The sequence below is a fragment of the Aeromicrobium flavum genome (genome assembly GCF_007992115.1).
GTDB classification, from domain to species: domain Bacteria; phylum Actinomycetota; class Actinomycetes; order Propionibacteriales; family Nocardioidaceae; genus Aeromicrobium; species Aeromicrobium flavum.
The window spans coordinates 108,313-163,973 of the sequence record NZ_BJZQ01000001.1; the positions used below are offsets into that span (position 1 = coordinate 108,313).

57 protein-coding genes (2 of these 57 only partly in view) are annotated in these 55,661 nt (G+C 71.5%); 44 read left to right on the plus strand and 13 right to left on the minus strand.

The genetic code is table 11. From position 1 onward, the window contains the following. The 5 genes from AFL01nite_RS00560 to AFL01nite_RS00580 form a co-directional block, all read left to right on the plus strand. Positions 1–221: the final stretch of a purine nucleoside phosphorylase YfiH/LACC1 family protein gene (locus tag AFL01nite_RS00560; protein ID WP_146825146.1), read on the plus strand. 493 nt of this gene lie to the left of the window's left edge; the window shows 221 of its 714 coding nt (coding positions 494–714); its start codon lies off the left edge, out of view; it ends in the stop codon at positions 219–221. Continuing rightward, a complete protein-coding gene (locus tag AFL01nite_RS00565) occupies positions 208–912 on the plus strand; it encodes a YggS family pyridoxal phosphate-dependent enzyme (protein ID WP_146825147.1) in 705 nt (234 codons plus the stop codon). Before AFL01nite_RS00560 ends, AFL01nite_RS00565 begins: the two co-directional genes overlap by 14 nt. Before the next feature lie 57 nt (positions 913–969). Continuing rightward, on the plus strand, positions 970–1,425 hold the full coding sequence (locus tag AFL01nite_RS00570) for a cell division protein SepF (protein WP_371862802.1): 456 nt from the start codon (positions 970–972) through the stop codon (positions 1,423–1,425). 6 nt (positions 1,426–1,431) lie between these two features. Then, on the plus strand, positions 1,432–1,719 hold the full coding sequence (locus AFL01nite_RS00575; RefSeq protein ID WP_146825149.1) for a YggT family protein: 288 nt from the start codon (positions 1,432–1,434) through the stop codon (positions 1,717–1,719). 122 nt (positions 1,720–1,841) lie between these two features. Then, positions 1,842–2,564, plus strand: coding sequence for a DivIVA domain-containing protein (locus AFL01nite_RS00580; protein WP_146825150.1), 723 nt, complete (start codon positions 1,842–1,844; stop codon positions 2,562–2,564). Between the two features lie 87 nt (positions 2,565–2,651). Here the strand turns inward: AFL01nite_RS00580 and ileS are convergent, their stop codons facing one another. Next, entirely contained in the window at positions 2,652–5,771 is a 3,120-nt protein-coding gene (gene ileS, locus AFL01nite_RS00585) for an isoleucine--tRNA ligase (protein WP_281285722.1), read from the minus strand. A 133-nt stretch (positions 5,772–5,904) separates the two neighbouring features. On the opposite strand from ileS, the gene AFL01nite_RS00590 reads away from it, so the two are divergent. The 5 genes from AFL01nite_RS00590 to AFL01nite_RS00610 all read left to right on the plus strand — a co-directional run bounded on the left by AFL01nite_RS00590 (position 5,905) and on the right by AFL01nite_RS00610 (position 10,161). Continuing rightward, positions 5,905–6,306 (plus strand): TraR/DksA family transcriptional regulator, encoded by a 402-nt coding sequence (locus tag AFL01nite_RS00590; RefSeq protein WP_146825152.1) that lies wholly within the window; start codon positions 5,905–5,907, stop codon positions 6,304–6,306. Positions 6,307–6,311: 5 nt separating this feature from the next. Beyond that, positions 6,312–6,833 (plus strand): signal peptidase II, encoded by a 522-nt coding sequence (lspA, locus tag AFL01nite_RS00595; protein ID WP_246119531.1) that lies wholly within the window; start codon positions 6,312–6,314, stop codon positions 6,831–6,833. Continuing rightward, positions 6,830–7,771 carry an RluA family pseudouridine synthase gene (locus tag AFL01nite_RS00600; RefSeq protein WP_146825153.1) on the plus strand — a complete coding sequence of 314 codons (942 nt, stop codon included), beginning with the start codon at positions 6,830–6,832 and terminating at the stop codon, positions 7,769–7,771. The genes lspA and AFL01nite_RS00600 overlap by 4 nt, the downstream gene beginning before the upstream one ends. A gap of 130 nt (positions 7,772–7,901) precedes the next feature. Beyond that, positions 7,902–8,867 (plus strand): DUF559 domain-containing protein, encoded by a 966-nt coding sequence (locus AFL01nite_RS00605; RefSeq protein WP_146825154.1) that lies wholly within the window; start codon positions 7,902–7,904, stop codon positions 8,865–8,867. A gap of 70 nt (positions 8,868–8,937) precedes the next feature. Then, positions 8,938–10,161 carry a pyridoxal phosphate-dependent aminotransferase gene (locus AFL01nite_RS00610; RefSeq protein ID WP_146825155.1) on the plus strand — a complete coding sequence of 408 codons (1,224 nt, stop codon included), beginning with the start codon at positions 8,938–8,940 and terminating at the stop codon, positions 10,159–10,161. Positions 10,162–10,170: 9 nt separating this feature from the next. Here AFL01nite_RS00610 and AFL01nite_RS00615 read toward each other — a convergent pair whose 3' ends face one another. Next, positions 10,171–11,340: a hypothetical protein gene (locus tag AFL01nite_RS00615; protein ID WP_146825156.1), complete on the minus strand. Its 1,170-nt coding sequence runs from the start codon at positions 11,338–11,340 to the stop codon at positions 10,171–10,173. Positions 11,341–11,483: 143 nt separating this feature from the next. On the opposite strand from AFL01nite_RS00615, the gene AFL01nite_RS00620 reads away from it, so the two are divergent. The 4 genes from AFL01nite_RS00620 to AFL01nite_RS00635 all read left to right on the plus strand — a co-directional run bounded on the left by AFL01nite_RS00620 (position 11,484) and on the right by AFL01nite_RS00635 (position 17,494). Then, on the plus strand, positions 11,484–12,449 hold the full coding sequence (locus AFL01nite_RS00620; protein ID WP_146825157.1) for an ATP-binding cassette domain-containing protein: 966 nt from the start codon (positions 11,484–11,486) through the stop codon (positions 12,447–12,449). Next, complete coding sequence (locus tag AFL01nite_RS00625) at positions 12,446–13,270, plus strand: ABC transporter permease (RefSeq protein WP_146825158.1); 825 nt, start codon at positions 12,446–12,448, stop codon at positions 13,268–13,270. Before AFL01nite_RS00620 ends, AFL01nite_RS00625 begins: the two co-directional genes overlap by 4 nt. Before the next feature lie 163 nt (positions 13,271–13,433). Further along, positions 13,434–16,973 (plus strand): DNA polymerase III subunit alpha, encoded by a 3,540-nt coding sequence (dnaE, locus tag AFL01nite_RS00630; protein WP_146825159.1) that lies wholly within the window; start codon positions 13,434–13,436, stop codon positions 16,971–16,973. Then, positions 16,970–17,494, plus strand: a complete 525-nt coding sequence (locus AFL01nite_RS00635) for a hypothetical protein (RefSeq protein ID WP_146825160.1) — start codon at positions 16,970–16,972, stop codon at positions 17,492–17,494. Before dnaE ends, AFL01nite_RS00635 begins: the two co-directional genes overlap by 4 nt. Here the strand turns inward: AFL01nite_RS00635 and ybaK are convergent. Together ybaK and AFL01nite_RS00645 are read right to left on the minus strand one after the other, a co-directional pair. Then, complete coding sequence (gene ybaK / locus AFL01nite_RS00640; protein ID WP_146825161.1) at positions 17,472–17,960, minus strand: Cys-tRNA(Pro) deacylase; 489 nt, start codon at positions 17,958–17,960, stop codon at positions 17,472–17,474. The two genes, AFL01nite_RS00635 and ybaK, sit on opposite strands and share 23 nt — an antisense overlap. A gap of 10 nt (positions 17,961–17,970) precedes the next feature. Then, positions 17,971–19,158 carry a benzoate/H(+) symporter BenE family transporter gene (locus AFL01nite_RS00645; RefSeq protein WP_146825162.1) on the minus strand — a complete coding sequence of 396 codons (1,188 nt, stop codon included), beginning with the start codon at positions 19,156–19,158 and terminating at the stop codon, positions 17,971–17,973. 39 nt (positions 19,159–19,197) lie between these two features. On the opposite strand from AFL01nite_RS00645, the gene hisD reads away from it, so the two are divergent. The 4 genes from hisD to hisH all read left to right on the plus strand — a co-directional run bounded on the left by hisD (position 19,198) and on the right by hisH (position 22,918). After that, positions 19,198–20,496 (plus strand): histidinol dehydrogenase, encoded by a 1,299-nt coding sequence (hisD, locus tag AFL01nite_RS15420; protein ID WP_146825163.1) that lies wholly within the window; start codon positions 19,198–19,200, stop codon positions 20,494–20,496. Next, entirely contained in the window at positions 20,493–21,572 is a 1,080-nt protein-coding gene (locus tag AFL01nite_RS00655; protein ID WP_246119532.1) for a histidinol-phosphate transaminase, read from the plus strand. The genes hisD and AFL01nite_RS00655 overlap by 4 nt, the downstream gene beginning before the upstream one ends. 79 nt (positions 21,573–21,651) lie before the next feature. Beyond that, positions 21,652–22,251, plus strand: coding sequence for an imidazoleglycerol-phosphate dehydratase HisB (hisB, locus tag AFL01nite_RS00660; RefSeq protein ID WP_146825165.1), 600 nt, complete (start codon positions 21,652–21,654; stop codon positions 22,249–22,251). Positions 22,252–22,273: 22 nt separating this feature from the next. Then, positions 22,274–22,918 carry an imidazole glycerol phosphate synthase subunit HisH gene (gene hisH, locus AFL01nite_RS00665; protein WP_146825166.1) on the plus strand — a complete coding sequence of 215 codons (645 nt, stop codon included), beginning with the start codon at positions 22,274–22,276 and terminating at the stop codon, positions 22,916–22,918. Between the two features lie 6 nt (positions 22,919–22,924). Here hisH and AFL01nite_RS00670 read toward each other — a convergent pair whose 3' ends face one another. Beyond that, the gene (locus tag AFL01nite_RS00670; RefSeq protein ID WP_146825167.1) at positions 22,925–23,581 is read right to left on the minus strand and encodes a YitT family protein; all 657 of its coding nucleotides are present in this window, start codon (positions 23,579–23,581) and stop codon (positions 22,925–22,927) included. Positions 23,582–23,622: 41 nt separating this feature from the next. Between AFL01nite_RS00670 and priA the strand changes: the two genes are divergently transcribed. Both priA and AFL01nite_RS00680 read left to right on the plus strand, forming a co-directional pair. Next, on the plus strand, positions 23,623–24,345 hold the full coding sequence (gene priA / locus AFL01nite_RS00675; protein ID WP_146825168.1) for a bifunctional 1-(5-phosphoribosyl)-5-((5-phosphoribosylamino)methylideneamino)imidazole-4-carboxamide isomerase/phosphoribosylanthranilate isomerase PriA: 723 nt from the start codon (positions 23,623–23,625) through the stop codon (positions 24,343–24,345). Between the two features lie 2 nt (positions 24,346–24,347). Next, positions 24,348–24,863: a DUF1707 domain-containing protein gene (locus tag AFL01nite_RS00680; protein WP_146825169.1), complete on the plus strand. Its 516-nt coding sequence runs from the start codon at positions 24,348–24,350 to the stop codon at positions 24,861–24,863. Positions 24,864–24,866: 3 nt separating this feature from the next. Here AFL01nite_RS00680 and AFL01nite_RS00685 read toward each other — a convergent pair whose 3' ends face one another. Next, positions 24,867–25,541, minus strand: coding sequence for a hypothetical protein (locus tag AFL01nite_RS00685; RefSeq protein WP_146825170.1), 675 nt, complete (start codon positions 25,539–25,541; stop codon positions 24,867–24,869). A 4-nt stretch (positions 25,542–25,545) separates the two neighbouring features. On the opposite strand from AFL01nite_RS00685, the gene hisF reads away from it, so the two are divergent. Genes hisF through AFL01nite_RS00720 form a run of 7 tightly spaced genes read left to right on the plus strand, consistent with a single transcriptional unit; the run spans position 25,546 to position 31,504 of the window. Next, a complete protein-coding gene (gene hisF, locus AFL01nite_RS00690) occupies positions 25,546–26,307 on the plus strand; it encodes an imidazole glycerol phosphate synthase subunit HisF (protein WP_146825171.1) in 762 nt (253 codons plus the stop codon). After that, complete coding sequence (locus AFL01nite_RS00695; RefSeq protein WP_246119533.1) at positions 26,304–28,115, plus strand: ABC transporter ATP-binding protein; 1,812 nt, start codon at positions 26,304–26,306, stop codon at positions 28,113–28,115. Before hisF ends, AFL01nite_RS00695 begins: the two co-directional genes overlap by 4 nt. After that, on the plus strand, positions 28,108–29,880 hold the full coding sequence (locus AFL01nite_RS00700; protein WP_146825172.1) for an ABC transporter ATP-binding protein: 1,773 nt from the start codon (positions 28,108–28,110) through the stop codon (positions 29,878–29,880). Before AFL01nite_RS00695 ends, AFL01nite_RS00700 begins: the two co-directional genes overlap by 8 nt. Positions 29,881–29,908: 28 nt before the next feature. Continuing rightward, positions 29,909–30,247, plus strand: a complete 339-nt coding sequence (gene hisI, locus AFL01nite_RS00705) for a phosphoribosyl-AMP cyclohydrolase (protein WP_222593339.1) — start codon at positions 29,909–29,911, stop codon at positions 30,245–30,247. After that, a complete protein-coding gene (locus AFL01nite_RS00710) occupies positions 30,244–30,807 on the plus strand; it encodes a Trp biosynthesis-associated membrane protein (RefSeq protein ID WP_146825173.1) in 564 nt (187 codons plus the stop codon). The genes hisI and AFL01nite_RS00710 overlap by 4 nt, the downstream gene beginning before the upstream one ends. A gap of 53 nt (positions 30,808–30,860) precedes the next feature. Beyond that, positions 30,861–31,079 (plus strand): HGxxPAAW family protein, encoded by a 219-nt coding sequence (locus AFL01nite_RS00715; RefSeq protein ID WP_146825174.1) that lies wholly within the window; start codon positions 30,861–30,863, stop codon positions 31,077–31,079. A 41-nt stretch (positions 31,080–31,120) separates the two neighbouring features. Continuing rightward, the gene (locus AFL01nite_RS00720) at positions 31,121–31,504 is read left to right on the plus strand and encodes a DUF2752 domain-containing protein (protein WP_186813761.1); all 384 of its coding nucleotides are present in this window, start codon (positions 31,121–31,123) and stop codon (positions 31,502–31,504) included. A gap of 3 nt (positions 31,505–31,507) precedes the next feature. Here the strand turns inward: AFL01nite_RS00720 and AFL01nite_RS00725 are convergent, their stop codons facing one another. Both AFL01nite_RS00725 and AFL01nite_RS00730 read right to left on the minus strand, forming a co-directional pair. Then, positions 31,508–31,846 (minus strand): hypothetical protein, encoded by a 339-nt coding sequence (locus AFL01nite_RS00725; protein ID WP_146825176.1) that lies wholly within the window; start codon positions 31,844–31,846, stop codon positions 31,508–31,510. A gap of 21 nt (positions 31,847–31,867) precedes the next feature. Beyond that, a complete protein-coding gene (locus AFL01nite_RS00730) occupies positions 31,868–32,710 on the minus strand; it encodes a DUF2189 domain-containing protein (RefSeq protein ID WP_146825177.1) in 843 nt (280 codons plus the stop codon). Between the two features lie 149 nt (positions 32,711–32,859). Between AFL01nite_RS00730 and trpC the strand changes: the two genes are divergently transcribed. The 4 genes from trpC to lgt are packed head-to-tail and all read left to right on the plus strand — an operon-like array spanning position 32,860 to position 36,595. Continuing rightward, positions 32,860–33,675, plus strand: coding sequence for an indole-3-glycerol phosphate synthase TrpC (gene trpC / locus AFL01nite_RS00735; RefSeq protein ID WP_146825178.1), 816 nt, complete (start codon positions 32,860–32,862; stop codon positions 33,673–33,675). Between the two features lie 40 nt (positions 33,676–33,715). Next, positions 33,716–34,963 carry a tryptophan synthase subunit beta gene (gene trpB / locus AFL01nite_RS00740; protein WP_146825179.1) on the plus strand — a complete coding sequence of 416 codons (1,248 nt, stop codon included), beginning with the start codon at positions 33,716–33,718 and terminating at the stop codon, positions 34,961–34,963. After that, entirely contained in the window at positions 34,960–35,757 is a 798-nt protein-coding gene (trpA, locus tag AFL01nite_RS00745; RefSeq protein WP_146825180.1) for a tryptophan synthase subunit alpha, read from the plus strand. The genes trpB and trpA overlap by 4 nt, the downstream gene beginning before the upstream one ends. 1 nt (position 35,758) lies before the next feature. Beyond that, positions 35,759–36,595 (plus strand): prolipoprotein diacylglyceryl transferase, encoded by an 837-nt coding sequence (gene lgt, locus AFL01nite_RS00750; protein ID WP_146825181.1) that lies wholly within the window; start codon positions 35,759–35,761, stop codon positions 36,593–36,595. 30 nt (positions 36,596–36,625) lie between these two features. Here the strand turns inward: lgt and AFL01nite_RS00755 are convergent, their stop codons facing one another. Further along, a complete protein-coding gene (locus AFL01nite_RS00755) occupies positions 36,626–36,847 on the minus strand; it encodes an antitoxin (RefSeq protein ID WP_146825182.1) in 222 nt (73 codons plus the stop codon). A gap of 69 nt (positions 36,848–36,916) precedes the next feature. Here AFL01nite_RS00755 and miaA point away from each other — a divergent pair, with 69 nt between their 5' ends. The 6 genes from miaA to galE are packed head-to-tail and all read left to right on the plus strand — an operon-like array spanning position 36,917 to position 44,844. Beyond that, positions 36,917–37,825 (plus strand): tRNA (adenosine(37)-N6)-dimethylallyltransferase MiaA, encoded by a 909-nt coding sequence (miaA, locus tag AFL01nite_RS00760; protein ID WP_146825183.1) that lies wholly within the window; start codon positions 36,917–36,919, stop codon positions 37,823–37,825. A gap of 9 nt (positions 37,826–37,834) precedes the next feature. Continuing rightward, positions 37,835–38,647 (plus strand): diaminopimelate epimerase, encoded by an 813-nt coding sequence (gene dapF, locus AFL01nite_RS00765; RefSeq protein ID WP_146825184.1) that lies wholly within the window; start codon positions 37,835–37,837, stop codon positions 38,645–38,647. Then, positions 38,644–40,056 (plus strand): GTPase HflX, encoded by a 1,413-nt coding sequence (hflX, locus tag AFL01nite_RS00770; protein WP_146825185.1) that lies wholly within the window; start codon positions 38,644–38,646, stop codon positions 40,054–40,056. The genes dapF and hflX overlap by 4 nt, the downstream gene beginning before the upstream one ends. A gap of 60 nt (positions 40,057–40,116) precedes the next feature. Then, positions 40,117–42,066 (plus strand): ATP-dependent DNA helicase, encoded by a 1,950-nt coding sequence (locus AFL01nite_RS00775; protein ID WP_146825186.1) that lies wholly within the window; start codon positions 40,117–40,119, stop codon positions 42,064–42,066. 41 nt (positions 42,067–42,107) lie between these two features. Further along, positions 42,108–43,853 carry a carboxypeptidase regulatory-like domain-containing protein gene (locus tag AFL01nite_RS00780; protein ID WP_146825187.1) on the plus strand — a complete coding sequence of 582 codons (1,746 nt, stop codon included), beginning with the start codon at positions 42,108–42,110 and terminating at the stop codon, positions 43,851–43,853. A 22-nt stretch (positions 43,854–43,875) separates the two neighbouring features. Continuing rightward, complete coding sequence (gene galE / locus AFL01nite_RS00785) at positions 43,876–44,844, plus strand: UDP-glucose 4-epimerase GalE (protein WP_146825188.1); 969 nt, start codon at positions 43,876–43,878, stop codon at positions 44,842–44,844. Positions 44,845–44,854: 10 nt separating this feature from the next. Here the strand turns inward: galE and lexA are convergent, their stop codons facing one another. Next, positions 44,855–45,541, minus strand: a complete 687-nt coding sequence (gene lexA, locus AFL01nite_RS00790; RefSeq protein ID WP_146825189.1) for a transcriptional repressor LexA — start codon at positions 45,539–45,541, stop codon at positions 44,855–44,857. A gap of 86 nt (positions 45,542–45,627) precedes the next feature. Here lexA and AFL01nite_RS00795 point away from each other — a divergent pair, with 86 nt between their 5' ends. Further along, entirely contained in the window at positions 45,628–45,936 is a 309-nt protein-coding gene (locus AFL01nite_RS00795; protein WP_146825190.1) for a hypothetical protein, read from the plus strand. 9 nt (positions 45,937–45,945) lie between these two features. Here the strand turns inward: AFL01nite_RS00795 and AFL01nite_RS00800 are convergent, their stop codons facing one another. After that, positions 45,946–46,872 carry a YihY/virulence factor BrkB family protein gene (locus tag AFL01nite_RS00800; protein ID WP_146825191.1) on the minus strand — a complete coding sequence of 309 codons (927 nt, stop codon included), beginning with the start codon at positions 46,870–46,872 and terminating at the stop codon, positions 45,946–45,948. A 190-nt stretch (positions 46,873–47,062) separates the two neighbouring features. On the opposite strand from AFL01nite_RS00800, the gene AFL01nite_RS00805 reads away from it, so the two are divergent. Together AFL01nite_RS00805 and AFL01nite_RS00810 are read left to right on the plus strand one after the other, a co-directional pair. Further along, positions 47,063–47,464 carry a LysM peptidoglycan-binding domain-containing protein gene (locus tag AFL01nite_RS00805; RefSeq protein ID WP_146825192.1) on the plus strand — a complete coding sequence of 134 codons (402 nt, stop codon included), beginning with the start codon at positions 47,063–47,065 and terminating at the stop codon, positions 47,462–47,464. Between the two features lie 162 nt (positions 47,465–47,626). Further along, positions 47,627–48,103, plus strand: coding sequence for a hypothetical protein (locus tag AFL01nite_RS00810; RefSeq protein WP_146825193.1), 477 nt, complete (start codon positions 47,627–47,629; stop codon positions 48,101–48,103). A gap of 68 nt (positions 48,104–48,171) precedes the next feature. On the opposite strand, the gene AFL01nite_RS00815 is transcribed toward AFL01nite_RS00810, so the two are convergent. Both AFL01nite_RS00815 and AFL01nite_RS00820 read right to left on the minus strand, forming a co-directional pair. Further along, on the minus strand, positions 48,172–48,678 hold the full coding sequence (locus AFL01nite_RS00815) for a Dps family protein (RefSeq protein WP_146825194.1): 507 nt from the start codon (positions 48,676–48,678) through the stop codon (positions 48,172–48,174). Between the two features lie 54 nt (positions 48,679–48,732). Beyond that, a complete protein-coding gene (locus tag AFL01nite_RS00820) occupies positions 48,733–49,932 on the minus strand; it encodes an RNA polymerase sigma factor (RefSeq protein WP_146825195.1) in 1,200 nt (399 codons plus the stop codon). A gap of 310 nt (positions 49,933–50,242) precedes the next feature. Here AFL01nite_RS00820 and nrdR point away from each other — a divergent pair, with 310 nt between their 5' ends. From nrdR to AFL01nite_RS00840, 4 genes are all read left to right on the plus strand, one after another. Further along, positions 50,243–50,749, plus strand: coding sequence for a transcriptional regulator NrdR (gene nrdR / locus AFL01nite_RS00825; RefSeq protein ID WP_146825196.1), 507 nt, complete (start codon positions 50,243–50,245; stop codon positions 50,747–50,749). A gap of 62 nt (positions 50,750–50,811) precedes the next feature. Beyond that, complete coding sequence (locus AFL01nite_RS00830) at positions 50,812–53,733, plus strand: vitamin B12-dependent ribonucleotide reductase (RefSeq protein ID WP_146825197.1); 2,922 nt, start codon at positions 50,812–50,814, stop codon at positions 53,731–53,733. A gap of 192 nt (positions 53,734–53,925) precedes the next feature. Next, the gene (locus tag AFL01nite_RS00835; protein WP_146825198.1) at positions 53,926–55,101 is read left to right on the plus strand and encodes an NAD(P)/FAD-dependent oxidoreductase; all 1,176 of its coding nucleotides are present in this window, start codon (positions 53,926–53,928) and stop codon (positions 55,099–55,101) included. 88 nt (positions 55,102–55,189) lie between these two features. Beyond that, a protein-coding gene (locus tag AFL01nite_RS00840) for a TetR/AcrR family transcriptional regulator (protein ID WP_146825199.1) crosses the window boundary here: on the plus strand, positions 55,190–55,661 show its 5' portion. The gene runs 155 nt beyond the window's last position; the window shows 472 of its 627 coding nt (coding positions 1–472); its start codon is at positions 55,190–55,192; the stop codon falls past the right edge of the window.

Consider the following 55,661-nt stretch of genomic DNA (forward strand, 5'->3'; position numbering starts at 1 on the left):
AGCCGGCCGCCAGGTCCACCACGCGCCGCGGCACGCCCGGACTCGACATCGGGGCCGGGGTCGTCGCCCAGCTGCGCCGCGCCGACGTGGTCGTCCACGACCTCGGCGGCTGCACGATCGAGGACGACACCTTCTGGTCCCATCGTCGGCAGGGCGAGGCGGCCGGTCGCTTCGGCGCCGCCGTCGTACTGGGGGAGGGTGGCGACCATGGAGCGCCGTGACGAGCTGGCCCAGAATCTCGCCGCCGTGCAGCAGCGCGTGGCGCAGGCCTGCGTGCAGCACGGCCGGTCGCCCGACGAGGTCACCCTCGTCGTGGTCACCAAGACCTGGCCGGCGTCCGACGTCGCGATCCTGGCCGAGCTCGGCGTCACCGACGTCGGCGAGAACCGCCACCCCGAGGCCGGCGACAAGCAGCGCGAGCTGGCCGCGGCCGGGGTCGACCTGCGCTGGCACTTCGTCGGCGGCCTGCAGACCAACAAGGCCGGCGCCGTCACGCGCTACGCCGACGTGGTGCACAGCGTCGACCGCCCCAAGTTGGCCCGTGCGCTCGACCGCGGCACCGAGGCGGCCGGGCGTACCGTGCGCTGCCTCATCCAGGTCGACTTCGACACGACCGACCCCGGCCGTGCAGGCGTGCCGCCGCAGGACGTCCAGGCCCTGGCCGACGTCCTGGTGCGCGAGTGCCCGCACCTCGAGCTGGGCGGCGTGATGACCGTCGCGCCCCTGGGGCAGGACCCCGCTCCAAGCTTCGCGCACCTGCGCGAGATCAGCGCCGAGCTCACCCGCACCGTGCCGTCGGCGACGACGATCTCGGCCGGGATGAGCGAGGACTTCGAGGTCGCGATCGCGCACGGCGCGACACACGTTCGCGTGGGTCGCTCGGTGCTCGGGCAGCGCCCTGTACTGCAGTAGTCTCAACAACGTCAAGACCGAAGATCGGGAGTGAGCATGGCTGGCGCAATGCGGAGGATGGGCGAGTACCTCGGGCTCGTCGAACAGGCCGAGTACGACGACGCCCTCGAGTACGAACAGCAGGCCCCGGCACGTCCCGCGCCGGCGGTCCGTCAGGCTGCCCCGCAGCAGGTCGCGCCCCGCACCGTCACGGCCCTCGACGAGCGGCGTCAGCCGGGCATGTCGGTCGCCGACCTCGCCCGCATCGAGACCGTCACCCCGCGCACCTACAACGACGCCCGCACCATCGGCGAGTCGTTCCGCTCCGGGGTGCCGGTGATCATGAACCTGTCCGACATCGGCGACGACGACGCCAAGCGTCTCGTCGACTTCGCCGCCGGCCTGGTGTTCGCCGTCCACGGCACGATCAACCGCATCACGGCCAAGGTGTTCCTGCTCTCGCCCGAGGGCGTGCAGGTGTCGGACGAGGACCGTGCCCAGCTCGCCGCCGGCGGCTTCTACAACCAGAGCTGAGGTCCCGTGTCGCCGATCGGCACCATTCTCTACAACCTGATCTACCTGGCGATCATCTTCGTGATCGCCAGGTTCGTCGTGGACTGGGTCCAGTTGCTGGCCCGCCAGTGGCACCCGCGCGGGTTCGTCGCGGTCCTGTGCGAGGTCATCTTCTCGGTGACGGATCCGCCGCTGCGCGCGCTGCGCAAGGTCATCCCGTCCGTGCGTCTGGGCGGCGTCATGCTCGACGTCTCGGCGATGGTGCTGTTGCTCCTGTTGTTCATCGCCCAATCGCTGGTGCTGGTCATCTTTTGAGTGATCGTTGAGACTTGGGCACCATCCCACTGCCCGGTGCTTAAGATGAAGCGGTACCGTTGACGTCGGCCCCGAAGCTTTTTCACACAGACACATACGACTCCACACGCAGAGGTGACCAGATGGCGCTCACGCCCCAGGACATTCGCGACAAGCAGTTCACCGCCGTGCGCTTGCGCGACGGATACGACATGGGCGAGGTCGAGCAGTTCCTCGATGAGGTCGAGGTCGAGTTCGAGCGCCTCGTCAACGAGAACTCCGAGCTGAAGGCCAAGGTCGCCGAGCTGGAGGCCGCCGTCGAGCAGGCCTCGAAGGCCCAGCCCGCGCCGGTCGCCGCCGCCCCCGAGCCCGTCAAGGAGCCCGAGCCGGTCAAGGCCCCCGAGCCGACCCCGGCTCCGGCGCCCGCCGCTCCGCAGGAGCTGCGTGTCACCTCGACCGCCGAGGCGTCCACCGCCGCCGCGCGCCTGCTCGAGATCGCGTCCGCCAACGCCGACCAGCTCATGGATGCGGCGAAGGAGGAGGCCGACTCCATCATCGGCGAGGCCCGGGTCGAGGCCGAGCAGCTCTCCTCGGAGGCCCGTCGCAACGCCGACACCCTGCAGTACGAGTCGCGCAAGCGCGCCGAGCAGCTGGACATCGAGACCGAGCAGCGCCGCAAGGAGGTCATCTCCGACCTCGAGCGTGAGCGTCAGGAGCTGCAGGCCGAGATCGATCACCTGCGTGCCTACGAGCGCGAGTACCGCGCCCGCCTGAAGGCGTACTTCCAGGACCAGCTGGCCCAGCTGGAGGGCAGCGCCCCGGTCGCCCCGAAGCAGGGCACGGCGCTCGACGGCGGGTCCGAGTGACCCACGCGCCCGTCGCGTAACGAGTCGTAGAAGACGGCGCCCCACCCCTTGCGGGGTGGGGCGCCGTTGTTCGTGCGCGGGAGGCGCTCAGGCCTTGCTGAGGCTGACCGCCAGGCCGAGGTCCTCGTCGCGGACGTCTCCGCCGGACCCGGCCTCGAACGACACCGCGAGCACCTCGTCGGCGATGCTGGCGCCGTGCTCGCGCAGCGCGTCGGCCGTCTCGCCCTCGGCGGCCCACGTCAGCACGATGCGGTCGGTGATCTCCAGGCCGGCGGCCTTGCGGGCCTCCTGGATCACCCGGACGGCCTCGCGAGCCAGGCCTGCCCGGCGCAGTTCGTCGTCGATCGCGAGATCGAGCGCGACGGTCTCGCCCTGCTCGTTGACGACCGACCAGCCCTCGCGCGGGCGCTCGGTGATGATGACGTCGTCCGCCTCGACCTGCCACGACGCGCCGCCGTCGCCCGTGACCGTGGCGGTTCCGGACTCGAGCTGCGTGGCGAGGTCGGCGGCGTGGGCCGCGGCGATCGCCTGCGCGACGACCGGGGTCTGCTTGCCGTGGCGCTTGCCGAGCTGGCGGAAGTTGGCCTTGGCCGAGTACTCCACCAGGTCGGCGCCGGCGTCGGCGAGCGAGCCGAGCTCGAGGATGTTGAGCTCCTCGCACACCTCGGCCCGCAGCGCGTCGCCGAGGTTGTCGTAGTGGGCCGAGCCGATCAGGGCGCGGCGCAGCGGCTGGCGCGTGCGCACCTTGGCCTCGGCGCGGGCGGCCCGGCCGAGCTCGGTGACGCGCCGGGCGAGGCTGACCCGCTGGGCCAGCCCCTCGACCAGGAGCGACTCGTCGACCTCGGGCCAGGTGGCCAGGTGCACCGACGACGCCGCGTCGGGCGTGACCGGCACGATGACGTCCTGCCACACGCGCTCGGTGACGAACGGCACGAGCGGCGCCATGAGGCGCGTGACGACGTCGAGCACCTCGTGCAGGGTCGCCAGGGCCGCCGCGTCGCCGCGCCAGAAGCGCTTGCGCGAGCGGCGGACGTACCAGTTGGAGAGCTCGTCGACGAAGGTCGCCAGGACGGCGCCGGCACGCTGGGTGTCGAAGTCCTCGAGCGCTGCGGTGACCTCGCGGACGAGGTCCTGGGTCTTGGACAGCAGCCAGCGGTCGAGCACGGCACGCTCGGCCGGCGGCGGGACGGTGCTCTCGGCGGGGCTCCAGTCGGCGGCCCGGGCGTAGAGGACGTGGAACGCGACGGTGTTCCAGTACGTCAGCAGCACCTTGCGCACGATCTCGGTCAGCGCGTTGTGGCCGATGCGCCGGGCGGACCACGGCGAGCCGGAGGCGGCCATGAACCAGCGCAGCGCGTCGGCGCCGTGCTCGTCCATGAGGGGCATGGGCAGCAGGATGTTGCCCAGGTGCTTGCTCATCTTGCGGCCGTCCTCGGCCAGGATGTGGCCCAGGCAGACGACGTTCTCGTAGCTCGACTCGTCGAACACGAGCGTGCCGACGGCCATGAGCGAGTAGAACCAGCCGCGGGTCTGGTCGATGGCCTCGCAGATGTACTGCGCCGGGTAGGCCCGCTCGAACTTCTCCTTCGAGCCCTCGACGTGGGGGTAGCCCCACTGCGCGAAGGGCATCGAGCCGGAGTCGAACCAGGCGTCGATGACCTCGGGCACGCGCCGGTAGGTGCCCGGCTCGCCCTCGACCGTGAAGGTGACGTCGTCGATGAACGGCCGGTGCGGGTCGAGCCCCGACTGGTCGGTGCCCGTCAGCTCCGAGAGGTGGGCCAGCGACTCGACGCAGACGACCTTCGACGGGTCGGCGTCGTTGCGCCAGATCGGCAGGGGAGTGCCCCAGAACCGGTTGCGCGACAGCGACCAGTCGATGTTGTTCTCGAGCCAGTCGCCGTAGCGGCCGTGCTTGATCGTCTCGGGGTACCAGTTCGTCTGCTCGTTCTGGGCCAGCAGCTCGTCCTTGCGCGCCGTGGTGCGGATGTACCAGGCGGGCAGGGCGAAGTACATCAGCGGCGTGTGGCAGCGCCAGCAGTGCGGGTAGCTGTGCTCGTAGTCAAGCTTGCGGAACAGCAGGCCGCGGGCGTCGAGGTCGGCCACGAGGGTCGGGTCGGCCTCCTTGAAGAAGGCACCCCCGACGAGGTCGACGTCGGCCTCGAAGTGGCCGTCGGTCGTGATCGGGTTGACGACGGGCAGCCCGTACGCCTTGCAGACCGCCATGTCGTCGGCGCCGAAGGCGGGGGACTGGTGCACCAGGCCGGTGCCGTCGTCGGTGGTGACGTAGTCGCCCAGGACGACGAAGTGCGCGTCGGGGATCTCGACGAGGTCGAAGGGGCGGCGGTAGGTCCAGCGCTCCATGTCGCGGCCGGTGACGGTCTCGACGACCTTCCAGTCCTCACCGAGGGCGGTGGCGACCAGCGGCTCGGCGACGACGACGCGGTCGGCGCCGTTCGAGGCGACGACGTACGCGACGTCGGGGTGGACGGCGACGGCCGTGTTGGACACGAGGGTCCACGGGGTCGTGGTCCAGACCAGCAGGTCGGTGCCCTCCCACGGACCGGACGTCAGCGGGAACCGGACGTAGACCGACGGGTCGACGACGGTCTCGTAGCCCTGCGCCAGCTCGTGGTCGGACAGGGTCGTGCCGCAGCGCGGGCAGTAGGGCGCGACGCGGTAGTCCTCGACCAGCAGGCCCTTGCCGTGGATCTGCGACAGCGCCCACCAGACGCTCTCGACGTAGGAGGCGTCCATCGTGCGGTAGGGGTGGGCCATGTCGGTCCAGTAGCCCATCCGCTCGGTCATGTCCTCGAAGACGTCGACGTTGCGCAGCACGGACTCGCGGCACTTCGCGTTGAACTCCGCGATGCCGTAGGCCTCGATGTCGGGCTTGCCGTTGAAGCCCAGCTCCTTCTCGACCGCGATCTCGACGGGCAGGCCGTGGCAGTCCCAGCCGGCCTTGCGCTCGACGTGGTAGCCCTGCATCGTCTTGAAGCGCGGGAAGACGTCCTTGAAGACGCGCGCCTCGACGTGGTGGGTGCCCGGCACGCCGTTGGCGGTGGGCGGACCCTCGTAGAACGTCCAGCGCGGCGCGTCCGCCGGGGTGTCGAGGCTGGCCGCGAAGGTGCCCCGCTCGGACCAGAGATCGAGGATCTCGCGCTCCATGGCCGGCAGGTCGACATGGGCGGGTACCGGGCGGTAGCGCAGCGGTTCCCCGGCAGTGCCGGAGAGGGCGGTCGCAGGCTGCGCTGCGGGGGCGTTCGGGGCGTCCTGACTCACCCGGCCGATTCTACGGTGGGGCGACTTGCACCGGCCCCGTGGTCGGTCTACTGTCCCGGGCATGCCCAAGACCACGTTGGCCGTTCGCGCGGACGAGACCCCCTGGACCGACGCCGAGGCCGCCGCCGTGCGCGAGGAGCTCATCTCCGACCTCGTCCGGCTCAAGGCCGAGCTCGTCGACTCCGCCAAGGATCTGCAGGACATTCTGGCCGGGGGTGTCGACGGCGCGGGCAACGACCAGGCCGACGTCGGCTCCAACAGCCTCGAGCGCGACGCCGAGCTCTCGCTCGCCGCCAACCAGCGCGAGCTGCTGCTCCAGACCGAGAAGGCGCTCGGCCGCCTCGACGACGGCACCTACGGCGTGTGCGAGCAGTGCGGCGAGCCGATCGGCAAGATGCGCCTGACGGCGTTCCCGCGGGCCACGCTGTGCATGGACTGCAAGCGCCGCGAGGAGCGTCGCTGACCGCCGTGACCCCGTCCACGGACCCGTCCGCCGGCCCCGTCGGCCGCCGCCGGGTCGGTCTGTTCGCCCTCGTGGCGACGGCCGTCGTCGTCATCGACCAGCTCACCAAGTGGTGGGCGGTCGAGCGGCTCGACGGGCACGACCCGATCGAGGTCCTCGGCGACCTGCTGCAGCTGCGGTTCGTGCTCAACCCCGGGGCCGCGCTCGGCACCGGCGCCGGCTACACGATCGTGCTCAGCCTGATCGCCGTCGCGGTCACCGTCACCTTGATCGTCATCGCCCCGCGACTGCGCGACACGTGGTGGGCGGTGGGGCTGGGGCTCTTCCTCGGGGGAGCGGTCGGTAACCTGACAGACCGGCTCTTCCGCGAACCGTCCTTCCTGCGTGGTCACGTCGTCGACTTCATCGACTACGCCGGGTTCTTCGTCGGAAACGTGGCCGACATCGCCCTCACCGTGGCGGCGGTCGTCATCATCTGGCGCTCGTGGCGCGGTCACCGCTTCGACGGAACGAGAGAACCATCGTGACCACCGACGACCCCACCGAGGTCCGCACCGTCCACATCCCGGAGGCGCTGGCCGGCGAGCGGGTCGACATCGCCTTGGCCCGGCTGTTCGGGGTGTCGCGCACCCGCGCCGGCGACCTCGTCGCCGACGGGCTGGTGCTGCTCGACGGCGCCCGCCCGATCAAGTCCGAGCGAGTCGAGCTCGGCGCGCTGCTGGAGGCCACCATCCCCGCGCCGCGGCAGGCCGTCGTGGTGGCCACCGAGGTCGACGGCATGTCGATCGTGCACGAGGACGACGAGATCGTCGTCGTCGACAAGCCGGTCGGCGTCGCGGCCCACCCGGGGGTGGGCTGGACCGGTCCGACCGTCTCGGGCCACCTGGCCGGCGTGGGCGTGCGGATCTCCACCAGCGGCGCCCCCGAGCGCCAGGGCATCGTGCAGCGCCTCGACGTCGGCACCAGCGGCCTGATGGTCGTGGCGAAGTCCGAGCGGGCGTACACCGTGCTCAAGCAGGCGTTCCGCGACCGGACGGTCGACAAGACCTACCACGCGCTCGTGCAGGGCCACCCCGATCCGCACACCGGCACGATCGACGCGCCGATCGCCCGGCACCCCAAGCACGACTTCAAGTTCACGGTGCGCGCCGACGGCCGCGCCAGCGTCACGCACTACGACACGCTCGAGGCGCACCGGTTCGCCTCCCTGCTCGACATCAAGCTCGAGACGGGCCGCACGCACCAGATCCGCGTGCACATGGCCGCCATCAAGCACCCGTGCGTCGGCGACCCGCTCTACGGGGCCGATCCGGTCCTGGCCAAGCGCGTCGGCCTCGAGCGGCAGTGGCTGCACGCCGTCCGGCTGGGCTTCATCCACCCGGGCTCGGGCGAGCCCGTCGAGTACGAGTCGCCGTACCCCGCCGACCTCCAGCACGCCCTCGACCTCATCCGCGACCTCGACTGACCTGCGGGAAGCGCTGGCAGTGACGTTTGCGGGGTCGACACGCCGGTGACGACCCCGGAAACGTCACGCTCAGCGATTCGGGTGTGGACAGGCGATCAGCCAGCCGGTGGGCGGGCCACGCTTGCCGGTCATGGAGCCGATCTTCGCGACCTCGAGAACCGCGGCCCTGAGCAGCCGTGCGACCCCGGACGAGCTGCGCGGTCCGGGGTGGGAGCAGCGGGCTCACGGGCTGTGGCGGCCGGCCGGCATGGCCGTGGCGGCTGCAGACGGACGCGTCGCTGACGCGGTCGCGCTGATGACCGACGGCTGCGTCCTCGGTGGCTGGGCCTCGCTCCGCCTCCAGGGGAACGAGGGGTTCGACGGCGGCGGCGACGTCCCGCGTCCGGCGCTCGTGCACTGCGCGGCCGGGACCCAGCTGCGGCGCCGCGAGGCGGTGGAGCCATGCCGGTCGCGGGTCTGGGACCACGAGGTCACCGAGCTCGCAGGCGTTCCCGTGACGACGCTGGCCCGCGCCACGTATGACGAGATGCGTCTCGCGCCCTCGGTGCGTGCCGCCGTGGTCGCCCTGGACACGGCAGTCAGCCGTGTCCGGGGCACGGCACGCACGTCGCTGCAGGCGTTGCAGCAGGTCATCGACTCGCACCGCAAGACGCGTGGCATCGTCCGGGCCAAGCGGGCATTGGTGCTCGGGTCCGAGCGCAGCGCGAGCGTCCTCGAGACTCGCACGCGGCTGGTGGCCGAGCTCGACGCGGACCTCACGGGGTTGCTCGTCAACGCCCCCGTGTTCGACCGCGCCGGGACCCTGCTCGGCGTCGCAGACCTCCTCGACCGGCAGACCGGGCTGGTGGTCGAGACCGACGGCACCCAGCATCGCGAGGCCACCCAGCACACCGACGACAACGTCCGGGAGGAGAGGTTCGAGCGAGCGGGGCTCGTCGTGGTCCGGGTGACGGCACTCGACCATCGCGACGTCCCGGGCCTCGTGCGGCGCCTCCGGCTCGGTCAGCGCGACGCCCGCATGTCCCGGCGTCGCGACTGGACGCTCGAGCAGCCGGCATGGTTCGCCTCGTGGGCGCCGGGGAAGCGCTGGCAGTGACGTTTCCGGGGTTGGAACCGGCGTGTCGACCCCGGAAACGTCACTGTCAGCGCTCTGGCACCATGGGCGCATGAGCCCTGTCGTGCGCCAGTCGGAGAAGTTGAGGGATGTCCTGTACGACATCCGCGGCCCCGTCAGCGCGCGAGCCGCCCAACTGGAGGCCGAGGGACACCGGATCCTCAAGCTCAACATCGGCAACCCGCAGCCGTTCGGGTTCGACGCACCGGCCGAGATCCTGCAGGACGTCATCGCCGGACTGCCGACCGCGCAGGGCTACTCCGACTCCCGCGGCATCCAGTCCGCGCGCCGTGCCGTCGTGCACCACTACCAGCTGCAGGAGGGCTTCCCGGCCCTCGACATCGACGACGTCTGGCTCGGCAACGGCGTCAGCGAGCTGATCCAGGTGGCGCTGCAGGCGCTGCTCGACAACGGCGACGAGGTGCTGATCCCCGCGCCGGACTACCCGCTGTGGACCGCGGTCACGAACCTCGCCGGCGGCCGCCCCGTGCACTACCTGTGCGACGAGGACAACGACTGGAACCCGAACCTCGAGGACCTCGAGTCGAAGATCACCGACCGCACCAAGGTCATCGTCGTCATCAACCCGAACAACCCCACCGGCGCGGTCTACAGCCGCGAGACGCTGACGGCGATCGCCGACCTCGCGCGCAAGCACGACCTGGTCCTCATGTCCGACGAGATCTACGACAAGATCCTCTACGACGACGCCGTGCACATCCCGTTGGCCACCATCGCGCCGGACGTGCTGACCCTGACCTTCAACGGCCTGTCCAAGGCCTACCGGGTGTGCGGCTACCGCGCCGGCTGGCTGGTCGTGACCGGTCCGCTCGAGCGGGCCCAGGACTACCTCGAGGGCATCACCCTGCTGGCCTCGATGCGACTGTGCCCCAACGTGCCGGCCCAGAACGCGATCCAGGTGGCGCTCGGCGGCTACCAGTCGATCAAGGAGCTCATCCTGCCGGGCGGACGCCTGCTCGAGCAGCGCGACACCGCCGTCAACGAGCTGCGGAAGATCCCCGGGGTCAGCGTCGTGGCGCCGCGAGGCGCGCTCTACGCGTTTCCGCGACTCGATCCCGAGGTGCACCCCATCAAGGACGACCAGCAGCTCGTGCTGGACCTGCTGATGAGCGAGAAGATCCTGCTGACGCAGGGCACGGGCTTCAACTGGCCCGATCCGGACCACCTGCGCATCGTGACCCTGCCGTGGTCGCGCGACCTCGCCGAGGCCATCCAGCGGATGGGCAACTTCCTCAGCACCTACCGCCAGGCCTGACCCCGCGGCTCACTCGGCCCGGAACGTCCGCCGCACCTCCCGGGCCCCGCGCTCGTCCAGCTCGCGAAGCTGGGTGGCGATCTCCGAGCTCGCCTTGCGGGCGTGGTGGAGGTCCTCGCGGATCTCCTCGAAGTGCTGGTTCCAGGTGCGCTGGAAGCCGTTCATGCTGCCCTGGACCTCGTCCTCGGGTGTCATGCGGCCCGCACGGATCGACAGCCGGATGTCGGGCAGCCGCTGGCCGGCCTCGTTGAGGGCGCGGGCGCACTCCTGCAGCTCCTCACCGACCGTGGCGATGTCGTCGGGTCGCGAGAGTCGCAGTGGGTCGGGGGCGGCATCACCACTGGTGATCGGAGCGGCCGACGCGAGGAGGGTCTTCTCGTGGCGGGGGAGCTTCTCGACGAGCTGGTTGTCCACACGGTTGACCTGGCGCATCGCCTCGACGAGGTCCTCGATGATGGCGTGGACGCTCTGGCGGTAGCGGTCGGCGGCCTGCTCGACCCTGCCGTTCATCATCATCGCCACCGCGCCGTGCCGGTCGGTGAACTCCAGGCCCGCCAGGCGGCGCAGAGGACCCTCGAACTGGTCCAGGACCTGCTGGTCCATGGCCTTGATCAGCTGGCCGGCCTCGGTCGGGGGCTCGATGTCGCGACGCTCGTCGTGGCCGTCGCCGTCGTGGTGGTCGCGGTCGTCCCGGTCGTCGTGGCCGCGCTTGCCGTCGCGCTCGCGCTCGGCCCGACGGCGCTCGCGCTCGCGTTCGCGCTCGGCCCGGCGCTCGGCGCGCTCGCGCTCGGCCCGCTCGGCCGCCTCGTTGATCGCGTCGATCTCGGTGCGCAGCTCCTGCCGCGCCTGGCGCCACCGCCGACGCGTCTCCTCCAGCGTGCCGTGCGCGTCGGTGAGCAGGTCGGCCTGGCGGCGGACCAGCTCGGAGAGGTCGGACAGCTGCTGGGAGTCGGCCTCGAGGACCTGCCCCAGCGTGCCCGCGACCCGCGACATCGCCCGCACCGTGGGGCCCCGGGTCTCCTTCGGCGCGTCCGCCTGCCGCAGCCGCTTGCTGACGTCGGTGATCTCGGAGACGAGGTCCTGGAGGCGGTCGGCGGCGGTGCGCAACCGGTCGGGATCGCCCGGCACCTGGATCGCGTCCGGATGGAACCTGGTCACCAGCTGCACGTCAACGGCCATGTCGTCTTCCCCCCGAGCCTCGGATTTTGCTGGCACCTTCCTACCACCGATGCGCCGTGCTCGGCAGCACCGATCCCGTCCGGCGGCCGGTTCGTCGCCCGCAGGGACTTATTTCTGTCGGTGCCCTGCCCCATGATCGAGGGATGAGCGACATGATCCGCGCGACCGGACTGGTCAAGCGCTATGGCGACGTCGTGGCCCTCGGCGGCCTCGACCTGACGGTGCCCGAGGGCACCGTCCTGGGACTGCTCGGGCCCAATGGTGCGGGAAAGACCACGGCGGTCCGCATCCTCACGACCTTGTTGGCACCGGACGAGGGGCAGGCCACGGTGGCCGGCGTCGACGTCCTCAAGGACCCCGACGGGGTGCGCAGACGCATCGGCCTGTCGGGGCAGTACGCGGCGGTGGACGAGTACCTCACCGGCTACGAGAACCTCGAGATGGTCGGGCGGCTCTACGGCATGCGGGCCAAGGACGCCGGCGCCCGCGCGCGCGAGCTGCTCGAGCGGTTCGGGCTCTCCGACGCGGCCGACCGGCCGTCGAAGACGTACTCCGGCGGCATGCGGCGCCGACTCGACCTCGCGGGTGCGCTCGTGGCCGAGCCGCCCGTGATCGTGCTCGACGAGCCCACCACCGGGCTCGACCCGCGCAGTCGCCAGCAGATGTGGGAAGTCATCTCCGACCTCGTCGCCTCGGGGGCGACGGTGCTGCTGACCACGCAGTACCTCGAGGAGGCCGACCTGCTGGCCGACAACATCATCGTGATCGACCGCGGCACGGCCATCGCCGAGGGCACGGCCGACCAGCTCAAGGCCCAGGTCGGCGGCGAGCGGATCGAGGCCGTGGTGGTCGACCCCGCCCACGCGCCCCGCGTCCGTGAGTTCATGGCCGAGGTCGCCAAGGGCGAGGTCAGCGTGAACGACCGATCCCTCTCGGCCGCCGTCAGCGGCTCGGGCGCCGACGACCTCATGCAGGTGCTCGGCAACGTGCGTGCCGCCGGCATCGACGTGCTCGACATCGGCCTGCGCCGACCCACGCTCGACGACGTGTTCCTGTCCCTGACCGGGCACGAGGCCGAGGACGAAGCGAACCAGGAGGTGGCCCGATGATCGCCACGACCGAGCGCAGCGCCCCGATGCGGGTGCTCAGCGACGGATGGGTGTGCGCCAAGCGCAACCTCATCAAGATCAAGCGCGTCCCCGAGATCATGGTGTTCGTCCTGCTCTCGCCGATCATGTTCGTGCTGCTGTTCGCGTACGTGTTCGGCGGGGCGATCGACGCCGGACCGGGGCTGGACTACAAGGAGTTCCTGATCGGCGGCATCTTCGCCCAGACGGTCGTGTTCGGCGCCACGTTCTCGGGCGCGGCGATGGCCGAGGACATGCAGAAGGGCTTCATCGACCGGTTCCGCTCGCTGCCGATGGCGCGCTCGGCCGTGCTCATCGGGCGCACCGGCGCCGACGTGGTCTACAACGTGCTGTCCCTGATCATCATGGCCCTCACCGGCCTGCTGGTCGGGTGGCGTGCGCACCACGGCATCCCCAAGATGCTCGGAGCGTTCGCGCTGCTGCTGGTCTTCGCCTACGCGGTCAGCTGGATCATGGCGTGGGTCGGGCTCATGGTGCCCAGCGTCGACGTCATCAACAACGCGTCGTTCATGGTGATCATGCCGCTGACGTTCGTCTCGAACGCCTTCGTGCCCACCGAGTCGTTCCCGAGCTTCCTGCAGCGCTTCGTCGAGTGGAACCCGGTCTCGGCGGTCACCCAGGCGGTGCGCGACCTGTTCGGCAACGTCCCCGACGGCACCCCGGCTCCCGACGTCTGGAGCCTGCAGCACCCGGTGATCTACACGCTGATCTGGATCGTGATCATCCTGGCGGTCTTCGTGCCGCTGTCCGTGCGGGCCTACCAGCGGGCCAGCAGCAAGTAGCGCACGGGGAGGGACTCCGGCCCGGGCGTGCCGACCACACGGTCACGGAGCGCTCACGTAGGCTGGAGTCCTTCCCCGATCCCTCGGCCGCCCGGCTCCCCAGGCGGCCCGAACACCTCTCCCCGGACCGGGATTGACGACGTAGCGGAGGCCGACGGCGACCATGGCGAGTGATTCGAGCTTCGTGCACCTGCACGTCCACACGGAGTACTCGATGCTCGACGGACACTCCCTGCTGGGCGGCCTGTTCGAACGCACGGCCGAGCAGCAGATGCCGGCGATCGCCATGACCGACCACGGCAACGTGCACGGCGCCTACGACTTCTGGAACACCGCCAAGAAGCACGGGGTCAAGCCGATCATCGGTCTCGAGGCGTACCTCACGCCGGGCACGCACCGCAGCGAGAAGAAGCGGGTGCGCTGGGGTCGCGGCAACGCCGCCGAGGAGGGCGGCGACGACGTGGCCGGCGGTGGCGCCTACACCCACATGACGATGTGGGCGTCCACCACCGAGGGCATGCACAACCTCTTCCGGCTGTCGTCGCTGTCGAGCCTCGAGGGCTACTACTACAAGCCGCGCGCCGATCGCGAGCTGCTGGAGCAGTACTCCACCGGCCTGATCGCCACCACCGGCTGCCCCTCGGGTGCGGTCCAGACCCGGCTGCGCCTGGGCCAGTACGAGGACGCGCGCCGCGAGGCCGCCGAGCTGCAGGAGATCTTCGGCAAGGAGAACTTCTTCCTCGAGTTGATGGACCACGACATCACGGTCGAGCGCCGGGTCCGCGACGACCTGTTGAAGCTCGGTCGCGAGCTGGGCATCCCGCCGGTGGCCACCAACGACTCGCACTACACCCACCCGCAGGACGCGGCGGCGCACGACGCGCTGATCTGCGTCGCCTCGGGCAAGCGCATCAGCGACGAGAAGCGCCTGCGCTTCGACGGGGGCGGGTACTACATCAAGTCCGCCGCCGAGATGCGCTCGCTGTGGGAGGACAAGCACGGCATGAAGGAGGCGTGTGACAACACGCTGCTCATCGCCGAGCGCTGCGACGTCGAGTTCACCGAGTCCACCGGCGGATACATGGCCCGGGCCGACATCCCCGAGGGCGAGACCGAGGAGTCCTGGTTCCGCCAGGAGGTCTGGCGGGGGATCGAGGCCCGCTACGGCGCCGACTTCGGCGACGACGTGCGCGACCGCACCGAGATGGAGCTCGAGGTCATCGCGCAGAAGGGGTACTGCGGCTACTACCTCGTGGTCGCCGACTTCATCAACTGGTCCAAGGACAACGGCATCCGGGTCGGCCCCGGGCGTGGCTCGGGCGCCGGCTCGATCGCGGCGTACGCGTTGCGCATCACCGACCTGTGCCCGCTGCAGAACGGCCTGATCTTCGAGCGCTTCCTCAACCCCGAGCGCCCCTCGATGCCCGACTTCGACATCGACTTCGACGAGCGTCGTCGTGGCGAGGTGATCCAGTACGTCACGCGCAAGTACGGCGCCGACAAGGTCGCCCAGATCGCCACGTTCGGCCGGCTCAAGTCCAAGGCCGCGATCAAGGACGCCAGCCGGATCCTGGACTACCCGTTCGCGATGGGCGACAAGATCACCAAGGCGATGCCCGCCGACGTCATGGGCAAGGGCGTCAAGCTGGGCGAGATCTTCGACGAGTCCCACAGCCGCTACAACGACGGCAAGGACTTCCGCGACCTGCACGCCCAGGACCACGACGTGCGCAAGGTCTACGACATCGCGCTCGGCCTCGAGGGCCAGATCCGCAACTGGGGCGTGCACGCCGCCGGCGTGATCATGAGCAGCGACCCGCTGCTCGACATCGTCCCGATCATGAAGCGCGAGGCCGACGGCTCGGTCATCACCCAGTTCGACTACCCGATGTGCGAGTCGCTCGGCCTGGTCAAGATGGACTTCCTGGGCCTGCGCAACCTCACGGTCCTCAACGACGCGATCGAGAACATCAAGGCCAACCGCGACATCGACCTGGTGCTCGAGGACCTCACGTTCGACGACCCCGAGGCCTACGCGCTGCTGTGCCGTGGCGACACCCTGGGGGTGTTCCAGCTCGACTCGCCGCCGATCCGGCAGCTGCTCAAGCAGATGCAGCCGGACAACTTCGAGGACATCAGCGCCGTCATCGCGCTGTACCGGCCCGGCCCGATGGGCGCCGACAGCCACACGAACTACGCCAAGCGCAAGAACGGCCGCCAGGAGATCGACTACATCCATCCTGAGCTCACCGAGCCGCTCAAGCCGATCCTGGGCACGACCTACGGGTTGATCGTGTACCAGGAGCAGGTCATGGAGATCGCCCAGGTGCTGGCGGGCTACTCGCTGGGGCAGGCCGACAACCTGCGCCGCGCGATGGGCAAGAAGAAGCGCGAGGTGCTCCAGCAGGAGTTCGTCGGCTTCGAGGCGGGCATGGTCGAGCGCGGCTTCTCCAAGGACGCCGTCAAGACGCTGTGGGAGATCCTCGTCCCCTTCGCCGACTACGCCTTCAACAAGGCGCACTCGGCGTCCTACGGCGTCATCAGCTACTGGACGGCCTACCTCAAGGCGCGGTACCCCGCCGAGTACATGGCGGCGCTGCTCACCTCGGTCAAGGACGACAAGGACAAGTCGGCCCTCTACCTGGCCGAGTGCCGCCGTCTGGGCATCAAGGTGCTGCCGCCGGACGTCAACGACTCGGTGGCCAACTTCGCCTCGGTCGGCACCGACATCCGCTTCGGCCTCACCGCGGTGCGCAACGTCGGCTCCAACGTCGTCGCCGGGATCGTCGAGGCGCGCGAGACGAAGAGCGCGTTCACCGACTTCGCCGACTTCCTCGACAAGGTGCCCACGCAGGTCTGCAACAAGCGCGTCCTGGACTCGCTGATCAAGGCCGGCGCGTTCGACTCGCTCGGCCACGGCCGGCGGGCGCTGGCCTCCATCGCCGAGGAGGCCGTCGACCAGTACATCGACATCAAGCGCAACGCGGCGATCGGCCAGGACTCGCTGTTCGGCGCGTTCGAGGAGGAGTTCGACGGGCTCGGCATCACGGTGCCCGACATCGCCGACTGGGAGAAGACCCAGAAGCTCGCCTTCGAGCGCGACATGCTCGGCCTGTACGTCTCCGACCACCCCCTCGGCGGTCTCGAGCACGTGCTCGCGGCCAACTCCGACGCCTCGATCGGCACGCTGCTCGACGGCGACCGCCCCGACGGCGACGTCCTGAAGCTGTGCGGCCTGGTCACGAACGTGCAGCGCCGGATGAGCAAGAAGGGCGACACGTGGGCCACGATCACGCTCGAGGACCTCGAGGGATCGGTCGACATCGCGGTCTTCCCGGCGGCGTACAACCTCGCCGCGTCGGTCCTGACGCAGGACTCGCTGGTCGTGGCCAAGGTGCGGGTACGGCGCAACGACGAGGGCATGGACCTCTCGGCCAACGAGGTCACTCGGCCGGCGATCGGGGAAGGGCGCACGGACCAGCCGCTGGTCGTCAGCCTGGCCACCTCGCGCTGCACCCTCGACACGATCAACGCGTTCAAGCAGGTGCTGGGCGCCCATCCGGGCGTCACCGAGGTGCACCTGCGGCTCTCGGGCAACGGCAAGACCACGACCATGCGGCTCGACCAAGGACTTCGCGTCTCGACGACGTCGTCGCTGTTCGCCGACCTCAAGGAACTGCTCGGTCCGGGATGCCTCGCGTGACCCGCACGGCGTGGGCCTTCCTGGCGACCGCGGCCTCGGGCGTCCCGGCGGCGTTCGTGTGGTGGGCGTTCGCGCGGCCGTCCCAGTGGCTGGCCACCGAGAGCGGGCTCGTGCTCACCGAGGGCAACGCCCAGGGCCGCTTCCAGGTCGTCGCGGTGTTCACCCTCGTCGGACTGGCGCTGGGCCTGGTGGCCGGTGCCCTCGTCCAGCGCGCGACGCGCCCCTCGCGCTGGTCGACGGTCGTCGGACTGGTCGCGGCCACGGTCGCGGCGTCGCTGGTGTGCTGGCGGCTCGGCGTCTGGCTCGGCCCGCCGGCGCCCCAGGAGGCCACCGGCCTGGAGGTGGGCGACACCGTCCCGGCCATGCTCGCCGTCGACGCGGTCGTGCCGTTCCTGGTGTGGCCGCTCACCGCGGTCCTGGGCTACACGCTGGCGCTCTACCTCGGGTCGGACGGGGTCGACGAGCGCGACGAGGCCGACGCCGCGTCGACCGACGAGCTCAGCGAGCGATCCGGGCGGTGACCGCCCGGGTCTGGGCGATCAGGTCGGCCGGAGCCACCTCGAGGTCCAGGCCGCGCCGGCCGCCCGACACGAACACCGTGGAGTGCGTCAGGGCACTGGCGTCGACGACGGTGCGATGCTGGCGCTTCTGCCCGAACGGGCTGATCCCGCCCAGGACGTAGCCGGTGGCCCGCTGGGCGGCGGCCGCGTCGGCCAGCTGGGCGCGCTTGCCGTCCAACGCCGCGGCGGCCCGCTTGAGGTCGAGGCTGCCCGAGACGGGCACGACGGCCACGGCCAGCGTCCCGTCGACGTCGATCATGAGGGTCTTGAAGACCCGGGCGTGCTCCAGGTCGAGGGCGTCGGCCGCCTCGAGTCCGTAGGAGCGGGTGTGGGGGTCGTGGTCGTACGCATGGGCCGTCACGTCGATGCCGGCGCGGTGCAGCGCTACGAGTGCCGGCGTCGCCTCGCCGAGGTTCTTCTTCGCCACGTCGGTGAGGCTACCGCTCCTCGGGGTCCGCGCGCTCCAACACGGCGCGGACGGCCAGCCCCAGCAGCAGGGCCCAGAAGGCGGCTCCCACCGACAGCAGCGTGATCCCCGAGGCGGCGAACAGGAACGTCACGCCCGCGCTGGTGCGATGGGCCGGAGCGGACAGCGCTCCCTGCAGCGCGCCGACCAGCGCTCCGATCAGGGCCAGCCCGGCGACGGCCTCGATGATCCCGGCGGGGGCCGCCGCGGCGAGCGCGACCACCACGCCCGCGGCTCCGGCGATGACGAGGTACCCGACACCGGCGGTGACGGCGGCGATCCAGCGCCGCTCGCGGGGGCCGGCCTCGTCCCCGGCGGCCAGGGCGGCCGACAGCGCCGCGAGGTTCATCGAGTGCCCGCCGAACGGGGCGACGAGGGCGGTGCCCAGGCCCGTGGCCACCACGGAGGAGCGCCACGGCACGGCGAACCCGAAGCTGCGCAGCACCGCCGCGCCGGGCAGGTTCTGCGACGCCATCGTGACGACCGTCAGGGGGATCGCGATGCCCACGACCGCCGGCCACGTCCACGCCGGCGTCGTCCACTCCAGGGCGGGGACGAGTGCGGCGGTGTCGACGCTGTCACCCGACCGCCGTACCGACACGACGATCGCGGCGACGGCCGCCAGGAGCGCCACCGGCACCGCCCAGCGCGGCCGCACCCGGCTGGTCACCAGCCAGGCGGCGATCACGGGCGCGACGTAGCCGGGGGAGTCGGCCAGGGCCACGAACGGGGCCAGGCACAGCGGCAGCAGGATGCCCGCCAGCATGGCCTGCGCGATCTCCGCGGGGATCCGGGCGACCCAGGCGCCCAGCCACGGGACGGCGCCGATCAGCGCCAGCAGCAGCCCGGTGACGACGAACGCGCCCACCGCCGCCGGCCAGCCGCCCTCGACGCCGCCGGTCGAGACCAGCAGGGCGGCGCCGGGCGTGGACCACGCGAGGGTCACCGGCACCCGGTGTGCCAGGGCGAGCGCGATGATCAGCAGGCCGAACCCGACGGTCACGGCGAACAGTCCGCTGGCGGCCTGCGACTCCGTGGCGCCCACGGCGCGCAGCCCCGCGAGCACGACGGCGAACGACGAGGTGAAGCCCACCAGAGCGGTGACCACCCCGGCCGTGACGGGCGCGAGCCGGTCGTGGGTCGTGGGGGAGTGGGACACGCTGTGAGGCTAGGCCATCGGGCGACCTAGACTTCAGGGGTGCTACGACGACTCGACCTGCGTGACCAGACCGACGGATACCGCGACGCGGTGCCCCGCGCGGAGGTCGACGTCGAGCATGCGCTCGCGGCGGTCGTCCCGATCTGCGACGACGTGCGCGACCGGGGCGCGGCGGCCGTGCTGGACGCCGGCGAGCGGTTCGACGGCGTGCGCCCCGAGCGACTCCGGGTCCCGGCCGAAGCCCTCGAGAAGGCCCTCGTCGAGGTCGATCCCGCAGTGCTGGACGCCATCGACGAGTCCATCGTGCGGCTGCGCCTCACCTGCGAGGCCGAGCTGGAGCGCTCCGTCACGGTCGACGTGGCGCCCGGCGCCACCGTCGAGCGACGGATCGTCCCGATGCAGCGCGTCGGCCTGTACGTGCCCGGCGGGCTCGCGCCGCTGGTCAGCACGGTCATCATGAACGCGGTGCCCGCGCAGGTCGCCGGCGTGCCCGGCATCGCGCTGGCCAGCCCGCCGCAGCCCGAGTTCGGCGGGCTGCCGCACCCCACGATCCTCGCCGCGTGCGCGCGCCTGGGCATCGACGAGGTCTATGCCGCCGGCGGCGCCCAGGCCCTGGCGATGCTGGCGTACGGCACCGAGGAGAACGAGGCCGTCAACCTCGTCACCGGACCGGGCAACATCTTCGTCGCCGCCGCGAAGCGCCACCTGCAGGGCGTCGTGGCGATCGACGCTGAGGCCGGCCCCACCGAGATCGCGATCGTCGCCGACGCGACGGCCGATGCGGAGTTCGTCGCCGCCGACCTCATCAGCCAGGCCGAGCACGACCCGCTGGCCGCCGCCGTCCTGGTCACCGACTCGCTCGAGCTGGCCGCCGCCGTCGACGCCGAGCTGGAGCGCCAGGTGCCCCTGGCCCGTCACGAGGAGCGCATCCGCACCGCGCTGGCCGGGCAGCAGTCGGCGACCGTGCTGGTCCGCGACGTCGACCAGGGCGTCGACGTCGCCAACGCGTACGCCGCCGAGCACCTCGAGATCCAGACGGCCGACGCCGCCGGCGTCGCGGCGCGCATCGTCAACGCCGGTGCCGTCTTCGTCGGGTCGTTCGCGCCCGTCTCGCTCGGCGACTACGCGGCCGGCTCGAACCACGTGCTGCCCACGGCGGGATGCGCCTGCCACTCGTCGGGCCTCTCCGTGCGCGCATTCCTCAAGAACATGCACGTCGTCACGTACTCCGAGGCCGCGCTGCGCGACGTCGGCGACCGGGTCGTCACGCTGGCCGAGGCCGAGGACCTGCCGTCGCACGGTGCCGCGGTCACCGCCCGGCTGGGACGCGCGCAGTGAGCGTGCCGGCGTGGGTGCCGATCCGTGACGAGCTGCGCGAGGACGAGCCGTACGGTGCCCCGCAGATCGACGTCCCGGTCCGCCTGAACACGAACGAGAACCCGTACGGCCCGAGCGCCGAGGCGGCGGCCGACATCGCCGCCGCGGTGCAGGCGGCCGCGCTCGAGCTCAACCGGTACCCCGACCGCGAGGCCTGGGCGCTGCGCGAGGCGCTCGCCGGCTACCTCGGCCACGGCCTGACCTCGGCGCAGGTGTGGGCGGCCAACGGGTCGAACGAGGTCATGCAGCAGCTGCTGCAGGCGTTCGGGGGTCCCGGGCGCACGGTCCTGTCGTTCGCGCCGACCTACTCGATGTATCCCGAGTACGCCCGCAACACCCACACGCGCTGGGTCGCGGGACGTCGCAGCGACGACTTCTCGATCGACGTCCCGGCCGCGGTGGCGCTGATCGAGGCCGAGCAGCCCGACGTGGTCTTCCTCACCTCGCCGAACAACCCGACGGGCACGGCGCTGGCACCCGAGGAGCTGCGCGCCGTGCTCGACGCGGCGCCCGGCATCGTCGTGGTGGACGAGGCGTACGCCGAGTTCCGTCGCGCGGGCACGCCGACCGCGCTCGAGCTGCTGGCCGACCAGCGCCGGCTCGTCGTCACCCGCACCATGAGCAAGGCGTTCGCGCTGGCCGGTGGACGACTGGGCTACCTCGCCGCCGACGCCGCGATCGTCGACGCCCTGCGCATCGTGCGACTGCCGTACCACCTGTCGTCGGTCACGCAGGCCACGGCGCTCGGCGCGCTGCGCCACACGGACGAGCTGCTCGCGCAGGTCGACGCCCTGCGCACGACCCGCGACGAGACGGCCGAGTGGCTGGCCGGCCGCGGGTACGACGTGGCCGCGTCCGACGCGAACTTCGTCCTGTTCGGGCATTTCGCCGATCGTCACGCCGTGTGGGAGGGTTTGGTCGATCGAGGGGTCCTCATCCGCGAGGTGGGACCCGACGGTTGGCTCCGGGTGTCGATCGGCACCCCGGAGGAGATGCAGGCCTTTCGCGCCGCACTGATGGAGGTGGACCCCCGATGAGTGAGCGCCAGCGAGCGAACGATCCAGCACGACGAATCGTGCCGACGTCCTACTGTGCCTCGTCCTGGGCGGTGGCACGATGAGCAGGACCGCACGGATCGAGCGGAAGACCTCCGAGTCGCACGTCGTCGTCGAGCTCGACCTGGACGGCACCGGCCGCCACGAGATCAGCACGGGCGTGGGTTTCTACGACCACATGCTCACCGCGCTGAGCCGGCACTCGCTCATCGACCTCACGGTCCGCTCCGAGGGCGACCTCCACATCGACGCGCACCACACCGTCGAGGACACCGCGATCTGCATCGGCGAGGCAATCCGCGAGGCGCTCGGCGACAAGGCGGGCATCCGGCGCTACGGCAACGCCATGGTGCCGCTCGACGAGGCGATCGCGCAGTGCGTCGTCGACGTCTCCGGCCGGCCGTACTTCGTGCACACCGGCGAGCCCGAGCGTCAGATCACCGCGATCATCGGCGGCTCGTACATCGGGTCGCTGACGTCGCACGTCTTCGAGTCCATCGCGCACCACGCCGGCATCACGATGCACATGAACCTGATCGCCGGGCGCGACCCGCACCACATCGCCGAGTGCCAGTTCAAGGCGCTCGCGCGCGCCCTGCGCGCCGCCGTCGAGCCGGACCCCCGCGAGACGGGAATCCCCTCGACCAAGGGCGCGTTGTGACCCGTGTGACCGGAGCCCGCGCATGACGACCGTCGCCGTCCTCGACTACGGATCGGGCAACCTGCGGTCGGCCGTGCGCGCCGTCGAGCGTGCCGGGGGGTCCCGCGGGGTCGAGGTCGTCCTGACGTCCGATGCCCGGGTGGCCGAGCACGCCGACGGACTGCTCGTGCCCGGCGTCGGCGCGTTCGAGGCCTGCATGCGCGGCCTGCGCGAGGTCGACGGCGAGCGCATCATCGAGCGGCGCCTCATCGCCCACCGGCCCGTCCTGGGCATCTGCGTGGGCATGCAGATCCTGTTCGCCGAGGGCATCGAGCACGGCGTGCGCAGCAGGGGCTGCGGCGAGTGGCCCGGCACCGTCGAGAAGCTGCAGGCGCCGATCGTGCCGCACATGGGCTGGGACACCGTCGAGGCGCCCGCCGACTCGGGGATGTTCGCCGGGATCGAGTCCGAGCGCTTCTACTTCGTCCACTCCTACGGGGTGCGCGAGTGGCTCGTCGACGCCGAGGGCACGGCCTTCACGCCGCCGGGCGTCACCTGGACGCAGTACGGGGGCGACCGCTTCGTCGCGGCCGTCGAGCACGGCCCGCTGTGGGCGACCCAGTTCCACCCCGAGAAGTCCGGCGACGCCGGGCGCCGGCTGCTCGAGAACTGGATCGCCACGCTCTGACGGGGTTCAGGCGCGGTATCGCTCCGGCCGGTGGTTGAACGCCAGCACGAGGTTGAGGATCACCGCGCCCAGCGCGGAGAGCAGGACGTTGTCCCACGGCACGACGAGCAGCGCCGCGAGCACGACGACGACGTCCAGCCCCATCTGCACGTAGCCGGCGCGCAGCCCGGCCTGCTCCTGCGCGATCAGGGCCAGGACGCTGAAGCCGCCCAGGCTCGAGCCGTGGCGGAACAGGATGAGGATGCCGACGCCGGCGAGCAGGTTGCCGGTGGCGACGCCGTAGACGGGTGCGAGGTCCGGCGACGGGATCATCTCGGCGTGCAGGGCCGTGAAGGCCGACAGCAGCGCCACGGCGATCGCCGACCGGACCGTGAACGACCAGCCCTTCTTCCACAGCGCGAGGGCGAAGAACGGCAGGTTCACCACGATCAGGATGAGCGACAGCGGCAGCGACGCGGCGTACGTGACCAGCAGCGACAGTCCCGCCGTGCCGCCCGTGACGGCATGCGCCTCGTGCAGCAGGTGCAGGCCCAGCGAGGCCAGCCACGTCCCGGTGAGCACGCCGAGGACGTCCTCGGCGGCGGTGTGGGGGAGGGCGACGGCGGTGGGCTCGGTCGCATCGTCGAGATCGTGGGAGGCGTGCGGCGTGGGGGTGTCGTTCATGGCCTGCCCACTCTACGGAGCGTGGTCGATACGATCGCGGGGTGACTCTCGAACTCCTCCCCGCCGTCGACGTCGCCGAGGGACAGGCCGTGCGCCTGGTCCAGGGCGAGCTCGGCAGTGAGACGTCCTACGGATCCCCGCTCGACGCGGCCCTGCAGTGGCAGGCCGACGGGGCGGAGTGGATCCACCTGGTGGACCTCGACGCGGCCTTCGGCAAGGGCAGCAACCGTGAGCTGCTCGCCGAGGTGATCGGCCGGCTGGACGTCAAGGTCGAGCTCTCCGGCGGCATCCGCGACGACGAGTCGCTCGACGCCGCCATGGCCACCGGCTGCCGCCGGGTCAACCTGGGCACCGCGGCCATCGAGGACCCGGACTGGTGCCGCTCGGCGATCGCGCGCTACGGCGACCGCGTCGCGGTGGGCCTCGACGTCCGCGGACGCACGCTCGCGGCCCGCGGGTGGGTGAAGGAGGGCGGCGACCTGTTCGAGACCCTGGCCCGCCTCGACGCCGACGGCTGCGCGCGCTACGTCGTCACCGACGTCACGAAGGACGGCACGCTCACCGGCCCGAACCTCGACCTGCTGCGCCAGGTGTGCGAGCAGACCGACCGGCCGGTCGTCGCCTCCGGAGGCGTCTCCAGCCTCGACGACCTGCGCGCGATCGCCTCGCTGACCGGCATCGGCGTCGAGGGCGCGATCGTCGGCAAGGCGCTCTACGCCGGTGCGTTCACGCTGCCCGAGGCGCTGGCCGCGGTCGCGGAGTAGACATGACGGGCCTCGTGCGGTGGGACGGCTTCAGCGCCGATCCGCGACGGGCCGAGGTGGCCGGGATCCGGGCGGGCGACCTCGACCGCGAGACCGCGATCGAGGCGCTGCGCGAGGCGTACGCCGACGGCCGGCTCGACCGGGTCGAGTTCGACCAGCGATCGAACGCCGCGCTCGCTGCGACGCTCCTGGGCGAGTTCGTGCCGTTGCTCCGGGACCTCGAGCCGCCGGTGCCCGCCACGCGGTCGGTGCGTGAAGAGGCGCTGCGCCGGTACCGGCGGGAGACGCGCGACGCCCGCAACGGGGTGCTGGCGATCGGCACGCTGACGACGGGTGTCTGGGGCGCGACCGCCATCGCCGACGGGTCGCCGTACTTCTTCTGGCCGATCTTCCCGATCCTCGGGGTGGGGATCGGGTGGCTCATGCAGGTCGTCAACAAGGACGATCGCATCGAGCACCACGAGCGCAAGATCGAGCGCCGCCTGCGCCGGCACGAGGACCCGCCCGGCGAGGAGTGAGCCTCAGCAGCCGTCGCGCATGAGGTCGGGCCTGGTGCCCTGCGTGACCTCGACGAGGCTGACGGCGTCCTTCGGTCCGATCGACTCGGGGTCGGCGTCGAACAGGTAGCCCAGCCAACGCTCGCCGTCGGTGACGAACACGCCGGTCTGGCCGTAGCCGGCCTCGACGAGCTCGGCGGTCTCGTGCACCCCGGACACCTCGCGCAGGGTGCTGCCGACGCCGAGGCCGTCGGAGGTGCGCGGCTGCTCGCCGCGGATGCCGAGCGACACGACCGTGCCGTCGTCCTTGGTCAGCACGTCGAGCGACGACGCGTAGTCGGCCTTCCAGCCCAGCGGCAGGACCCGTCCACAGTCCTCACCGGGCACCTCGACGTCGGCCTCGAACAGTCCGGTGTCGAGCGCCTGCTGCTTCGTCATGCCGACGGACACGGGCCCGACCCGGCCCGGTGAGACGAGCAGCTCGTCGAGCGCCGGCAGGGCGGCGGGCGGCTCGGTGGTGGGGGTCGGGGTGGTGGGCGTCTCCGAGGGGGTCGACGACGTCGTCACCGAGGGGGTGTCGGCGGCGGGCGTGGGCTCGTCGTCGGGGGAGTCCGAGCAGGCCGCCAGGACCAGCGCCGCCGACGCCGCGACCACCCAGAGGCGGCTCGATCGGACGACGGACGCACGGACTACGCTCATGCGCGTGAGCCTAGCCGTCCGTGTGATCCCCTGTTTGGACGTGGACGAGGGGCGGGTCGTCAAGGGCGTCAACTTCGTCGACCTGCGCGACGCGGGCGACCCCGTCGAGATGGCCCGGGTCTACGACGCCCAGGGGGCCGACGAGCTGACCTTCCTCGACATCACCGCCTCCAGCAGCGACCGGTCGACGACCTTCGACATCGTCGGCCAGACCGCCGAGCAGGTCTTCATCCCGCTGACCGTCGGCGGCGGCGTCCGCACGCCCGAGGACGTCGACCGCCTGCTGCGCGCGGGCGCCGACAAGGTCGGCATCAACACCGCGGCGATCGCGCGCCCCGAGGTCATCGCCGAGATCGCGCACCGGTTCGGGAATCAGGTGCTCGTCCTCAGCGTTGACGCCCGACGTGCAGACGATCAGCCCAGCGGGTTCGAGGTGACCACCCACGGCGGCCGCCGCTCGGCCGGCATCGACGCGGTCGCGTGGGTGCGCCGGGCCAGTGAGCTCGGCGTCGGCGAGGTGCTGCTCAACTCCATGGACGCCGACGGCACGCAGGCCGGCTTCGACCTCGAGATGATCCGCGCCGTCCGCCAGGTCACCGACGTCCCCCTCATCGCCAGCGGTGGCGCGGGCCGGCTCGAGCACTTCCCGCCGGCCGTCGAGGCCGGCGCCGACGCGGTCCTGGCCGCCAGCGTCTTCCACTTCGGCACGCTGACGATCCCCGCGGTGAAGGAGACGCTGCGAGCCGCGGGACACGTGGTCCGGTGAGCACCGCGACGCTCGACACCCTCGGCGGCGACGGCACCGAGCACCTGACCCGGCGCGGGTTCGCCGTCGTCGGCCGCGGCATCGTCCGTCAGCGCGTCATGTTCACGTGGGCGGCGCTGGCCTCCCTGCTGTTCGGCGTCATGACGGTCGCCGACGCCTGGGTGCTGGGCTGGGCCACCGACCACGTCGTCACCCCCTCGGTCTCGGCCGGCGCCGTCACGTGGTCGACGCTGTGGACCGGCATCGGCCTGTTCGTGCTGGCCGCGGTGCTGCGCACCGTCGGTGTCGTGGGCCGCCGCCTGCTCGGCGGCGTCGTCTTCTTCCGCCTCGTGCGCGACGACCGCCTGCGCGTCACCCGCCGCTACCTGCAGCTGCCGCTGCGCTGGCACCACCGCCACCCCGCGGGTCAGCTGCTCAGCAACGCCAACGCCGACGTCGAGGCCACCTGGTCGGTCTTCATGCCGCTGCCGATGGCGCTCGGCACGATCGCCATGCTCGTCGCCGCGATCGTCACGATGGTGCTGGCCGATCCCGTGCTGACCGTCGTCGGCCTCGTCGTCATCCCGCTGCTGTTCGTGGCGAACGCCGTCTACCAGCGGGCCCAGGGCCCGCGGATCGCGCTGGCGCAGAGCCTGCGCGGCGACGTCTCCACCGTCGCGCACGAGTCGTTCGACGGCGCCCTCGTCGTCAAGTCCTTGGGCCGCGAGGCCGACGAGACCGACCGGTTCCGCGCCGCGAGCGAGCGGCTGCGCGACGCGGCGATCGCCATCGGCCGCATCCGTGCCGTCTTCGACCCGGTGATCGAGGCGCTGCCCAACCTCGCCGTGCTCGCCGTCGTCCTGATCGGCGCCCTGCGGGTGCGCTCGGGTGCGGCCGACGCCGGCGACGTGGTGCAGGTCGCCTACCTCTTCACCGTGATCGGCATGCAGATCCGGTCCTTCGGCTGGGTGCTCGGCGAGCTGCCGCGCGCCGTCGTGGGCTGGGACCGCGTCTCGCGCGTGATCGACGAGGACGACGCGATGGACTACGGCGACACCGACGTGCCCGGCACCGGCCCGGTCGAGCTGCAGGTCGAGGGCCTGGACTACAGCCACCCCGACGAGCCCGACACGGGGGTGCTGCACGACATCGCGTTCACGGTGCCCGCCGGCACGGTCACCGCGATCGTCGGTGGCACGGGCAGCGGCAAGAGCACCCTCGCGTCCCTCGTCACCCGGCTCGTCGACCCCGACGCGGGCGCGGTGCGGATCGGCGGCTCCGACGCCCGCGACCTCTCCCAGCACGCGCTGACCCGCGCCATCGCGCTGGTCCCGCAGTCCACCTTCCTGTTCGACGACACCGTCCGGGCCAACGTCGTGCTCGACCTCGACGTCCCCGACGAGCGGGTGTGGGAGGTGCTGCGGATCGTGCAGGCCGACCGCTTCGTCGCGGCGCTGCCCGCGGGCCTCGACACCGAGCTGGGCGAGCGCGGCACGTCGCTGTCGGGCGGCCAGCGCCAGCGGCTCGCGCTGGCCCGCGCGCTCGTCCGCGACCCGCGGGTGCTGGTGATGGACGACGCCACGAGCGCCCTCGACCCCGAGGTCGAGCAGCGGATCCTGCGCGCCCTCGCCGACCGCGACGGGTCCCCGACGACCGTCGTCGTCGCCTACCGCAAGGCCACGATCGGCCTGGCCGACGAGGTCGTCTTCCTCGACGCCGGCCGCGTGGCCGACCGGGGCACCGACGCCGAGCTGCGCGAGCGGTCGGCGGCGTACCGCAACCTCGTCGACGCGTACGACCAGGCCCGTGAGGAGGTCGACCATGAGTGAGACCCCGCAGCGCGAGGGCGGCGTCGCCGTCCTCCTGCGCGGCATGCGCCACAACCCCGAGATCACCGAGGGGCTGTGGCTCACCCTGGTGCTGGCCCTGATCAGCACCGCGGGCGGATCCCTGGTGCCCGTCGTGGTGCGCTCGGCCCTCGACGAGGGCTTCGGCACGGGCGACGTCGAGACCTCCACGGTCACGCGGTACGTCGTCATCGCGTCCGTGCTCATCGTGGGCATCGCGGCGACGGGCTACTGGTCGAAGGTGCGCATCTTCACGGCCAGCGAGCGCGGCCTGGCCAACCTGCGTGTCGCCGCGTTCCGGCACGTGCACGACCTGTCGATGCTCACGCAGAACACGCAGCGTCGTGGGTCGCTCGTCTCGCGCGTCACGTCGGACGTCGACCAGATCAGCCAGTTCCTGCAGTTCACCGGGATCATGATGATCGTCAGCGTCGGGCAGATGCTGGTGGCCACCGTGGTCATGGCTTTCCTGTCGTGGCAGCTCACGATCGTGGTCCTGGTCAGCTTCATCCCGCTGCTGATCAGCCTGCGCTGGCTGGCCGGCGCGATGTCGAAGGCGTACGACAAGGTCCGCGCCAGCGTCGGCGAGATGCTCGCCGTCATCGCCGAGCCCGTCGTCGGCGCCGCGGTCGTGCGCTCCTACGGCATCGAGGACCGCACACAGCAGCGCGTCGACGTCGCCGTGCGCGCCAACTACCGCAACAACATCCGAGCCCAGACGATCACCGCGGGCGCGTTCTCGGCCGCCATCCTCGTCGGCGGCATCGCCAACGCCGCGGTCCTGGGCGTCGGCGTGTGGCTCGGCGTCCTGGGCGACCTCTCGATCGGCACGATCGTCGCGTTCGTGTTCCTGGTCGGCCTCTTCACCGGACCCGCGCAGATGGCCACGCAGGTGATCTCCGAGGCGCAGAACGCCATCTCGTCGTGGCGCCGCGTGCTCGACCTGCTCGACACCCCGGCCGACGTCGTCGACCCGGGCCCGGAGGGCGAGGCGCTGCCCGCCGGCGACCTCGAGGCGCGCTTCGAGCACGTGTCGTTCGCGTACCCCGACGGCCCCACGGTGCTGGCCGACGTCGACGTGACGATCAAGCCGCGCCAGCGCGTGGCCGTCGTGGGCGAGACCGGCTCGGGCAAGACGACGTTCGCGAAGCTGCTGACGCGACTGATGGACCCGGCCGACGGGCGGGTCGTGCTCGGCGACGTCGACATCTCCCGCGTGGCGTTCGACGACCTGCGCCGGCACGTGCTGATGGTGCCGCAGGAGGGCTTCCTGTTCGACGCCACCTTGCGCGAGAACCTGCGCTACGGCTCGCGCACCGCCACCGACGACGACCTCGTGCATGCGGTCGAGCAGCTCGGCCTCGCCGACTGGTTCGCGGCGCTGCCGCACGGCCTCGACACCCGCGTCGGACAGCGTGGCGAGTCGCTGTCGGCGGGGGAGCGCCAGCTGGTCGCGCTCGTGCGCTCGGCGCTCGCCGACCCGGCGTTCCTGGTGCTCGACGAGGCCACCAGCGCCGTCGACCCGCAGACCGAGCTGCGCGCCACCCGCGCCCTCGACCGGCTGCTCGACGGCCGCACCAGCGTCACGATCGCCCACCGGCTCTCGACCGCCGAGAACGCCGACCGCGTGCTGGTGTTCGACCAGGGCCGCCTCGTCGAGGACGGCCACCACCGCGACCTCGTCGACGCCGGCGGCGTCTACGCGCGGCTGCACTCCTCCTGGGTCGCGCAGGCCTCACTGGGCTGACCACCGGCCCCCTGAGAGACTGGACGACGTGACCCCCTTGGATCCCGCGATCGCGGCACGGTTGAAGCGCGACGACGCCGGGCTCGTCCCGGCGGTGGTGCAGGACGCGACGTCCCGCTCGGTGCTGATGGTCGGCTGGATGGACGACGAGGCGCTGCACCGCACGCTGACCACGGGCCGCTCGACGTTCTGGAGCCGCAGCCGCGGCGAGTACTGGGTCAAGGGCGAGACGTCCGGGCACACCCAGCACGTGCGTGAGGTCCGGCTCGACTGCGACGGCGACACGCTGCTGGTCGTCGTCGACCAGGTCGGCGCCGCCTGCCACACCGGCGCCACCACGTGCTTCGACGAGGACCTGCTGACATGAGTCGGATCGTCGAGCGCAACCTGCTGGGCCCCTCGGTGCTTCTCCTGCTCGCGCTCGGCGGCGGCACGCTGCTGGCCGTCCGCGCCGCGTGGGCGTCCGCGACGGCGTCGACCGCCGGGCTCCCCGAGGTCGACCTGTCCGTCACCGGCGCCGACGTGGTGCCGGGCGCGGTCGGGCTGGCGGTGCTCGTCATGGCCGCCGCGGCCGGCGTGCTCGCAGCCGGACCGATGCTGCGCCGCGTCATCGGCGTGCTCGTCGCCCTCGCCGGGGTCGCAGGGGCCGTGCTGACCTCGCGGACCGGCTCGGCGATGGAGACCGCACGCCAGCGCGCGCTCGACGAGGCAGCCGTGTCCGGGACCGTCGTGGACTGGGACGGCACGACAGCTCAGGCGTTGGCCGTCGCCGGTTTCGTGCTGGTCGCGGGGGTCGGCGTCCTGATCGCCTGGCTGGGTCCGCGGTGGGCCACGATGGGCCGCAAGTACGAGGCGCCCGCGGTGCGCGAGGCCGACTCGAGCGACCTGTGGAAGGCCATGGACGACGGCGTCGATCCGACCGTCTGACGACCGAGTAGGCTGTCGTCGAACCACCCCCAGCACCGCTAGGAGCAACCCCCATGTCGCACGGATCGTCGCCGGCCGCCTGGACCGCCGTCCTTGTCAGCCTCGCCGGCTTCCTCGTCGGCGGGATCGGCCTGATCCCCGAGCCGAACTGGGTCGTCTTCACGATCGGCGTCGTCCTGGCCGTGGGCGCGCTGCCGCTGGGCAAGGTCATGTCGCTCGCGGGCTTCGGCACCAGCCGGGTCGACAACAGCGCTCCGGCGGAGAAGCACTGACCCTCCCGGTCACCACGCCGGCCGCCTCGCGCGGCCGATTGTTGCGTGCCCCGGCGGTCGCCGCCGCCGGCGGTGCCCTGGCCCTCGCGCTGGTCCACGTCCGCGATCCTCACGTCGACGGCGCGTACGGCTTCTGTCCGTTCCTCGTCCTCACCGGCCTGCCCTGCCCCGGGTGTGGCGGCCTGCGTGCGGCCAACCTGCTGACCCGCGGCGACGTCGCCGGTGCGGTCTCCAGCAACCTGTTCGCGGTGGTCCTCGTGGCCGTCGCCGCCGTCGCCTGGTCGGTGTGGTTCCTGCGCCGGCTCCGCGGCCGTCCGGCGCCGTTCCTGACGTGGTCGGCGCGCACGGTGACGATCGCGGGCCTGCTGGTCGTCGCCTTCGGGGTCGTGCGGGTGACACCGTGGGGCGCCTGGCTCGCCCCCTGACCCTCAGCCCGGGATGAGCCCGTCGAGCACGACCGCGACGACGGAGCCCACGAGCGACAGCGAGCCGAGCGCGATGGCGGCGACTCCCACCCACAACGCGGCCGTCGCCATCGTGGTGTCGGCGGCGGGGCCGTACCAGGCGCGGGCCCGGTCGCGTGCGCCGCGGGCGAGCACGATCGCCCCGATCCCCGCGCCGATCGACAGCAGGCCGCAGCAGCACCCGGCGACGATGCCGATGATGCCGACGGCGAGCGCCCACGTGGCCTGCTGGTCGTCCGGGGCGGCCGCCTGGCCGGGACCCCACGGGTACGAGCCGCCCGGGGGCGGGGGATAGCTGCTCACGCGAGGAGCCTAGAGCAGGCCTCAGGCGACCGGCTGCCCCTGGAACCGGCGGTAGGCGTACGCGGTCGCGACGGACACCACCGGGAAGACGACGAACAGGCCCAGCCCGCAGGCGCAGATCGCGAGGACGAACAGCACCCCCGACAGCAGGGCCAGCAGCAGCGTCTGGCCGACGTTGGCGGACACCAGCTTCACGCTCGACGAGATCGCGTCGAGGGGCGACTGGTGCTGGTCGACCACGAACAGCAGCGCGAACCAGGTCAGGAACGCGAAGATCACGCCCGGCACGACGCACAGCGCCAGGCCCACCGTGATGCCGACCGAGAGCAGCAGCGAGGTCAGGACGACCGGACCGACCGGCACCCGGGCGATCGCGTCGGCCAGGTCGAAGCGGCGCCCCTCGGCCTCGTCGAGCGCTCCGCGGTACACGAATCCGCTGATCACCAGGGAGAGGAAGGTCGAGACGAGGTTGCCGAGGGTGCCCACCACGCCGACGCCGGAGATCGGGTCGCTGCCGGAGAACGGGTCGGCGGCCGGGGCGACGAACCAGCTGAGCCCACTGGCCAGCACCGTCACGGCGAACATGGCCAGGCCCGCGATGAGCCACTGGCCGGGATTGGCCACGAACTTGCTCCACCCGTACGCGATGGCGTCGGTCGCACTGAACGGCTGCGCCGGCCCGGGTCCGGCGGGCGGCGGAGGCGGCGGGAAGCCCCCGGAGCCGTACCCGCCCGAGCCCCAGCCGCCGCTCCCGCCTCCGGGCGGGGGAGGGTAGGAGGTGCTGCCGTACGTCGGCGGGGGCGGTGGGACAGGCGCGTCCGGGTCCTGCGGATCAGGGCCGGTGGGCGGCTCGTGCGTCGACATGGGGCGAGCCTAGGGACGATCCGCGGCTCCGTACATGCCCGAGCCCCGGTTTCTGCCCCGAAACGGAGGGTGCGTGCCGGTTCGTCGTCGGGCGGGGATACGCTGGTGGTCAGTTCGGGCCCGAGACCGAACAGGGGAAGGAGAGTGCGATGAGCGTGCTCGACGACATCCTGGCCGGAGCGGCCGAGGACCTGGCGGAGCGCCAGGCTCGTGTCAGTCTCGACGAGCTCAAGCAGCAGGCGGCCAAGCAGCCGCCGGCCCTCGACCCCATGCCGGCGTTCCGCGCCGAGGGCGTGTCGGTGATCGCCGAGGTCAAGCGGTCGAGCCCCAGCATGGGCGCGCTCGCCGACATCAAGAACCCGGCCCAGCTCGCCGCCGACTACGCGTCCGGCGGAGCCGCCGCGATCAGCGTGCTCACCGAGCTGCGCCGCTTCAACGGCACCCTCGACGACCTGCGCGCCGTCCGCGCCCAGGTCGACGTGCCGGTGCTGCGCAAGGACTTCATCACCACCTCCTACCAACTGTGGGAGGCCCGCGCCGCCGGCGCCGACATGGCCCTGCTGATCGTGGCCGCGCTCGACCAGAACGCGCTGGCCTCGCTCATCGACCGGGCCCGGTCCATCGGCCTGACGCCGCTGGTCGAGGTGCACGACGAGCCCGAGGTGCAGCGCGCGCTCGACGCCGACGCCGACCTCATCGGGGTCAACGCCCGCAACCTCAAGACCCTCGAGGTCGACCGCCAGACCTTCGAGCGGCTGGCCCCGCAGATCCCCGACTCCGTCGTCAAGGTCGCCGAGTCCGGTGTCCGCGGCCCGCACGACGTGATCGAGTACGCCCGCTTCGGCGCGAACGTGGTGCTGGTCGGCGAGACGCTGGTCAAGGGCGACGACCCGCGCGCCAGCGTCGCCGACCTCGTCGCCGCGGGTCAGCACCCGGCGCTGCAGCACCGATGGCAGCCGAGCTGACGCCCCAGCTCTCCTCGCCGCCCCCTCTCCCAGGACGACCATGACTGACATCTCCGGCCGATCGCCGTCGCGATCGGCACTTCCCGACGGCCCCGGCCACTTCGGTCGCTTCGGCGGCCGCTTCATGCCCGAGGCGCTCATCGCCCCCCTCGACGAGATCACGCGCGAGTGGGAGGCCGCCCAGGCCGATCCCGCGTTCCGGGCCGAGCTCGACCGGATGCTGCGTGAGTACGCGAACGTGCCCAGCCCCCTGTACGAGGCGCACCGCTTCTCCCGCGCCGTGGGCGCGCGCATCCTGCTCAAGCGCGAGGACCTGAACCACACCGGCGCGCACAAGATCCGCAACGTCATCGGCCAGGCGCTGTTGGCCAAGCGGATCGGCAAGCCGCGCTGCATCGCCGAGACCGGGGCGGGCCAGCACGGCGTCGCCTCGGCCACCGCCTGCGCCTACCTCGACCTGGACTGCACCGTCTACATGGGCAAGGTCGACACCGAGCGCCAGGCGCTCAACGTCGCGCGCATGCAGATGCTGGGCGCTGAAGTCATCCCGGTCACCACCGGCAGCGCCACCCTCAAGGACGCGATCAACGAGGCGCTGCGCGACTGGGTCACCACGGTCGACACGACGCACTACCTCTTCGGCACCGCCGCCGGACCGCACCCGTTCCCGACGATGGTGCGTGAGCTGACCCGCGGCATCGGCGACGAGGCCCGTCAGCAGGTCCTCGAGCTCACCGGCAGGCTGCCCGACGCGGCGGTGGCCTGCGTGGGCGGCGGGTCCAACGCGATCGGCCTGTTCACCGCGTTCGTCCCCGACGAGAGCGTCCGGCTGGTCGGCATCGAGGCGGGCGGCGACGGGTTCGAGACCGGTCGCCACGCCGCCACCATCACCGCCGGCGAGGTCGGGGTGCTGCACGGCGCCCGCTCGTTCCTCCTGCAGGACGAGGACGGCCAGACGATGGAGTCGCACTCGATCAGCGCCGGTCTCGACTATCCGGGTGTCGGCCCCGAGCACGCGTACCTGGCCGACATCGGCCGGGCGCAGTACGTGCCCGCCACCGACGCCGAGGCCATGTCGGCGTTCGACCTGCTCTGCAAGACCGAGGGCATCATCCCCGCGATCGAGTCCGCCCACGCCCTGGCCGGCGCGATCGCCCTCGCCCGCGAGATGGGCCCCGACGCCACGATCCTGGTCAACCTGTCCGGACGGGGCGACAAGGACGTGCACACGGCCGCGAAGTACTTCGGCCTCCTCGACGAGAACGACCGGGCGGAGACCGACGGATGACCGTGATCGACGACCTCCTGGCCCGCACCCGGGCCGAGAACCGCGCCGCCCTGGTGGGTTACCTGCCGGCCGGGTTCCCGACGGTCGACGGCTCGATCGCCGCGATCGCGGCGATGGTCGAGGGCGGGGTCGACCTCGTCGAGGTCGGCCTGCCGTACAGCGACCCCGTCATGGACGGGCCCACGATCCAGGCCGCCGCCGAGGCGGCCCTCGTCAACGGCACCCGCGTCGACGACGTGTTCCGCGTCGTCGAGGCGTCCGCCGCCACCGGCGCGCCCACGGTCGTCATGACCTACTGGAACCCGGTCGAGCGCCGCGGCGTCGACCGGTTCGCCGCCGACCTGGCGTCCGCCGGCGGAGCGGGTCTCATCACCCCCGACCTCATCCCCGACGAGGCCACCGAGTGGGAGCGCGCGTCGCGGGAGCACGGCCTCGACCGGATCTACCTGGTCTCGCCGTCGTCCACCGACGAGCGCCTCGCGATGACGGCTGAGGCGGCCAGCGGCTTCATCTACGCCACCGCGGTCATGGGCGTCACCGGCCAGCGCCAGGAGACCAGCAGCCTCGCCCCCGAGCTGGTGGGGCGGCTGCGAAAGGTCACGGACAAGCCGGTCGGCGTCGGTCTCGGCGTCAGCAACGGCGCCCAGGCCCACGAGCTCGCGGCCTTCTCCGACGCCGTGATCGTCGGCTCGGCGCTCGTGCGGTGCCTGCTGGACCAGCCCGACGAGGCGTCCGGACTGCGGGCGATCCGCGACCTGGCCACCGACCTGCGCGCCGGCGTCGAGCGGGACTGACGTGGGCATCGCGGCCTCCATCCCATCGCCCGACCAGGCGATCTGGCACCTCGGCCCCCTCCCGCTGCGCGCCTACGCGCTGTGCATCATCGCCGGCGCGGTGGCGGCGATCCTGATCGCCGAGCGCCGCTTCGTCGCGCGCGGCGGCCGGGCCGGCGCGATCGGCGACATCGCGATCTGGGCGATCCCGTTCGGCATCGTCGGCGGCCGGATCTACCACGTCCTGACCGACGCCGAGCTGTACTTCGGCGAGGGCCGCCACCCGGTCGACGCGTTCAAGATCTGGGAGGGCGGCCTCGGCATCTGGGGCGCCGTCGCCCTGGGCGGCGTCGGCGCGTGGATCGCCTGCCGCCGCTACGACATCGACTTCCTGAAGATGGCCGACGCGCTCGCCCCCGGCCTCCTCGTCGCCCAGGCGATCGGCCGCTTCGGCAACTGGTTCAACCAGGAGCTCTTCGGCCGCCCGACGACCGTGCCGTGGGCCCTCGAGATCGATCGGCAGTACCGGCCCGACGGGTACGAGCAGTTCGCCACGTTCCACCCGACGTTCCTGTACGAGGCGCTGTGGAACCTCGCAGCGGCCGTCCTGGTGGTGTGGCTCGGCCGGCGGCTCACGCTCACGCACGGCCGTGTGTTCGCGCTCTACGTGATGCTCTACACGCTCGGCCGCGGCTGGATCGAGATGCTGCGGATCGACACCGTCAACCACCTCGGCCCGTTCCGGCTCAACGTCTGGACCTCGATCGTCGTCTTCTGCCTGGCCCTGGCCTACTTCCTGTGGGCCCGCCGCCTCCGCGGGAGCGCTGAGCGTGACGTTTCCGGGGCCGACACGCCGTAGGCGACCCCGCGAACGTCACTGCCAGCGTCCTCAGGCCTTCGGGTCCTCGTCGAGCCGGTCGGCAGCCTCTTTGAGCTTGGCCGCGGCGTCGTCGATCTTCTCGGTGAACTTGCCGTCGGTGGCCTTGTCGGCGAGGTCCGCGACCTTGTCGATGGCGACGTCGATCTCCTCGTCGTGCTTCGCCGCCTCCTCCTTGGCCCGGTCGACGATCTGCTTGGTGTCCTTGCCCGTGAACCTGTCCAGGAGTCCCATGGTCTTCCCTCTCGTCGGTGGCGGGCCCGTGGTCGGTCCCGGAGGTCACGCTACTGAAAGACTGGCCCCATGAGCCCGATCCGTCCCGTCGTCGCCGTCGTCGGCCCCACGGCGTCGGGCAAGACCGGGCTGTCGGTCCGGTTGGCGCAGGCCGTCGGGGGAGAGGTCGTCAACGCCGACTCGGTCCAGCTGTACCGGGGCATGGACGTCGGGAGTGCGAAGGCGACCCCGCAGGAGCGCGGCGGCGTGCCGCACCACCTGCTCGACGTCCTCGAGGTCACCGACGAGGCGAACGTCGCGCAGTTCCAGCACGGGGCGCGGGCGGCGATCGACGACGTGCTCGCGCGCGACGGCGTGCCGATCCTCGTCGGCGGGTCGTCGCTCTACGTCCGCGCCGCGCTCGACCCGCTGGAGTTCCCGGGCACCGATCCGCAGGTCCGGGCCCGCTGGGCCGCGCGCCTGGACGAGGTCGGGGCCGAGGCGCTGCACGCCGAGCTGGCGGCCCGCGACCCGAAGGCGGCCGCGGCCATCCTGCCCACCAACGGGCGCCGGATCGTGCGGGCCCTGGAGGTGGGCGAGCTGACGGGCCGGCCCTTCATCGCGACGATGCCCGACCCGGTCTCGGTCTACCCGCAGGTCGTGATGATCGGGCTTGACGTGCCGCGGCCCGTGCTCGACGAGCGGATCGACACCCGGGTCGACCGGATGTGGGCCGACGGACTGGTCGAGGAGGTCCGCGGCCTGCCCGGCCTCGCCGGATCGCCCACGGCGTCCCGCGCGCTCGGCTACCAGCAGGTGCTGGCGTTCCTGGCCGGCGAGATCAGCGAGGACGAGGCGCGGGCGGAGACGAAGTCGGGCACGCGACGGTTCGCCCGGCGCCAGGACCGGATGATGCGCAAGGACCCGCGCATCCACTGGCTGCCCTTCGACGCCCCCGACCTGGTCGAGCGGGCGGTGGCCCTCGTCGGCTGCCCGTAGGCTGGGTCCATGGAATTCGCGTGGTTCAAGGGTCATGGCACCGAGAACGACTTCGTGCTGCTGCCCGACCACGACGGCACGCTGCACGGCGACCTCGATCCGGCGTTCGTGGCAGCGCTGTGCGACCGCCGTCGCGGGCTCGGCGCCGACGGCGTCATGCGGGTCGTCCGGTGCACCGCGCTGGGCCACAACTCGCCCGCCGAGTGGTTCATGGACTACCGCAACGCCGACGGGTCGACCAGCCAGATGTGCGGCAACGGCATCCGCGTCTTCGCGCGTCACCTGCTGGAGCAGGGACTCGTCGAGGGCCCGGAGTTCCCCGTCGACACGCGCGACGGGCTCAAGTTCCTGTCGGTCGAGGACGACCTCCTGTCCGTCGACATGGGCGCGTGGACGACCGGCGCGCACACGAAGGTCGCGGCGAATGGCCAGGCCTGGGAGGCGCTCGAGGTGCACACGGGCAACCCGCACGCCGTTGCGTTCGTCGACTCCCTCGCCGACGCGGGCACGCTGGTCGAGGCGCCCCGGCACGACGAGTCGGTGTTCCCCGAGGGCGTCAACGTCGAGTTCGTCCAGCGCCTGGCCGACCGTCACGTCGCCATGCGGGTGCACGAGCGCGGCTCGGGCGAGACCCGCTCCTGCGGGACGGGCGCGTGCGCCACGGCCATCGCGACCGCGAAGGCTGACGGCCAAGCCGGCCCCGCGACCTACCGCGTCGACGTCCCCGGCGGCACGCTGCACGTGACCGTCTCGACCGATCGAACCGTGCTGACCGGACCGGCCGTCATCGTCGCCGGCGGCACCATGGAGTGGAGCGCATGACCGACGAGAACCGCCCCGACGGACCCGACCACGAGGTCGACCGCGGAGAGATGGACCTGCAGGACCGCTCCTCGTTGCGCCGGGTCGCGGGCCTGTCCACCGAGCTCGAGGACATCAGCGAGGTCGAGTACCGCCAGCTGCGCCTCGAGCGGGTGGTGCTCGTGGGCGTCTGGACCGACGGCACCGTCGAGGACGCCGAGAACTCCTTGACCGAGCTCAAGGCGCTCGCCGAGACGGCCGGCTCCGAGGTGCTCGACGCGCTGATCCAGCGACGCCAGAAGCCCGACCCCGCCACCTACATCGGCAGCGGCAAGGTGGAGGAGCTGCGCGAGGCGGTCCGTGCCACCGGCGCCGACACCGTCATCTGCGACGGCGAGCTCGCGCCCAGCCAGCTGCGCAACCTCGAGGACAAGGTCAAGGTCAAGGTCGTCGACCGCGTGGCCCTGATCCTCGACATCTTCGCCCAGCACGCCAAGAGCGCCGAGGGCAAGGCGCAGGTCGAGCTGGCCCAGCTGCAGTACCAGACCCAGCGCCTGCGCGGCTGGGGCGGCAACCTGTCGCGCCAGGCCGGTGGCCAGGCGGCCGGCGGCGAGGGCATCGGCGGCCGCGGCCCCGGTGAGACGAAGCTCGAGACCGACCGCCGCCGCATCCAGGCCAAGATGGCCAAGCTGCGCCGCGAGCTGAAGGACCTCCGCGGCACCCGCGAGACGAAGAAGGCCGAGCGGCGCCGCAACAAGATCCCCTCGGTCGCGATCGCCGGCTACACCAACGCGGGCAAGTCGAGCCTGCTCAACCGGCTGACCGGTGCGGGCGTGCTCGTCGAGGACGCCCTGTTCGCGACGCTCGACCCGACCACCCGCCGCGCCGAGACGTCCGACGGACGCGTCTACACGCTCTCGGACACGGTCGGCTTCGTCCGGCACCTGCCGCACCAGCTGGTCGAGGCGTTCCGCTCGACCCTCGAGGAGGTCGCCGACGCCGACCTCATCCTGCACGTCGTCGACGGCTCGCACCCCGACCCCGAGGGCCAGATCGCCGCCGTCCGCGAGGTCTTCGCGCAGATCGACGCGGCGCCGGTGCCCGAGATCATCGTGATCAACAAGGCCGACGCCGCCGACCCGCTGGTGCTCAAGGCCCTGCTGGCCCGCGAGCCGCACGCGGTCGTGGTCAGCGCCCGGACGGGCGAGGGGATCGATGAGCTGATGGGCGCCCTGGAGGCCGACCTCCCGGTGCCCGAGGTCCTCGTCGACGCGGTCGTGCCGTACTCGCGCGGCGACCTGGTCAACCAGCTGCACCTGCACGGCGAGATCGAGACCCTCGAGCACGTCGCCGACGGCACCCACGTCGTCGCGCGCGCCCATCCCGAGCTGGCGGCCGAGCTCGCGGAGTTCGCGACCCACCGGGGCTGAGCCCGCGGCGGCTGTGGATGGGTGGTCCCGGGCGCTCGCCGGGCCGGGTAGCGTTCTCCCATGCCCTCCCGACCCGGTGTGACCGACGTCCTGGCTGCCGCGGTCGCCTCGGTGGGTGGGTCCGAGCGACCCGGGCAGGTGCAGATGGCCGAGGCCGTCGCGCAGGCCCTCGCCGAGGAGCGCCACCTGCTCGTGCAGGCCGGCACCGGCACGGGCAAGTCGCTGGGCTACCTCGTTCCCGCACTGCTGCACGACAAGCGCGTCGTGGTCGCCACGGCCACGCTGAACCTCCAGCACCAGCTCGTGGAGCGCGACATCCCGGCCCTCAAGGAGGCCGCCCGGGACACGATGTCCGCCGTGCCGCACCACGCCGTCCTGAAGGGCCGCGCCAACTACGCTTGCCTGCACCGCGTGCGGCAGGGCGCCCCCGACGACCAGGGCGTGCTGGTCGAGGTGCCCGAGGGCTCGCTGGGCGCCGAGGTCGTCACGCTGCGCGAGTGGGCCGAGGGCCAGGCCGAGGCCGGGCACTCCGGCGACCGCGACGGCGCTCCCACCCACGGCGACCGCGCCTGGCGCCAGGTCAGCGTCACGTCGCGCGAGTGCCTGGGCGCGAACCGCTGCGAGTACGCCTCCGAGTGCTTCGCCGAGCGAGCCCGCGAGGACGCCTCGAAGGCACACGTCGTCGTCACGAACCACGCGATGCTCGCCATCGACGCCATCGAGGGCGTGCCGATGCTGCCCGAGTTCGACGCGGTCGTCGTCGACGAGGCGCACGAGCTGGCGGCCCGGGTCACGCAGGCGTCCACCGACGAGCTCGACCCCGGCCTCATCGAGCGTGCGGCGCGCCGGGCTCGGTCGTACCTCGACGACGGCGGGACCGCCGACGACCTCAGCGACGCCGCCGACGCGCTGGCCGATGCCCTGACGCACGTCCAGCCGGGCCGGATCGACACGATCGAGCCCGGTCTGGCAGGCGCGCTGGCCCTCGTGCGTGACAGCGCCCGCGCCTGCTTCTCGAACTTCACGAAGGAGAAGGGCGAGGAGGCCGACCCCGGTCGCCAGCAGGCGCGCAGCACGATCGACGATGTGCGCCTGGTCGCCGAGCGCATGGCGGCGGGCCGCGAGACCGAGGTGCTGTGGCTGGGGGAGGGGCGCAGCGGGCTGCACCTCAAGATCGCGCCCATCGACGTGTCCGGCGCCCTGCGCGAGAAGCTCTTCGGTGAGAAGACGGTCGTCCTGACCAGCGCGACGCTGACGCTGGGCGGGTCGTTCGGCCCGGTCGCGGCGTCGCTCGGCCTCGACATGAAGGGCACGGACTGGACCGGCCTCGACGTCGGCTCCCCGTTCGACTACACGCGCCAGGGGATCCTGTACGTCGCCCAGCACCTGCCCGCCCCCGGCCGCGACGGAGCCGACGCCGAGCAGCTCGGCGAGATCACGGCGCTGATCAAGGCCGCCGGCGGCCGGACCCTCGGCCTGTTCTCGTCCAGGCGTGCCGCCGAGAAGGCCGCGGAGTACGTGCGCGCATCACTGCCCGACCTCGACGTGTGGTGCCAGGGCGACGCCCAGCTGCCCGAGCTCGCGCGGCGATTCGCCGAGGAGCCCAGCGCCTGCCTGTTCGGCACCCTGAGCCTGTGGCAGGGCGTCGACCTGCCCGGCGACACCTGCACGCTGGTGATCATCGATCGCATCCCGTTCCCGCGCCCGGACGACCCGCTCAGCAGCGCGCGGCAGCGCCTGGTCGAGCGACGCGGCGGCAACGGCTTCATGCAGGTCGCCGCCCAGCACGCCGCGCTGCTGCTGGCCCAGGGAGTCGGCCGCCTGATCCGGCGCTCGACCGACCGTGGGGTCGTCGCGGTGCTCGACCCGCGCCTCGTGACGGCCCGGTACGGCGGCTTCCTGGCCTCCTCGCTGCCACCGCTGTGGCGCACGACCGACCGGGCCGTCGTCACCGCGGCCCTGCGCCGCCTCGACGAGTCCGCGAAGGACAGGATCCGCGCGTCGGTTTGATACCGTGGGCCGGACTCATCGCTCAACCACTCGGGGATCCCATGCCGTTCCGTCTTCCGTCGCTCGCCGCTGCCTGCCTGGCGCTCATCGGATCCCTCTTCGTCACCATCGCGCCCGCTGAAGCAGCGGGCGCCTTGTCGACCAAGACGTCCGTCGTCGCCATGACCGAGGGCGGCTACGGCGCGGTCTTCGCGCGGTGCACGAAGAAGAAGGCCTGCAAGGGCAAGGTCTGGGTCCAGGGTGCCACCGCCCAGAAGCGCAGCTTCAAGGTCAAGGCGAAGTCCTCTGGCTGGGTCACCTTCCGCAACACCGGGTGGAAGAAGCAGCGCTCGGCGGTCGTCCGCATGAGTGGTGCCGCCCCCGTGCGCGTCACGATGCAGGCCAAGGTCGCCTACGGCACGATCTCCGGCACGGTGGCCCGCACCGGCGGTGCGATCGCCTCGGGCGTCAAGGTCGAGCTGTGGCGTCTGGGCTCGCGCAACCGTCACGTCCTGGTCTCGACGGCCACCGACGTCGAGCGCAACGGCGGCAGGTTCGCCTTCCGCGTCCGGATGGGCGCCAACAACGGTCCCTCGGCCGGGTACAAGCTGCACATCGTCGGCACCAGCGGCGGCGAGCGTCGCTCCTGGTGGTGGCGCGGCAACGGCAAGGGCGCGTTCGCCGGCGGAGCCCGCGACATGTCCGCCGGAAGCGCGGTCAAGGTCACGCGCGCCCTGAACTACCGCTACGTCGCCAACGCGCGCTACTCCTCGATCAAGGGGCAGGTGCGCAACGGCTCGAAGGCCGTCGGCGGCACCGAGGTCACCGTCGTGGGCCGACCGCCGTACTGGTCGAAGTCCTCGCGGGTCCTGCGCGACCTCGACTTCATGGCCTGCGCCAGCGTCTACGGACGCACCAGGACCAACTCCAGCGGACGCTACGAGGTCGGCTTCCTGCCCACGTCGTCGGCGCGCGTGTACGCCGTCAAGCCCGCGGGGGGACTGTGGTTCGGCTCGGGCGACCGCGCCTGGGGCACCTGCCACGCGCTGGTCAACAACCGCGCGGAGTCCCGGTCCACGGGGCGCATGCTGCCGCTGCCCAACGCCGGCCTCGTGAACCGCGCCCACAACGTCGGCTCCGGCCGCACCCGGGTCGCCGTCGTTGCCCAGGGCTACCAGGGCAAGAAGAGCTCGGCCAAGGTCGACCGCTACCTGACGGTCCGCGAGTACGCGAAGGGTCGTTCGATCCTGGCCTCCGACGTCGTCCGTGCCGGCAGCGGCCGCACGGTGAGCCTCGGCGAGGGGCACTACTGGTTCGAGATGGGCCGTCGCACCGGCTGCTCGGCCTGGTACAAGAGCCGCTACAAGAACAACGACGGCTACTTCAACGGCCTCGACCGCTCGTTCGAGAAGTGGAAGGCCAAGAACTACAAGATGTACCGCCAGCACTGCCGGGCCTGGACGGCCGGCACGTACAAGCTGGTCTACGTCAAGGGCTCGTCGATGCGGGTCGGCCTGAAGAACACCAAGGGCGGCTCCGTCAGCGGGCGCGTCACGGCGAAGAAGATCAAGCCGCGCACCGAGCTGATGATCCGCCTGACGTCCAGTGACGGCAAGAAGGTCTACCGCACCGCCATGACCGACGGTGGCGGGCGCTTCAAGGTCACCGGTCTGGCCTCGGGCCGGTACAAGGTCACGGTCAACGCCGATTCGTGGCGTGGCATCTCGCGCGGCTTCAGCGGCAAGAAGTCGGTCAAGGTCACCCGTGGCAAGAACACGTCCGTCGGGACCCTGCGCTTCCGCCAGTGACCCTGCGCCCTAGGGTGGTTTCATGGCCATCCTGGTGACCGGCGGCGCCGGCTACATCGGTGCCCACGTCGTCCGAGCGCTCGAGCGAGCCGGTCTGGAGTCGGTCGTCGTCGACGACCTCTCCAGCGGCCATCGGGAGTTCGTGCGGCCCGAGGTGCCCTTCCTCGATCTGAACGTGCTGCATGCGAAGCAACTCGTCGAGCAGCTGTCCGAGCACCACATCGAGGCGGTCATCCACCTCGCGGCGTTCAAGTACGCCGGGGTGTCGGTCGAGCAGCCGGTGCACACGTGGCGCCAGAACGTCGGTGGCACCCTGAGCCTGCTGCGCGCGATGGAGCACCTCGACGTCGACGCGATCGTCTTCTCCAGCTCGGCCGCGGTCTACGGCACGACGGACGTCCCGCTCGTCACCGAGGACACCCCGACCCGGCCCGAGTCGCCGTACGGCGAGTCCAAGCTGGTGGGGGAGTGGATGATCCGCGACCAGGGCGTCGCCACGGGCCTGCGCCACACGTCGCTGCGGTACTTCAACGTGGTCGGCTCGGGTGAGCCCGACCTGTACGACTCCAGCCCGCACAACCTCTTCCCGCTCGTGATCCGCGCGCTCAGCCAGGGGCACCGGCCGCGCATCTTCGGCGACGACTACGCCACCGCGGACGGCACCTGCGTGCGCGACTACGTGCACGTCGCCGACCTGGCCGAGGCGCACGTCGTGGCGGTCCGCCGGCTGCTGGAGGGCCGCGAGCTGGAGCCGGTCTACAACCTCGGCAGCGGCGACGGCGTCTCGGTACGGCAGATCATGCAGGCGGTGGCCGATGCCACGGGCGTCGACTTCGAGCCCGAGGTCCTGGGACGGCGCCCGGGCGACCCCGCCCGCATCGTGGCGTCGGGCGAGCGCGCGACGCGCGACCTGGACTGGCGCATGCGGCACACGCTCGACGACATGGTCGCCAGCGCCTGGCAGGCCCGGCCCGCCGACCCGACGGACTGAGCCCGACGGATCAGACCCGGCGAAGGACGGCGGTGACCTTGCCGATGATCTGGGCGTCGGTGCCGTCGATCGGGTCGTAGGCGGGGTTCTGCGGGAGCAGCCACACCTGGCCGTCGCGACGGCTGAGCGTCTTGACCGTCGCCTCGCCGTCGATCATCGCGGCGACCATCTCGCCGTTCTCGGCCACCTGCTGCTGGCGGATCACGACGTAGTCGCCGTCGCAGACGGCCGCGTCGACCATCGAGTCGCCCTTGACCTCGAGCAGGAAGAGGGTGCCGTCGCCGACCAGCGAGCGGGGGAGCGGCATGACCTCCTCGACGCGCTGCTCGGCCAGGATCGGGCCACCGGCCGCGATGCGTCCCACCACCGGCACGTAGGCCGGCTCGGGCACGGCGTCGCCGCTGCCGGTCTCGTCGTGCTCGACGGGTCGGCTGCGCATGGCGGGCTTGGAGTCGGGCAGGTAGATCTCCAGCGCGCGGGGGCGGTTCGGGTCGCGGCGGATGAAGCCCTTGCGCTCGAGCATGCGCAGCTGGTGCGAGACCGAGGACGTGCTGGCGAGCTCGCACGCGGCGCCGACCTCGCGCATGCTGGGCGGGTAGCCGTGCGACTCGATGTGCTCCTTGAGGAACACCAGGATGCGTCGTTGCCGCTTGGTCAGCCCGGTCAGGTCGACCGGTTCGTCCAGGTTCTCGCTCATGCCACGACCGTAGTGCCGACGGGGCCCGGGATCAAACAGGTGTTCGATACGGCGTGTCCCGCGCTTCGTGTCCTAGGCTGGGGCGCGTGAGCTACGTGGTGGTGGGAACCCGAGACGGTGACGGCTGGAAGGTCGACGTGTCCGGCGTCGGGTCGGGGTCCGCCTCCGACCTCACCCGGGTCGAGGCGTCGGCGCGTGAGGTGCTGCGCGACCACGGCGTCGCCGACCACGCCACCGTCGACCTGCAGCTGCTGCTGCCGGACTTCGAGGTCGACCTCGACCAGAGCGGCGTCCCGCGGCACGGCCTGGGCCCGGTCGAGCTGATCAGCGGCCTGATCGCGCTCGTGGTCGTGGTGGGCGCCATCGCGTTCCTGCTCGGACGCGCCCTGTCCTGAGCCGGTCGCTCAGCGCTCGAGGCGCTCGTCCAGCTCGGCGTTGAACCGGTCCAGTCCGGTGGCCAACTCGGCCTCCTGGGAGCGCCGGCGCGCCAGCGCCTCGTCCTCGGAGAGCGTCTCGCGGGTGACGATGTGCTCCCGCGCCGCCTCGACGCAGGCGCCGAGCAGGATCGCGTACATCCCGATCCACAGCCACAGCAGCAGGACGACGACCCCGGCCAGCGCTCCGTACGTCTTGGAGTAGTTGCCGAACAGGTCGACATAGAGGGAGAAGCCGACCGACACGAGCAGCCACAGGGCGGCGGCGATGACCACGCCCCGCGTGACGATGCCGTGGGCCGACGGCCGGTCCGGTGCCACGCGGTACAGGATGCCGATGGCCACGACGATCCCGCCGGCCAGCACCACCCACCGCAGGACGTTCGCCAGCAGGCGCATCCCGGGCACGACGTCGATCATGTTGAGCACGACCGGGACCACCGCGACGAGCGAGATCGCGACCAACCCGAACACGACGGCGGCCACCGTCAGGCCCAGGGCGAGCGCCTTCCGCGCGACGAACGAGCGCGCGTCCTCGAGTCCGTAGAGCTGGTTGATCGCCGTGACGAGGTTGCCGACACCGCCGGAGGCGGCGTAGACCGCGAGCAGGATCGCGACGGCCGCGCCGAGTCCGAGCGACCCCGAGGGCGCCGAGGTCAGCTGCTCGAGCTGGCCGTTGACCAGCGAGGCCGCGTCGGCGGGCAGGGCCTCGGAGATGCGCTCGGTCTGGTCGGCCACCGTGGCCGGGTCGGCGACCAGTCCGTAGATCGACACCGCCGCGATCAGGGCGGGGAACAGGGACGTGAAGAGGTAGAAGGCGACGCCCGCCGCGAGGAGCGGCGCCTGGCGCGCCGAGGCCTGGCGCCACGCGGTGACGGCGGTGCGAACGATCGACATGCCCCGACGCTAGCGGCGACCGGGGCGCCCCGCATGGCCGCCGTCGCCGCTCACGCGACACGCGGATTCGAACACAATTTCGACAATGCTGGATTCTGTCGGAGGTGCGTCGTACAGTCGTTCATGTGTTCGATAGAACATCTGATCGAATCGAACAGCACCGAACAGCCGCACTTCCCCGGAGGCCATCATGAGCATCACCCTCGACCACACCCCGTTCCCGGTCATCGACCTGACGCGCCGTCCGGTCGTGACGCGCACGACCTACCGCGCCGGATCGACCACGCCCGCCGCGCCGCTGCGGCTCACGGGTCGGGGCCGGGTCGCGATCGTGGCCGTGGCGCTCGCGGTGATCAGCGCCGTGGTGATCGTCTTCGGCTCCGCCGTCGTCGCCACCGACACCGCGGCCGAGCCGGGGATCGTCACGACGGTCACCGTGCAGCCGGGCCAGACCCTGTGGAGCATCGCCGCCGAGGCGCGGCCCGATGCCGACATCCGCTCGACGGTGGACGAGATCATCAAGCTCAACGCCCTCGAGGACGGCGCGTCGCTGCCCATCGGCACGACCCTGGCGGTTCCGGTCAACGACTGACCCCGCCCGCGCCCGCTCACGGCGCCCATCGATGCCTCGGGGAAGGGGCCGATGGGCGCCGTGTGCACTTTCCGGTGGTCGACACGTGTTCACCGCCACGTCGCCCCGGAGCGCTCACGACGGCGTACGGTGTGGGAAGACACCGATGTCAGGAGGTGCGCCATGGCGATCGTCGCCCACGGCCACGAGATCCACGTGATGACCCGCTTCCGTGGACAGTTGCTGAGCCGAGCCGCCGTCCTGCTGGCCGCCAGCGCCCTGACCTGGCTGCTGCCCGAGCGTGCCGGTGCCCAGCACGTCGACGCGCCCTCCCGCTGGATCGGCGGTGCCGTCACCGAGGTCCACCCGGCTGCGGCGGGCGCCCTGCTGCTGACGCTGGTCGCCGCCGGCTTCGGCTGGCAGCGAGTGCGTCCGGCCGACATGGGCGCCCTCGCCTGGGTGGTGGCAGGGGGAGTGCTCGGGTTCGTGTCCCTGGCCCTGGTCCTGCTCGTCGGCTCGGGTGAAGGACCGGTCTACTGGTGGCTCGGCGCCGGCGTGGTCGTCACGTCGATGACGCTGCAGGTGCTGGCCGCGCTCGCGGGGCACGCCCTCGCCGTCGCGGTGGCCCGGCGCTCCGCCCCCGCGGATCAGGCCGACTGACGCCCACGCTCCGAACGACGAACGACCCGGTCCGTGGACCGGGTCGTTCGTCGTTCGGAGCGTGGGGATCAGCCCTTGAGCTGACCGCCCGCGCTCTCCAGGTGCGCGCGCACGAACCAGTGGAACAGCTCGAGCGTCTTGATCTGGCCGATGATCATGTCCTCGGTGACGGGGTCGAGGTCCGCCACGGCCTCCTGGGCCTTGCGATGGTCGTCGATCAGGCCGACGTACACCGCGTCGAGCGCCTTCAGGTGCTCGGTGGTGGTGGCGCGACCGAGGGGGTAGTCGTCCCACGAGCGGCCGTCGACGATCGCCTTCGGCGTGCCCAGGGGCTCGCTGCCCAGCGTCGCGATGCGCTCAGCGGTCTCGTCGACCATGTCGCGCACCTCGACGACGTGCGGATCGATCATCTCGTGCACGGCGATGAAGTGGGGACCCACGACGTTCCAGTGCACGTGCTTGAGGGTGAGCATGAGGTCGTTGAGTGCGTTCAGGCGGTCCTGGAGCGTCTTCGCGAGGCTCTCGCCGTCGGCGATCTCCAGACCGGGAACCGTGTACTTGGGTTTGGTGGCCATGCCTCCACCGTAGGGGGGCGTGCCGCCCTCGCAACCGCAGCAGGTGTGACCTGCTCAACGCTCCGTGTCGCCGCGGAGGCGAGCGTGTTCCTGGGCGCCGCGTACGCGGGCCACGGCCGCCGTCCACGCCCGCTCGGCCTCCTCGGTGCGGCCCAACCGCGCCAGCAGGTCGGCGCGGGTGGCGTGGAACAGGTGGTCGTCGAGGGGCAGTCGCTCGACCGCATGGAGCGCCGTCTCGGCGCCGTGCACCTCGGCGACCGTCATCGCCCGGGAGAGCGCCACGGCGTCGGTGGGCGCCACCTGCATCAGCTGGTCGTGCAGGGCCAGGATCCGGTCCCAGTCCGTGTCGGCCGCCTCCGTCGCCGTGACGTGGGCCGCCTGGATCGAGGCCCGCAGCTGGTAGGGACCGGAGCGGTTCTCGCGCATGCTGCCGCGCAGCAGGAACAGTCCCTCGGCGATCTCGTCGCCGTGCCACAGCGAGCGGTCCTGCAGACCGAGCGGCACCATGGTCCCGTCGTCGGCCTGGCGGGCGTCGCGCCGGGCGCGCGTCAGCAGCATGATCGCCAGCAGGGCGCGCGGCTCGGCCTCACCGGGGAACATCTCGAGGATCACGCGGGCCATCTCGCTGGCCTCCAGGGGCAGGTCGGCCCCGCAGTGGGGGTGCACGATGCCGTCGTCGAAGACCAGCATGAGGACGTCGAGCACGCGCCCCAGCCGCTCGGGACGGTCCTCCGGCGCCATCGGCTCGCGCAGCCAGGCGCCGGCCCGGTGCTGCGACCACGTGAGCCGCCGCTCCATCGTCTCGTCGGGCACGGAGAACGCGCACGCGATCTCGTCCGTCGGCAGGCCGCCCGCGACGCTCATCAGCAGGGCGATCCGCGCGGCCTCGGGCAACGACCCGTGGCAGCACGCCGACAGCAGGACCAGGGCCTCGTCCGACTCGTCCGGCGCGAGCGCCGGGGGATCGGACGGCTGGTCCGCGGCCTCCCACGCGTGGCGCAGCAGGGGCGTGACGGGATCGGTGCGCAGGTCGACGTCGTCGCGCACGAGGCGGGTGAGCGCCTCGTCGACGGCGGCGCTCGCAGCGGACAGGTCGCCCGAGCGCACGGCCAGGGCGGCCAGGGTGCGCAGGCGAGCCGAACGCAGTTCGCGGGGGAGGGTCGAGGTCATCGTGTCGTCGCGCTGTCCGGGCGTGCGGTGGACATGGCGACTCCTCTCGGTCCGGGGCGACGGTGTGGTCTGGCGGTGGTCCATGGGGTGACCCCTCGATGGTCGCCGACACGCCCGCACTTCGCGACTCGACGGGAGGCGACCCCCCGCTGACCTGCGGAAACAGGGCGGGCGGAGGGGACGGATGGGATTCTGTCGGACTTCTTTGCGAAGTTGTTGCTTACCGTCGGGGAGCCACGTACAGTAACCACTACATCTAGTAGTTACACAGATGTGATTCTCCACATATAGGTCCACAGGCGGACCGGTGTTACCCACACGATGACCGGAGATGTCCACATTCCGTCCCCAGATCCATCCACGGGGCGGATTCGGCCCGAGGCGAGGAGGAAAGATGCACTGCCCGTTCTGCAAGCACACCGACACGCGCGTGCTCGACTCGCGGGTGGCCGACGAGGGCGGCTCGATCCGCCGCCGCCGCGCGTGCTCGCAGTGCGAGAAGCGCTTCACCACGATCGAGCAGATGCAGCTCATGGTGGTCAAGCGCTCCGGCGCCACCGAGCCGTTCGTCCGCGAGAAGGCCGTCGCCGGCGTCGCCAAGGCCTGCAAGGGACGTCCGGTCTCCACCGACGACCTGGCGTGCCTGGGCCAGCAGGTCGAGGACACCCTGCGTGCCTCCGGCCAGGCCGAGATCAACACCCAGGACATCGGGATGGCGATCCTCGAGCCCCTGCGGGCCCTCGACGAGGTCGCCTACCTGCGCTTCGCGTCCGTCTACAAGTCCTTCGACTCGGCCGACGACTTCGTCGCCGAGATCGCCGGTCTGCTGGCCGACCAGGCCGACATCACCCAGGTGCTCGACCCCTCGTCGCAGCGCCCCACTCCCGGCGCCGGGTCCTGACCGACCCCTCGCCCCACGCACGACACACCCACCACGCAGCACCACCACGACAGGAGCACCACATGACCGAGACGGTCGGCGGGAACTCGGGACCCGCCCCTCGCACCAGCCGCAAGTCCGCCAAGACCGGACTGAAGATCGAGCGTGTCCACACGACCGAGGGCGTGCACCCGTACGACGCGGTCACGTGGGAGCGTCGCGACGTCGTCCAGACCAACTGGAAGACCGGTGAGACCGTCTTCGAGCAGCGCGGTGTGGAGTTCCCCGACTTCTGGAGCCTCAACGCCTCCACGATCGTCACCACCAAGTACTTCCGCGGTGCCGTGGGCAGCCCCGAGCGCGAGGCCAGCCTGCGCCAGCTGCTCGACCGCGTCGTCCTGACGTACGTCAAGGCGGGCAAGGACTTCGGCTACTTCGCCACCGACGCCGACGCCGAGATCTTCGAGCACGAGCTGACCTACATGCTCCTGCACCAGGTCTTCAGCTTCAACAGCCCGGTGTGGTTCAACGTGGGCACCTCGAGCCCGCAGCAGGTCAGCGCGTGCTTCATCCTGGCCGTCGACGACTCGATGGACTCGATCCTGAACTGGTACCGCGAGGAGGGCCTGATCTTCAAGGGCGGCTCCGGTGCCGGCCTCAACCTGTCGCGCATCCGTTCCAGCAAGGAGCTGCTGCGCTCCTCCGGTGGCACGGCTTCCGGTCCGGTGTCGTTCATGCGTGGTGCGGACGCGTCGGCCGGGACGATCAAGTCCGGAGGCGCCACCCGACGCGCCGCCAAGATGGTCGTGCTGGACGTCGACCACCCCGACATCGTCGAGTTCGTCGAGACCAAGGAGCGCGAGGAGGAGAAGATCCGCGTGCTGCGTGACGCGGGCTTCGACATGGACCTGGGCGGCTCGGACATCACCAGCGTCCAGTACCAGAACGCCAACAACTCGGTCCGCGTCAACGACGAGTTCATGGAGGCCGTCGAGGAGGGCACCTCCTTCGGCCTGCGCGCCCGCACCAGCGGCGAGGTCATCGAGGAGATCGACGCCCGCGACCTGTGGGGCAAGATGGCCCAGGCCGCGTGGGCCTGCGCCGACCCGGGCATCCAGTACGACTCGACGATCAACGACTGGCACACGACGCCGGAGTCGGGCCGGATCACCGCCTCGAACCCGTGCAGCGAGTACATGCACCTGGACAACTCCAGCTGCAACCTCGCCAGCCTGAACCTGCTCAAGTTCCTGTCCGAGGACGGCTCGTTCGACACCCAGAAGTTCGTCAAGAGCGTCGAGTTCATCATCACCGCGATGGACATCTCGATCTGCTTCGCCGACTTCCCGACCGAGGCGATCGGCGACACGACGCGCAAGTTCCGTCAGCTCGGCATCGGCTACGCCAACCTCGGCGCCCTGCTGATGGCGTCGGGCCTGGCGTACGACTCCGACGGCGGCCGCGCGCTCGCCGCGGGCATCACGTCGCTGATGACCGGCACGTCCTACCGCCGCAGCGCCGAGCTCGCCGGCGTCGTGGGCCCGTACGAGGGCTATGCGGCCAACGTCGACGGCCACCAGCGCGTCATGCGCAAGCACCAGGCGGCCAACGACGAGATCCGCACCAAGCACGCGATGGACATCGCCGTGCAGAAGGAGGCCACCAAGCAGTGGGCGGCCAACCTGAAGATCGGTGAGAAGAACGGCTGGCGCAACTCGCAGGCCTCGGTCCTGGCGCCCACCGGCACGATCGGCTTCATGATGGACTGCGACACGACCGGCATCGAGCCGGACTTCTCGCTGGTCAAGTTCAAGAAGCTCGTCGGCGGCGGCTCGATGCAGGTCGTCAACCAGACGGTGCCCGCCGCGCTGGAGAAGCTCGGCTACACCGGCGAGACGATCGAGGCGATCGTCGAGTTCATCGCCGAGCACGGTCACGTCATCGACGCCCCCGGCCTGCGCCCGGAGCACTACGAGGTCTTCGACTGCGCCGTCGGCGAGCGGGCCATCAAGCCGATGGGTCACGTGCGGATGATGGCGGCGGCCCAGCCGTTCCTGTCCGGCGCCATCAGCAAGACGGTCAACATGCCCGAGAGCGCGACGGTCGAGGAGATCGCCGACGTCTACTTCCAGGGCTGGAAGCTCGGCCTGAAGGCGCTGGCCGTCTACCGCGACAACTGCAAGGTCGGCCAGCCGCTGTCCAGCCAGAAGTCGCAGGACGACAAGACCTCGGCGGCCGACGCGCCCCAGGCCGAGGTCCAGGTCATCGAGAAGATCGTCGAGAAGCCGATCCGTCGGCGCCTGCCGAAGTCGCGCGCCTCGATCACGACCAGCTTCAGCGTCGGCGGCGCCGAGGGCTACATGACCTCCGGTGCCCACGACGACGGCACGCTGGGCGAGATCTTCCTCAAGCTGGGCAAGCAGGGCTCGACTCTGGCCGGCGTGATGGACGCGTTCAGCATCGCCGTGTCGATCGGCCTGCAGTACGGCGTGCCGCTCGAGACGTTCGTGACCAAGTTCACGAACCTCAAGTTCGAGCCCGCCGGCCTCACCGACGACCCGGACGTCCGCATGGCGCAGTCGATCATGGACTACGTCTTCCGCCGCCTGGCGCTGGACTACATCGACTTCGACACCCGGTCGGCCATGTCGATCTTCTCGGTCGACGAGCGTCAGCGGTACCTCGACACGGGCTCGTACGAGCCGGTCAAGGGCGACGGGTCGACGGCGGCCGAGCTGGTCGCCGACGAGCCCGAGGGTCCGTCCGCCGCGGCGGCCGCCGAGCTCAAGGCCGAGGCGCAGATCAACGACGCCGACGCCGTGGCGGTCCAGGTCGAGACGGCACGTCCCGCCTCGGGTCGGGCCCACACCTCGGCCGAGCTGCTCGAGGAGATCACGGGTGCGGCGGTCGACAGCCCGCTGTGCATGACCTGCGGCACGAAGATGCGTCCCGCCGGCTCCTGCCACGTCTGCGAGGGCTGCGGCAGCACCAGCGGCTGCAGCTGATCGACCTCGCGTCGCCCGACCGGCCCGGACTCTCCTCGCGGAGGGTCCGGGCCGGTCCCGTCTCAGCTGCGGCCGAAACCGCGCCCGCGCCCGCGTCCGCCACTCCCCACTTTTGGAACTGGATTCACCTCGGATCGGCGATTCGACGTGAAACCAGTTCCAAAAGTGGGGAAGGGCGCGGACGATGGGGGCATGGAGCGTCTGGTGATCATCGGGGGAGGGCTCGCTGCCGCGAAGGCAGTCGAGCGACTGCGCGACGAGGGGTACGAGGGGTCGATCGACCTGGTGGGTGCGGAGGACCACGCCCCGTACGAGCGTCCGCCGCTGTCGAAGGACCTCCTTCTGGGTCAGGACACCGACCCGACCGCGCTGGCCGACGACTGGTGGGCCGCCAACGACGTCCGCCTCCTCACCGGAGTGAGGGCCGTCGCGATCGACCGGGAGGCGCAGGCGGTCGAGCTCGACTCGGGGGAGGCGCTGCCGTACGACCTGCTGGTGCTGGCGACCGGCGCCGAGCCCCGCGTGCCCGACCTGCCCGGGGCCGACCACGCGCTCTACCTGCGCACCCTCGAGGACCAGGAGCGGGTGCTGGCGGCGCTGCGGGCGGGCGGACGGCTGGTCATCGTCGGCGCCGGCTGGATCGGACTGGAGGTGGCCGCGGCAGCGCGTCACCACGACGTCGAGGTGATCGTGCTCGAGCAGGCCGACCTGCCGCTCGGGTCCGTGTTGGGGGCCGACCTGGCCCGTCACCTGCTCGACCTGCACCGGTCGCACGGGGTCGACCTCCGTACGGGCGTCACCGTGGAGGAGGTGCTGCTCGAGGGTGACCGACCGGTCCGCGTGCGCACCGCGCAGGAGTCGATCGAGGCCGACCACGTCCTCGTCGCGATCGGGGCTGTCCCGTCGGTGGAAATCGCGCGGGACGCCGGGCTCGAGATCGATGACGGCATCGTGGTCGACGAGCGGTTCCAGACGCAGGACGAGCACATCCTGGCCGTCGGCGACGTCGCGAACGCCTGGAACACCGCCCTGCACGCGCGGATCCGGGTCGAGCACTGGGACAACGCGATCCGTCAGGGCCGGGCGGTCGCCGACGTCCTGCTCGGCCGCGAGGCGCACCACGACTGGCTCCCGTACTTCTACACCGACCAGTTCGAGTTCTCGATGGAGTACGTCGGCCGCCCGGGTGAGGACGACCGCCTCGAGGTCCGTGGCGACGTGGGAGCGAACGAGTTCATCGCCTACTGGATCGACGCGGAGGGCCTGCTGACGGGCGCGATGAACGTCGGCATCTGGGACGTGAACGACACGCTGCGGGCCATGGTGGGCACCCGGGTCGACCCCGAGGCGCTCACCGACCTGCGCTGACCGACACGGCGCGCGTGTGACGAAGCGCACCGCCCGGATGCGTCGGGTGCATTAGTGCAAAGGATGCACAACTGCATATTCTGCAAGAGTGCAATCAGAGACCGTCAGCCCGCTCGTCGCCGAGCGCCAGCGCCGCACGTGGACTGCGATCCACCGTGCCGCCGCGGACGCCACGCTCGAGCGCGGTCCCGGCGACGTGACCGTCGCCCAGATCGCCGAGATCGCGGGTGTCTCGCCGCGGACCTTCTTCAACTACTTCGACTCGAAGGAGGACGCGATCGTCGGCGTGCAGGCTCCGCACCTGACCGACGACGTGCTGCGCGACCTGCGCGAGTCCACCGACGACCCCGCCATCTTGCGGGTGTGCCGGCTCGTCACCGAGGTGGCGCGCTCGACGATCGGCCCCGGCGTCGACATGGACCAGCGACGAGCGCTGGCCGCCGCCCATCCGCACCTGCGCGGACGGCTCACGGCGATGTTCGGCGAGGCCCGCAAGCTGCTGATGGCCCGTCTCGTCGACGACGTCGAGCCGCCGTGGTCCGGCATCGAGGGGCTCCCGG

Coding starts and splice junctions, on each gene's coding strand:
- AFL01nite_RS00800 (WP_146825191.1), bottom strand. CDS start 46,872: ATGTCGATCGTTCGCACCGCCGTCACCGCGTGGCGCCAGGCCTCGGCG.
- AFL01nite_RS00710 (WP_146825173.1), top strand. CDS start 30,244: ATGAGTCGGATCGTCGAGCGCAACCTGCTGGGCCCCTCGGTGCTTCTC.
- AFL01nite_RS00590 (WP_146825152.1), top strand. CDS start 5,905: ATGCCCAAGACCACGTTGGCCGTTCGCGCGGACGAGACCCCCTGGACC.
- AFL01nite_RS00670 (WP_146825167.1), bottom strand. CDS start 23,581: ATGAACGACACCCCCACGCCGCACGCCTCCCACGATCTCGACGATGCG.
- lexA (WP_146825189.1), bottom strand. CDS start 45,541: ATGAGCGAGAACCTGGACGAACCGGTCGACCTGACCGGGCTGACCAAG.
- AFL01nite_RS00780 (WP_146825187.1), top strand. CDS start 42,108: ATGCCGTTCCGTCTTCCGTCGCTCGCCGCTGCCTGCCTGGCGCTCATC.
- AFL01nite_RS00605 (WP_146825154.1), top strand. CDS start 7,902: ATGGAGCCGATCTTCGCGACCTCGAGAACCGCGGCCCTGAGCAGCCGT.
- trpA (WP_146825180.1), top strand. CDS start 34,960: ATGACCGTGATCGACGACCTCCTGGCCCGCACCCGGGCCGAGAACCGC.
- AFL01nite_RS00700 (WP_146825172.1), top strand. CDS start 28,108: ATGAGTGAGACCCCGCAGCGCGAGGGCGGCGTCGCCGTCCTCCTGCGC.
- AFL01nite_RS00615 (WP_146825156.1), bottom strand. CDS start 11,340: ATGGCCGTTGACGTGCAGCTGGTGACCAGGTTCCATCCGGACGCGATC.
- AFL01nite_RS00820 (WP_146825195.1), bottom strand. CDS start 49,932: ATGGACCACCGCCAGACCACACCGTCGCCCCGGACCGAGAGGAGTCGC.
- hisH (WP_146825166.1), top strand. CDS start 22,274: ATGACGACCGTCGCCGTCCTCGACTACGGATCGGGCAACCTGCGGTCG.
- AFL01nite_RS00580 (WP_146825150.1), top strand. CDS start 1,842: ATGGCGCTCACGCCCCAGGACATTCGCGACAAGCAGTTCACCGCCGTG.
- AFL01nite_RS00815 (WP_146825194.1), bottom strand. CDS start 48,678: ATGGCCACCAAACCCAAGTACACGGTTCCCGGTCTGGAGATCGCCGAC.
- miaA (WP_146825183.1), top strand. CDS start 36,917: ATGAGCCCGATCCGTCCCGTCGTCGCCGTCGTCGGCCCCACGGCGTCG.
- dapF (WP_146825184.1), top strand. CDS start 37,835: ATGGAATTCGCGTGGTTCAAGGGTCATGGCACCGAGAACGACTTCGTG.
- AFL01nite_RS00775 (WP_146825186.1), top strand. CDS start 40,117: ATGCCCTCCCGACCCGGTGTGACCGACGTCCTGGCTGCCGCGGTCGCC.
- AFL01nite_RS00680 (WP_146825169.1), top strand. CDS start 24,348: ATGACGGGCCTCGTGCGGTGGGACGGCTTCAGCGCCGATCCGCGACGG.
- nrdR (WP_146825196.1), top strand. CDS start 50,243: ATGCACTGCCCGTTCTGCAAGCACACCGACACGCGCGTGCTCGACTCG.
- AFL01nite_RS00625 (WP_146825158.1), top strand. CDS start 12,446: ATGATCGCCACGACCGAGCGCAGCGCCCCGATGCGGGTGCTCAGCGAC.
- AFL01nite_RS00805 (WP_146825192.1), top strand. CDS start 47,063: ATGAGCATCACCCTCGACCACACCCCGTTCCCGGTCATCGACCTGACG.
- AFL01nite_RS00830 (WP_146825197.1), top strand. CDS start 50,812: ATGACCGAGACGGTCGGCGGGAACTCGGGACCCGCCCCTCGCACCAGC.
- AFL01nite_RS00620 (WP_146825157.1), top strand. CDS start 11,484: ATGAGCGACATGATCCGCGCGACCGGACTGGTCAAGCGCTATGGCGAC.
- AFL01nite_RS00610 (WP_146825155.1), top strand. CDS start 8,938: ATGAGCCCTGTCGTGCGCCAGTCGGAGAAGTTGAGGGATGTCCTGTAC.
- AFL01nite_RS00715 (WP_146825174.1), top strand. CDS start 30,861: ATGTCGCACGGATCGTCGCCGGCCGCCTGGACCGCCGTCCTTGTCAGC.
- AFL01nite_RS00810 (WP_146825193.1), top strand. CDS start 47,627: ATGGCGATCGTCGCCCACGGCCACGAGATCCACGTGATGACCCGCTTC.
- AFL01nite_RS00685 (WP_146825170.1), bottom strand. CDS start 25,541: ATGAGCGTAGTCCGTGCGTCCGTCGTCCGATCGAGCCGCCTCTGGGTG.
- trpB (WP_146825179.1), top strand. CDS start 33,716: ATGACTGACATCTCCGGCCGATCGCCGTCGCGATCGGCACTTCCCGAC.
- hflX (WP_146825185.1), top strand. CDS start 38,644: ATGACCGACGAGAACCGCCCCGACGGACCCGACCACGAGGTCGACCGC.
- hisB (WP_146825165.1), top strand. CDS start 21,652: ATGAGCAGGACCGCACGGATCGAGCGGAAGACCTCCGAGTCGCACGTC.
- AFL01nite_RS00835 (WP_146825198.1), top strand. CDS start 53,926: ATGGAGCGTCTGGTGATCATCGGGGGAGGGCTCGCTGCCGCGAAGGCA.
- AFL01nite_RS00730 (WP_146825177.1), bottom strand. CDS start 32,710: ATGTCGACGCACGAGCCGCCCACCGGCCCTGATCCGCAGGACCCGGAC.
- dnaE (WP_146825159.1), top strand. CDS start 13,434: ATGGCGAGTGATTCGAGCTTCGTGCACCTGCACGTCCACACGGAGTAC.
- AFL01nite_RS00570 (WP_371862802.1), top strand. CDS start 970: ATGGGCGAGTACCTCGGGCTCGTCGAACAGGCCGAGTACGACGACGCC.
- AFL01nite_RS00565 (WP_146825147.1), top strand. CDS start 208: ATGGAGCGCCGTGACGAGCTGGCCCAGAATCTCGCCGCCGTGCAGCAG.
- AFL01nite_RS00755 (WP_146825182.1), bottom strand. CDS start 36,847: ATGGGACTCCTGGACAGGTTCACGGGCAAGGACACCAAGCAGATCGTC.
- trpC (WP_146825178.1), top strand. CDS start 32,860: ATGAGCGTGCTCGACGACATCCTGGCCGGAGCGGCCGAGGACCTGGCG.
- galE (WP_146825188.1), top strand. CDS start 43,876: ATGGCCATCCTGGTGACCGGCGGCGCCGGCTACATCGGTGCCCACGTC.